The sequence below is a fragment of the Alkalihalobacillus phoenicis genome, assembly GCF_047302405.1.
In the GTDB taxonomy this organism is placed as follows: domain Bacteria; phylum Bacillota; class Bacilli; order Bacillales; family Bacillaceae_D; genus Alkalihalobacillus.
This window is the reverse complement of the sequence record NZ_CP154853.1, coordinates 1038087-1095757: the sequence shown is the minus strand read 5'-3', so window position 1 is coordinate 1095757 and position 57671 is coordinate 1038087. Positions and strand designations below refer to the sequence as shown.

General features: G+C 38.2%; 58 protein-coding genes (1 of these 58 only partly in view). 10 read left to right on the top strand and 48 right to left on the bottom strand.

Annotated features, from left to right (window positions below; translation table 11 throughout):
- The 21 genes from sigE to AA0017_RS05015 form a co-directional block, all read right to left on the bottom strand.
- A protein-coding gene (gene sigE / locus AA0017_RS05115; protein WP_003320590.1) for an RNA polymerase sporulation sigma factor SigE crosses the window boundary here: on the bottom strand, positions 1 to 268 show its start. It extends 452 nt beyond the left edge of the window; the window shows 268 of its 720 coding nt (coding positions 1-268); its start codon is at positions 266 to 268; its stop codon lies off the left edge, out of view.
- A gap of 311 nt (positions 269 to 579) precedes the next feature.
- Positions 580 to 1506 (bottom strand): sigma-E processing peptidase SpoIIGA, encoded by a 927-nt coding sequence (gene spoIIGA / locus AA0017_RS05110; protein WP_413380021.1) that lies wholly within the window; start codon positions 1504 to 1506, stop codon positions 580 to 582.
- Positions 1507 to 1709: 203 nt separating this feature from the next.
- A complete protein-coding gene (ftsZ, locus tag AA0017_RS05105) occupies positions 1710 to 2855 on the bottom strand; it encodes a cell division protein FtsZ (RefSeq protein ID WP_413380020.1) in 1146 nt (381 codons plus the stop codon).
- 33 nt (positions 2856 to 2888) lie between these two features.
- Complete coding sequence (gene ftsA, locus AA0017_RS05100) at positions 2889 to 4175, bottom strand: cell division protein FtsA (protein ID WP_413380019.1); 1287 nt, start codon at positions 4173 to 4175, stop codon at positions 2889 to 2891.
- 225 nt (positions 4176 to 4400) lie between these two features.
- A complete protein-coding gene (locus tag AA0017_RS05095; protein ID WP_413380018.1) occupies positions 4401 to 4751 on the bottom strand; it encodes a small basic family protein in 351 nt (116 codons plus the stop codon).
- 5 nt (positions 4752 to 4756) lie between these two features.
- Positions 4757 to 5467 (bottom strand): DUF881 domain-containing protein, encoded by a 711-nt coding sequence (locus AA0017_RS05090; RefSeq protein ID WP_413380017.1) that lies wholly within the window; start codon positions 5465 to 5467, stop codon positions 4757 to 4759.
- A gap of 8 nt (positions 5468 to 5475) precedes the next feature.
- The gene (locus AA0017_RS05085) at positions 5476 to 6201 is read right to left on the bottom strand and encodes a DUF881 domain-containing protein (RefSeq protein WP_413380016.1); all 726 of its coding nucleotides are present in this window, start codon (positions 6199 to 6201) and stop codon (positions 5476 to 5478) included.
- A complete protein-coding gene (locus AA0017_RS05080; protein ID WP_413380015.1) occupies positions 6176 to 6955 on the bottom strand; it encodes a cell division protein FtsQ/DivIB in 780 nt (259 codons plus the stop codon). The genes AA0017_RS05085 and AA0017_RS05080 overlap by 26 nt, the downstream gene beginning before the upstream one ends.
- Positions 6956 to 8731: 1776 nt before the next feature.
- Complete coding sequence (gene spoVE, locus AA0017_RS05075; RefSeq protein WP_413380014.1) at positions 8732 to 9832, bottom strand: stage V sporulation protein E; 1101 nt, start codon at positions 9830 to 9832, stop codon at positions 8732 to 8734.
- Between the two features lie 554 nt (positions 9833 to 10386).
- Positions 10387 to 11748: a UDP-N-acetylmuramoyl-L-alanine--D-glutamate ligase gene (gene murD / locus AA0017_RS05070; protein ID WP_413380013.1), complete on the bottom strand. Its 1362-nt coding sequence runs from the start codon at positions 11746 to 11748 to the stop codon at positions 10387 to 10389.
- Entirely contained in the window at positions 11749 to 12723 is a 975-nt protein-coding gene (gene mraY / locus AA0017_RS05065; protein WP_413380012.1) for a phospho-N-acetylmuramoyl-pentapeptide-transferase, read from the bottom strand.
- A 4-nt stretch (positions 12724 to 12727) separates the two neighbouring features.
- A complete protein-coding gene (locus AA0017_RS05060) occupies positions 12728 to 14089 on the bottom strand; it encodes a UDP-N-acetylmuramoyl-tripeptide--D-alanyl-D-alanine ligase (RefSeq protein ID WP_413380011.1) in 1362 nt (453 codons plus the stop codon).
- A gap of 2 nt (positions 14090 to 14091) precedes the next feature.
- On the bottom strand, positions 14092 to 15555 hold the full coding sequence (locus AA0017_RS05055) for a UDP-N-acetylmuramoyl-L-alanyl-D-glutamate--2,6-diaminopimelate ligase (protein ID WP_413380010.1): 1464 nt from the start codon (positions 15553 to 15555) through the stop codon (positions 14092 to 14094).
- A gap of 118 nt (positions 15556 to 15673) precedes the next feature.
- The gene (locus AA0017_RS05050) at positions 15674 to 17608 is read right to left on the bottom strand and encodes a stage V sporulation protein D (protein ID WP_413380009.1); all 1935 of its coding nucleotides are present in this window, start codon (positions 17606 to 17608) and stop codon (positions 15674 to 15676) included.
- Positions 17609 to 17740: 132 nt separating this feature from the next.
- Positions 17741 to 19954 (bottom strand): penicillin-binding protein, encoded by a 2214-nt coding sequence (locus AA0017_RS05045; RefSeq protein ID WP_413380008.1) that lies wholly within the window; start codon positions 19952 to 19954, stop codon positions 17741 to 17743.
- Positions 19955 to 20066: 112 nt separating this feature from the next.
- On the bottom strand, positions 20067 to 20429 hold the full coding sequence (gene ftsL / locus AA0017_RS05040; RefSeq protein ID WP_413380007.1) for a cell division protein FtsL: 363 nt from the start codon (positions 20427 to 20429) through the stop codon (positions 20067 to 20069).
- 17 nt (positions 20430 to 20446) lie between these two features.
- Positions 20447 to 21379, bottom strand: coding sequence for a 16S rRNA (cytosine(1402)-N(4))-methyltransferase RsmH (gene rsmH, locus AA0017_RS05035; RefSeq protein ID WP_413380006.1), 933 nt, complete (start codon positions 21377 to 21379; stop codon positions 20447 to 20449).
- 36 nt (positions 21380 to 21415) lie between these two features.
- Entirely contained in the window at positions 21416 to 21847 is a 432-nt protein-coding gene (gene mraZ, locus AA0017_RS05030) for a division/cell wall cluster transcriptional repressor MraZ (protein WP_003324269.1), read from the bottom strand.
- Between the two features lie 153 nt (positions 21848 to 22000).
- Complete coding sequence (bshC, locus tag AA0017_RS05025; protein ID WP_413380005.1) at positions 22001 to 23620, bottom strand: bacillithiol biosynthesis cysteine-adding enzyme BshC; 1620 nt, start codon at positions 23618 to 23620, stop codon at positions 22001 to 22003.
- Between the two features lie 178 nt (positions 23621 to 23798).
- A complete protein-coding gene (locus AA0017_RS05020; protein WP_413380004.1) occupies positions 23799 to 24185 on the bottom strand; it encodes a DUF3397 domain-containing protein in 387 nt (128 codons plus the stop codon).
- Positions 24182 to 25102 carry a 2-dehydropantoate 2-reductase gene (locus AA0017_RS05015; protein WP_413380003.1) on the bottom strand — a complete coding sequence of 307 codons (921 nt, stop codon included), beginning with the start codon at positions 25100 to 25102 and terminating at the stop codon, positions 24182 to 24184. Before AA0017_RS05015 ends, AA0017_RS05020 begins: the two co-directional genes overlap by 4 nt.
- A 230-nt stretch (positions 25103 to 25332) precedes the next feature.
- Here AA0017_RS05015 and AA0017_RS05010 point away from each other — a divergent pair, with 230 nt between their 5' ends.
- The gene (locus AA0017_RS05010) at positions 25333 to 25821 is read left to right on the top strand and encodes an N-acetyltransferase (RefSeq protein ID WP_413380002.1); all 489 of its coding nucleotides are present in this window, start codon (positions 25333 to 25335) and stop codon (positions 25819 to 25821) included.
- A 112-nt stretch (positions 25822 to 25933) separates the two neighbouring features.
- Here AA0017_RS05010 and AA0017_RS05005 read toward each other — a convergent pair whose 3' ends face one another.
- From AA0017_RS05005 to AA0017_RS04995, 3 genes are all read right to left on the bottom strand, one after another.
- Entirely contained in the window at positions 25934 to 26530 is a 597-nt protein-coding gene (locus AA0017_RS05005; RefSeq protein ID WP_413380001.1) for an RsfA family transcriptional regulator, read from the bottom strand.
- Positions 26531 to 26742: 212 nt separating this feature from the next.
- Positions 26743 to 26916, bottom strand: coding sequence for a 50S ribosomal protein L32 (rpmF, locus tag AA0017_RS05000; protein ID WP_003321705.1), 174 nt, complete (start codon positions 26914 to 26916; stop codon positions 26743 to 26745).
- A 100-nt stretch (positions 26917 to 27016) separates the two neighbouring features.
- Complete coding sequence (locus AA0017_RS04995; protein ID WP_413380000.1) at positions 27017 to 27535, bottom strand: YceD family protein; 519 nt, start codon at positions 27533 to 27535, stop codon at positions 27017 to 27019.
- Positions 27536 to 27754: 219 nt separating this feature from the next.
- Between AA0017_RS04995 and AA0017_RS04990 the strand changes: the two genes are divergently transcribed.
- Complete coding sequence (locus AA0017_RS04990; protein WP_413379999.1) at positions 27755 to 28975, top strand: nucleotidyltransferase; 1221 nt, start codon at positions 27755 to 27757, stop codon at positions 28973 to 28975.
- 90 nt (positions 28976 to 29065) lie between these two features.
- Here AA0017_RS04990 and AA0017_RS04985 read toward each other — a convergent pair whose 3' ends face one another.
- Complete coding sequence (locus AA0017_RS04985) at positions 29066 to 30127, bottom strand: PDZ domain-containing protein (protein WP_413379998.1); 1062 nt, start codon at positions 30125 to 30127, stop codon at positions 29066 to 29068.
- Complete coding sequence (locus AA0017_RS04980) at positions 30120 to 30917, bottom strand: patatin-like phospholipase family protein (protein WP_413379997.1); 798 nt, start codon at positions 30915 to 30917, stop codon at positions 30120 to 30122. The genes AA0017_RS04985 and AA0017_RS04980 overlap by 8 nt, the downstream gene beginning before the upstream one ends.
- Before the next feature lie 200 nt (positions 30918 to 31117).
- Here AA0017_RS04980 and ylbJ point away from each other — a divergent pair, with 200 nt between their 5' ends.
- On the top strand, positions 31118 to 32347 hold the full coding sequence (gene ylbJ, locus AA0017_RS04975) for a sporulation integral membrane protein YlbJ (protein WP_413379996.1): 1230 nt from the start codon (positions 31118 to 31120) through the stop codon (positions 32345 to 32347).
- A gap of 130 nt (positions 32348 to 32477) precedes the next feature.
- Here the strand turns inward: ylbJ and coaD are convergent, their stop codons facing one another.
- Together coaD and rsmD are read right to left on the bottom strand one after the other, a co-directional pair.
- Positions 32478 to 32966, bottom strand: a complete 489-nt coding sequence (gene coaD / locus AA0017_RS04970; RefSeq protein ID WP_413379995.1) for a pantetheine-phosphate adenylyltransferase — start codon at positions 32964 to 32966, stop codon at positions 32478 to 32480.
- Between the two features lie 18 nt (positions 32967 to 32984).
- The gene (gene rsmD, locus AA0017_RS04965) at positions 32985 to 33542 is read right to left on the bottom strand and encodes a 16S rRNA (guanine(966)-N(2))-methyltransferase RsmD (protein WP_413379994.1); all 558 of its coding nucleotides are present in this window, start codon (positions 33540 to 33542) and stop codon (positions 32985 to 32987) included.
- 510 nt (positions 33543 to 34052) lie between these two features.
- On the opposite strand from rsmD, the gene AA0017_RS04960 reads away from it, so the two are divergent.
- Positions 34053 to 34442 carry a methylthioribose kinase gene (locus tag AA0017_RS04960; RefSeq protein WP_413379993.1) on the top strand — a complete coding sequence of 130 codons (390 nt, stop codon included), beginning with the start codon at positions 34053 to 34055 and terminating at the stop codon, positions 34440 to 34442.
- A 129-nt stretch (positions 34443 to 34571) separates the two neighbouring features.
- Here the strand turns inward: AA0017_RS04960 and AA0017_RS04955 are convergent, their stop codons facing one another.
- From AA0017_RS04955 to AA0017_RS04945, 3 genes are all read right to left on the bottom strand, one after another.
- Entirely contained in the window at positions 34572 to 35810 is a 1239-nt protein-coding gene (locus AA0017_RS04955) for an MFS transporter (protein WP_413379992.1), read from the bottom strand.
- Positions 35811 to 36050: 240 nt separating this feature from the next.
- A complete protein-coding gene (locus tag AA0017_RS04950) occupies positions 36051 to 36329 on the bottom strand; it encodes a YlbG family protein (protein ID WP_003321069.1) in 279 nt (92 codons plus the stop codon).
- Positions 36330 to 36583: 254 nt separating this feature from the next.
- The gene (locus AA0017_RS04945; protein ID WP_413379991.1) at positions 36584 to 37024 is read right to left on the bottom strand and encodes a YlbF family regulator; all 441 of its coding nucleotides are present in this window, start codon (positions 37022 to 37024) and stop codon (positions 36584 to 36586) included.
- A gap of 170 nt (positions 37025 to 37194) precedes the next feature.
- On the opposite strand from AA0017_RS04945, the gene AA0017_RS04940 reads away from it, so the two are divergent.
- The gene (locus AA0017_RS04940) at positions 37195 to 37971 is read left to right on the top strand and encodes an ATP-grasp domain-containing protein (RefSeq protein WP_413379990.1); all 777 of its coding nucleotides are present in this window, start codon (positions 37195 to 37197) and stop codon (positions 37969 to 37971) included.
- Positions 37972 to 38107: 136 nt separating this feature from the next.
- Here the strand turns inward: AA0017_RS04940 and AA0017_RS04935 are convergent, their stop codons facing one another.
- The 3 genes from AA0017_RS04935 to AA0017_RS04925 all read right to left on the bottom strand — a co-directional run bounded on the left by AA0017_RS04935 (position 38108) and on the right by AA0017_RS04925 (position 40023).
- Positions 38108 to 38353, bottom strand: coding sequence for a YlbE-like family protein (locus tag AA0017_RS04935; protein WP_413379989.1), 246 nt, complete (start codon positions 38351 to 38353; stop codon positions 38108 to 38110).
- Between the two features lie 15 nt (positions 38354 to 38368).
- Positions 38369 to 38848 carry a spore coat protein YlbD gene (gene ylbD, locus AA0017_RS04930; protein ID WP_413379988.1) on the bottom strand — a complete coding sequence of 160 codons (480 nt, stop codon included), beginning with the start codon at positions 38846 to 38848 and terminating at the stop codon, positions 38369 to 38371.
- A gap of 77 nt (positions 38849 to 38925) precedes the next feature.
- Positions 38926 to 40023: a CAP domain-containing protein gene (locus tag AA0017_RS04925; protein ID WP_413379987.1), complete on the bottom strand. Its 1098-nt coding sequence runs from the start codon at positions 40021 to 40023 to the stop codon at positions 38926 to 38928.
- Between the two features lie 231 nt (positions 40024 to 40254).
- Here AA0017_RS04925 and AA0017_RS04920 point away from each other — a divergent pair, with 231 nt between their 5' ends.
- Positions 40255 to 40602: a YugN family protein gene (locus AA0017_RS04920; protein ID WP_413379986.1), complete on the top strand. Its 348-nt coding sequence runs from the start codon at positions 40255 to 40257 to the stop codon at positions 40600 to 40602.
- Between the two features lie 64 nt (positions 40603 to 40666).
- Here AA0017_RS04920 and AA0017_RS04915 read toward each other — a convergent pair whose 3' ends face one another.
- The 7 genes from AA0017_RS04915 to cyoE all read right to left on the bottom strand — a co-directional run bounded on the left by AA0017_RS04915 (position 40667) and on the right by cyoE (position 47235).
- Positions 40667 to 41128, bottom strand: a complete 462-nt coding sequence (locus AA0017_RS04915; protein WP_413379985.1) for a TcaA NTF2-like domain-containing protein — start codon at positions 41126 to 41128, stop codon at positions 40667 to 40669.
- A gap of 83 nt (positions 41129 to 41211) precedes the next feature.
- A complete protein-coding gene (locus AA0017_RS04910; RefSeq protein WP_413379984.1) occupies positions 41212 to 41772 on the bottom strand; it encodes a DUF420 domain-containing protein in 561 nt (186 codons plus the stop codon).
- 493 nt (positions 41773 to 42265) lie between these two features.
- On the bottom strand, positions 42266 to 42610 hold the full coding sequence (locus AA0017_RS04905; protein WP_003321079.1) for a cytochrome C oxidase subunit IV family protein: 345 nt from the start codon (positions 42608 to 42610) through the stop codon (positions 42266 to 42268).
- A gap of 4 nt (positions 42611 to 42614) precedes the next feature.
- Positions 42615 to 43235 (bottom strand): cytochrome (ubi)quinol oxidase subunit III, encoded by a 621-nt coding sequence (locus AA0017_RS04900; protein WP_413379983.1) that lies wholly within the window; start codon positions 43233 to 43235, stop codon positions 42615 to 42617.
- Entirely contained in the window at positions 43236 to 45113 is a 1878-nt protein-coding gene (ctaD, locus tag AA0017_RS04895) for a cytochrome c oxidase subunit I (RefSeq protein WP_413379982.1), read from the bottom strand.
- A gap of 37 nt (positions 45114 to 45150) precedes the next feature.
- Positions 45151 to 46200: a cytochrome c oxidase subunit II gene (gene coxB, locus AA0017_RS04890; RefSeq protein WP_413379981.1), complete on the bottom strand. Its 1050-nt coding sequence runs from the start codon at positions 46198 to 46200 to the stop codon at positions 45151 to 45153.
- A 99-nt stretch (positions 46201 to 46299) separates the two neighbouring features.
- The gene (cyoE, locus tag AA0017_RS04885; protein ID WP_413379980.1) at positions 46300 to 47235 is read right to left on the bottom strand and encodes a heme o synthase; all 936 of its coding nucleotides are present in this window, start codon (positions 47233 to 47235) and stop codon (positions 46300 to 46302) included.
- Positions 47236 to 47523: 288 nt separating this feature from the next.
- Here cyoE and AA0017_RS04880 point away from each other — a divergent pair, with 288 nt between their 5' ends.
- Complete coding sequence (locus tag AA0017_RS04880) at positions 47524 to 48426, top strand: COX15/CtaA family protein (RefSeq protein ID WP_413379979.1); 903 nt, start codon at positions 47524 to 47526, stop codon at positions 48424 to 48426.
- Between the two features lie 291 nt (positions 48427 to 48717).
- On the opposite strand, the gene AA0017_RS04875 is transcribed toward AA0017_RS04880, so the two are convergent.
- Both AA0017_RS04875 and glsA read right to left on the bottom strand, forming a co-directional pair.
- Positions 48718 to 48999, bottom strand: coding sequence for a YlaN family protein (locus tag AA0017_RS04875; RefSeq protein ID WP_413379978.1), 282 nt, complete (start codon positions 48997 to 48999; stop codon positions 48718 to 48720).
- Between the two features lie 114 nt (positions 49000 to 49113).
- Entirely contained in the window at positions 49114 to 50040 is a 927-nt protein-coding gene (gene glsA / locus AA0017_RS04870; RefSeq protein ID WP_413379977.1) for a glutaminase A, read from the bottom strand.
- A gap of 159 nt (positions 50041 to 50199) precedes the next feature.
- Here glsA and AA0017_RS04865 point away from each other — a divergent pair, with 159 nt between their 5' ends.
- Positions 50200 to 50727 carry a peptidyl-prolyl cis-trans isomerase gene (locus AA0017_RS04865; RefSeq protein WP_413379976.1) on the top strand — a complete coding sequence of 176 codons (528 nt, stop codon included), beginning with the start codon at positions 50200 to 50202 and terminating at the stop codon, positions 50725 to 50727.
- A gap of 57 nt (positions 50728 to 50784) precedes the next feature.
- On the opposite strand, the gene AA0017_RS04860 is transcribed toward AA0017_RS04865, so the two are convergent.
- Positions 50785 to 52113, bottom strand: coding sequence for a PhoH family protein (locus tag AA0017_RS04860; RefSeq protein ID WP_413379975.1), 1329 nt, complete (start codon positions 52111 to 52113; stop codon positions 50785 to 50787).
- 600 nt (positions 52114 to 52713) lie between these two features.
- On the opposite strand from AA0017_RS04860, the gene AA0017_RS04855 reads away from it, so the two are divergent.
- Positions 52714 to 52917: a YlaI family protein gene (locus AA0017_RS04855; protein WP_003321092.1), complete on the top strand. Its 204-nt coding sequence runs from the start codon at positions 52714 to 52716 to the stop codon at positions 52915 to 52917.
- A 22-nt stretch (positions 52918 to 52939) separates the two neighbouring features.
- On the opposite strand, the gene AA0017_RS04850 is transcribed toward AA0017_RS04855, so the two are convergent.
- On the bottom strand, positions 52940 to 53269 hold the full coding sequence (locus AA0017_RS04850) for a YlaH-like family protein (protein WP_413379974.1): 330 nt from the start codon (positions 53267 to 53269) through the stop codon (positions 52940 to 52942).
- A gap of 43 nt (positions 53270 to 53312) precedes the next feature.
- Positions 53313 to 55154 (bottom strand): translational GTPase TypA, encoded by a 1842-nt coding sequence (gene typA, locus AA0017_RS04845; protein WP_413379973.1) that lies wholly within the window; start codon positions 55152 to 55154, stop codon positions 53313 to 53315.
- A 175-nt stretch (positions 55155 to 55329) separates the two neighbouring features.
- On the opposite strand from typA, the gene AA0017_RS04840 reads away from it, so the two are divergent.
- Positions 55330 to 55515, top strand: a complete 186-nt coding sequence (locus AA0017_RS04840) for a DUF5325 family protein (RefSeq protein WP_003321096.1) — start codon at positions 55330 to 55332, stop codon at positions 55513 to 55515.
- A 430-nt stretch (positions 55516 to 55945) separates the two neighbouring features.
- Here AA0017_RS04840 and AA0017_RS04835 read toward each other — a convergent pair whose 3' ends face one another.
- Together AA0017_RS04835 and AA0017_RS04830 are read right to left on the bottom strand one after the other, a co-directional pair.
- A complete protein-coding gene (locus AA0017_RS04835) occupies positions 55946 to 56836 on the bottom strand; it encodes an NAD(P)-dependent oxidoreductase (protein WP_413379972.1) in 891 nt (296 codons plus the stop codon).
- The gene (locus AA0017_RS04830; protein WP_413379971.1) at positions 56837 to 57643 is read right to left on the bottom strand and encodes an inositol monophosphatase family protein; all 807 of its coding nucleotides are present in this window, start codon (positions 57641 to 57643) and stop codon (positions 56837 to 56839) included.
- Positions 57644 to 57671 lie beyond the last annotated feature (28 nt).

Genomic DNA, 57671 nt, shown 5'->3' with positions numbered 1-57671 from the left:
TACTGATGAGGTCCTCAATATTAATACCTGTATTTTCAAATTTTCTGGCGATATAAACGACAAGTCGCAAATTTCGTTCAATTAATACGGAACGAACCGCTTTGTCACCACTAGGGAGCTTTTTTAATAGGTGTGCCTCTTCCTCCTTAGATAACGGTGGCGGCAACGCCTCACTGCCTCCTATGTAGTATATTTCATCTGATTTCATGCCAAGGCGATGCATAATCCGATACCACAGTAGCGTAAATTTTAATTTTATCTTTTTCATCGTTTTCCTCCTTATTTATAAAGCGAAGTCCGTTTGCTCAGAAGCGAGAAAAAATACAGGGCGGCTGTTGAAGACGCTTTTTGTCTTCATAAGGACGACCGATTTTTCTCGAGCTTCTAACGGACGTAGCTAGATTGGTTATAAAGCGAAGTCCGTTTGCTCAGAAGTGAGAAATATTAAGGATCAACGCTAAGTTCGCGACGTCCTGTACCCACGTCCTGTGGGCACAGGGCGGCTGTTGAAGACGCTTTTTGTCTTCATAAAGACGACCGGTTTTTCTCGAGCTGCTAACAGTAGCATTTAGATTGTTATCATGCTAATTTTTCTAAGACTGGTCCTTGCACAAGTTTCGGGTGAATAATACTCGTAAAAAGGCCATCTGCTGATAATTCGCCTTCCTGCAACCCTAATAATACTTTTTCAGTTTCATATCGTTCATTGTTAAATACAATTTCTACTTTGTCTGGTTTTAGTGCCGTTAAAAATGGGGAAGCCTGACCGACAACTCGGTAAGGAATAATCCGAACACGGTGAGCTAACTTTTCCGTTTCTGGTAATAGTTCATCTTTTCCCTCCGCAATTTGACTTAGCTCCTTTACAACGGCCTCACTATACGTTTCATATAATAAGGAACCTTCAATAATCATCACAGGCTGTTTCGTAATCGGACAAAGAAGTTGATTGCCTGTATCGACTAACCCTATCGTTTTAATTTCAAAGTGATCAATAAAAAGAGTCACTTTTGCCATTTGGTCCGCTTGAATTCTTTTTATTTCAATCGTTTCAAATCGCTGTTTTGAAAAATACCAAACGAGTGGAAAACCGATTAAAACAAAAACCCAACTTATCGAACTTCCGATAAAGATTCCATTTTGTGGTGAAAAACTTGAAAGGATGTCCAATTCAGTTTGCCAAAAAAAGTGTAAAGCAAATAGGGCACCTCCTGTCATAAACGTTACAAAGTAGAACATCAGGAGATTTTGAATAAAAAAGCGTAACCTTTCGTACCCAAAAGCGACCCAAACAATTAACGCTGAATAAATCAATTTAAACCATGGTGAATAAACGAGATCTGCAAAAGGTGTAAACATAAGAATCACAATAAAGGAAGCAATAAAAGCCGCTAAAATAAAACGAACATGTTTGAACCTTCTTTTTAATACAAGAGCAGTCAAAGCAATAAGCAAATAATCAATAAAAAAGTTCAATAACCAGATGAGGTCGAGATAAACAATCATGGCTACTCCCTCATTCATTATTTTTTATAAGTATAAATCTTTAGCCCCTCTAAGTCTGTCACTTCATGGCGAGTTTCAACTTGTTATTTTGAAAGATTTTTGGTATTTCTGTCACAATATATTTTTAGGAAATAAGGAAGGAAATAGAAGAAAAAGCTACTCTCTGTTCACGATTGTGAAAAGAAAGTAGCTTTTGGATTGAATTAACGATTACGATTACGACGATTTCTTAAAAATGTCGGTATATCTAACGTATCAGCCGGCTCATCATTCGGAGTACTAGGTTGACTTTGAGCTTGATTAAAACGAGGTTCTTTTTGCTGTGGTTCTTCTTGTCTTGGTTTTTGTTTGACCATTTTTGATGGACTTGGACGGTGGTGAGGAGTTTTACTTTCTACATCCTCAAAACCAGTCGCAATAACCGTAACAACAATTTCATCTTTTAAATTCTCACTGATGACAGAACCAAAGATCATATTCACTTCAGAATCAGATGCGGCTGAAACAATTTCAGCTGCTTCATGAACTTCATATAAGCTCAAGTTCGAACCACCTGTAATATTCATTAATACCCCTTGAGCCCCATCTACAGAGGTTTCAAGTAATGGGCTTGAAATCGCCTTTTTTGCCGCTTCAGCAGCACGATTTTCACCTGTTGCAATCCCAATTCCCATAAGAGCTGAACCTTTTTCACTCATGATCGTTTTGACATCAGCGAAATCAAGGTTAATTAATCCAGGAACAGCGATTAAATCAGAAATACCTTGTACACCTTGACGTAAAACATTATCTGCTTCACGGAACGCTTCAAGCATTGGCGTATTCTTATCAACAATCTCTAATAGTCGATCATTTGGAATGACAATTAATGTATCGACTTTTTCTTTTAAAGCTTCAATACCAGCGGCTGCTTGAGTTTGACGCTTACGACCTTCAAATGTGAACGGTCTAGTGACAACACCTACTGTTAAAGCCCCTAGTTCTTTTGCTACTTCGGCGATAACTGGAGCAGCACCTGTTCCAGTACCTCCACCCATTCCAGCGGTAATAAAGACCATATCTGAGCCTTGTAAAACTTCTTCTAAATGTTCACGACTTTCTTCTGCTGCTTTTTTCCCGATGTCAGGATTTGCCCCAGCTCCAAGTCCTCTTGTGAGCTTTCCACCAAGTTGTAATTTCGCTTCTGCTTTTGAAAGGTGTAGAGCTTGTGCGTCTGTGTTAACAGCAATAAAATCAACACCTTGTAATCCATTTTCAATCATTCGGTTTACAGCGTTACTTCCACCACCGCCAACACCGATTACTTTAATTTGTGCTAATTGATCCATATCCATTTCAAACTCTAACATTTGAGGTCCCCCTAATCAGACTAACATTCACTACTATTCAAAAAATACTTTAAAGAAATTTTTCATTTTTGCTTTTGGCTTCTCACTTTTTCCATCTTGATCCTTCGTTTGCTTTTTATGACGTGGCTCTTCTTCTTTATAAGTTGGCTGTTCACCATCACTTACAGAAGCTGCTACTTCTTTCCCTTGTACTTTCACGTTTTTATAAGCAAATTGGATTAAGCCAATACTTGTCGTATACTGTGATTCCCTGACACCAATATAATCCGGTATCGCAATTCGAATATTACCTTCTAACAGTTCACGTGCAAGCTCGAGGATTCCAGGTATCATTGCGGTGCCGCCCGTTAAAACAAAACCACCAGGAAAATCTTTATACCCTAGCCTCATCAGTTCACGGTAAATCAATTCAAAAACTTCTTCAATCCTCGGCTCAATAATATGAGCCAATTCAAATTGATTAAAATTCTGTTTTTCATTTGACCCAATTACAGCGACGGTAAACTTTTCATCCTCAGAAGCTTCGTCAATATAGGCATGTCCATGCTTTACTTTTACGCGTTCTGCTTCTTCTGTTGAAGTTCTTAACCCTATCGCAATATCATTTGTAATGTGATCTCCGCCGATTGGTAAAACAGAAGTCGCTTGTAGAGTCCCTTGTTCAAAGATAGAAATGGTAACAGACCCACCACCAATATCAATTAAACAAACACCTAAACTCTTTTCATCCTTTGATACTGCAACTGATCCAGCCGCAAGTGGTTGCAAGCATACATCTGCAATTTGAAGTCCAGCTCTTTCTACACAGCGAAGCAAATTATGTAAAATCGTTTTTGATCCGGTAATAATCGTCCCTTCCATTTCAAGGCGGACACCAATCATACCACGTGGATCATTAATTTCATCTAATCCATCTACAATAAACTGCTGAGGAATGACGTCAATGATCTCACGTTCAGGCGGAATTGATACCACTTGTGCCGCATCAATGACTCTTGCAATATCCTCATTTCCAATTTCTCTATCAGGACTTGATACAGCGACCACTCCATGGCAAGGTTGCAATTGAACATGGTTACCGTTTATCCCTACTATTACTTGTTTAATAGATAATCCGACCATTCTTTCAGCTTGTTCTACTGCTCGCTTAATCGATTGAACCGTTTCATCTATATCAACAATTGCCCCTTTTTTAATTCCATTAGAAGGGGTTGACCCTACTCCAATAATATTAATTGTCCTATTTGAAATTTCTCCAATGATCACTCTGACATTGGATGTACCGATGTCTAAACTAACATAAATTTCATTGTTGTTCATTCTGTGGCACCTCCTTATTATATAAAGTGAAACGAACACTTGAAATTTAACATTTAAGAATCACTACAATAGAATGAGTCTCATGATGAAATAGAACAAAATTGCTTCTCTTACATATTGAAACTGCTAATACATATAGAGATTAATTATAACCATATTCAACATGAAACCGTCTATTTCCTCTTAATTAAAACGGATTTGTCCAAATAAATCGATAACTTCTTCCTATTTTCTTTTTTTAGCTTGCCAGTTTGCTAAAACGATTCTTCTAATGACCGCTATATTATTGAATAAACGAACACCAAAAGCAAAAATCGCCGCTAAATATAAGTCTACACCAAGATGAACACCTAGAAAAGCTAAACCTGCAGCTAAAATAATATTAAAGAAAAAACCTGATAAAAACACATTGGAATTAAAACTTTCTTGCATATGGGCTCTGATTCCACCAAAAAGAGTGTCTAATGCGGCTAATACAGCAATCGATAAGTAGCTCGAATACTCTGTCGGAACACGAAATTCCGTTAAAATCCCTAAAACGATCCCAATTATTAACCCTAATATAGGTAACCACATTTAGATTACTCCCCCTTCACTTCTTCCATATAGCGAACCCTCGGTGTTTGTTCAAAGGCCGGCAAAGAAAGGTTCTCTTCCAAAGTTATCGATATTAAATAACCAAAGACCTCGAATTCCTCAATCGAACTCGATACGAGCAGTTCGTTATGAAGCCTTTCTGGATTATCACTTATGACTTTTACTTCTAACGGAAGAGGGGGGATTCTCTTATAATTTAATTGAGTTATACCGTTCACTTCACGAAAAGCAGAGGTCGTAATGATTCGTTCAGTACCAACCGCAATTTCTTTCGCACCGAAACTTTTTACCTCATTTAATAAAAATCGAAAAAGTTCAGGAGGTGGAGTTCTTTTTTCCTTACCAAGAAATTCATCTTGGATAAGAGACTCGATTCTTATCACAACCCCATCGCCAGTTATTTCAGATAAACTAGCCGTCGCTTTTAACTCTTCAATTTGATTTTCTAATACTGTCACAACATCTTCACGATTATTTAGAGTCGTCTCATATTCCATAACTAATAATTTCAACTTGTCAATTTCTTCCATTAGCTGAATGCGATTTTCTTGGGATTGTCTTAATAATTCCCTTAGCTCCCTCACATCGCGTGTATCACGTACCGTCGGCTCTTCTACCTGAAGAGATTGGTATTGTACGGTAATCATAAACCCAATAATACAAGCTACTATTGTAAAAATCCAAACTTGCTTCATCTTACTTATCACCCGCTCTCCGATAAGTAAGGACTTAACTCAATTTGATTCTTTTTTTGAATTCGTACTGTTATCCCTTCATTCACAAGCTGATCCTTCACTCCACCAAGAATATCTAAAGAAGCTAATAAAGTCTCTGGATCACCGATTGCCGTAATCGTAAATGGGGCTGCTGATGCTTGTCCATCTACTAAAATAACCGGTCCGACACATTTTATAAAGGATTGATTCGTTAAGCGGTAGCCATTTATCGCAACAGCCTCTGCCTGTGAAACGAGCAATTCATCGATCACTTGCTGGACATGAGCTTCATGAACAATATAATCATTTGGGTTCGTACCTGTAGGCATATACTCAGCATCTTCTAATGATATTTCAATCCCTGGGCCATTCACTGGAACCGTGCCTGCGATTTTTCTAAGTCTCTCAATATCATCAATTAAATTTTTATTTCGTACTTCTTCTTCTACATTTAAATTCGCAAATTCTTCTTCAAGCTCTCTTACTTCAGCTTGTAGCTCCAGAATCTCCTGTTGTAATTCATAATTTGATGTTTCTGTTTCTACAATCTGCTCTCTTAAATCATCCTCATATCTCCATTGTGTTTCTACTTCTTGCCCTGTTGATGCTTGCCTTTCATACGTAATCTGATAACTCAAAGCAATAATAAAGCCAGAAACGAACAGAACGAAGGATAAAATGACGTGTTTACCCCTCACCTTCAACTTCTGCATCCTCCTCAAAATCAAACTGTTCAAAATAAGGGCTCATCTTCATATGTAAAACCCCATTTAATGATCGATCTATTTCCTGTGCAATAGAAGGATAAGGCGCCATCCATTCTGCAAAATTTGGAACGGTCGATCGAACTTCAATACCATCTGTCATTAATAACGTGATAGCATACGGATCTGATTCAGTAGCATCATGAAAAATTTGGGAGATACGTTCACTTATTTGTTCAGGCAAAAGAGCTAATTCCGCCGCAAGTTCAGTTAACAGCTCTCCTTCTTCAAGTCCGATAATAATCGGTGCATCCGAAGGGAAATCATGCCGTCCTAACTCAGTCAAAAATAAACCATTTGCCATAATCGGAAAAAGTTTGTCCTCTTTTAATAAATAGGCAACACGCGGATACTCTTCAACTTCAATCAAAACGGTCGTTGGAAATTGCCTTTCAACAGTCGCTTTTTGCACCTCAGGAAGTCGTTCAATTAATTGTTGAATTTCTTCTGCATTTATATTCCAAATGTGATCGCCTAAATTCATACCGCTCGCTTCAATTATTGCTTCTTCACTAGCAATGTATTGCCCATTCACCTCAATACTTCGAATATGACTTAGTGGTGACTGCATATAAACGATCAGTAGCAATAACAGGAAGAAAAGCAATAAAAAAAACAGCAACCTGCGATTCGCTTTTTGCTTACGCTGTTCTTTTAACGATGGCACTCGATCATCCAATGTAACTAATTTATCGTTACCCATCGTGACATCTCCCGTATTGTAGTTTCATTGTTTTATTCATCTGTTTAATTATACCATAAATCAGGTACCAATTTATCACATGACTTTATCTTTTTCTGATGATAAATACACTTTTTGATTGTATCAAGTTCAAAACGACTTATATTTTTTTGAAACTCCCTTAGGTCAAAAAAAGAAACACTCTTTACCGTGAATACCACATTTGTATTGTAATCATAAAGGGCCTGCACTCTTCATTTTTAGCTATGTACGTTAATCATAATGATAAAAAAAAGGAATGTATATACTCCATTTTAATCCAATTACCCTTCTAAGCCTTATTCGTGAATGTTTACCCTTTTTCCTTCTTTATAAAACTAGATTTTTTATCCTTTTCATAAGTATTGCTCTAGATGACACGTCTATTTTACCACGTATCATATTACAAGCGTATGATCAGAGTATGTGAGATTATCTGAATCTCTTTCTCCCTTTATACTCACGGTTGAAAGTTTCACATATTTCTACTTTCACCCCTGTCGGTATAGCAATCGAGGTCACTGAAAAAAGCCTACTCATTAACTCAAGTTTCGCAGTGTATGATTGACCCTTAACCGTTGATAGATATTAACTTTAGGGCGATACAAGACTTACATGAACGGTTCAATCGTTGACAGTCTGAACACTTCTCTTCGTAGGCTGTTGAAGGAAACTGTTCACTAAAATGAAGCGCTTCGGTTGTCGCTCCCAAACAGACACCAGACATGGGAGTGATTTATGCTCTACTTGTTTCATGCCCTCCGGCGGTCGCTCCCAAACAGACACTCCGCGTCCTTGCCGAGAACCTCATGAGCCTCCTCAGCACGCTTGCGGGGTCTCATTGGACGGTTTATTCCGGCGGGAGTCTCCGTGTCTGTTTGTCCGCTAGATCATGGAATCGAATCTAGGTTCAGTTTTCTCATTAGAACAAAAAAACAGTCATGACTTCAACGTACATTAGCTTGAGAATGATTTTTCTCCTTTCATGACTCATTCCGTTCCAGTTGTAAACAAATCAGTGTTGATGCTCTGTACGTTAGCTAGATGATCGAGCTTGTTTCGATTGGAATCCTGTCTTTTCATGACGGCAGACTTAGGAAAAAAATAGCTGGCAACGACCTCTTAGTTCCATAACCAACAAAGGGAAGAAGAAGGTCCTTCTGCGTTAGAAATAGCTGATTGAGAATGGCCATATCATCAAGCATCTCCACGACACTTAGCGGACAAAACCATACGGAGACTCCCGCAGGAATAAACCGGAGCGAGACCCCGCAAGGCTTGCCGAGGAGGCTCGCCAGGTTCTCGGCAAGGACGCGGAGTATGGTTTTGGGAGCGACCGCCAGAGGGCCTATTATTTTTTTCTTACTGCACAGTTTATCCGTTTGGTGTGATAGTGCGTTCTCGCTTTTCAAACGTGTCAAGGGCATTTGTTAAAGAGCTTCCCTTTCGCTCGGCCAACTAGTTGAACGGATTTTCTCGATGCGAAAGTTGAGTCATTAAAATAGGGTTACATGAATTAGTTGTATTGTGCTGGCGGAGTTTTGGTTCACAAAAAACCGTTTGATGCTATGATTGACACTCTAATAAATAACCTAATTTCCTAGAGTTCTTTCTCGCCAAAGTTGAACTTGAGACTTCTTCAGCGACCTCATAGCTATCTCTACACCTCACAAATTCCATTACGAAATCCACATTTATCGTAACAAAAAAAGAGCTGCCGATGAAGTGGCAGCTCTCCTACACTATATTCTTTTTTCATCATATTCGTGAATGTTTACTTATATTGAGCAAGACCCCAAGCGAAACGAGCATTAATGTTAAAGACGAACCTCCATAGCTTAATAATGGCAAAGTAATGCCAGTCACCGGAATCAAACCTGTGACAACTCCTACATTTATCATCACTTGAATCGCAACCATTGAAATGATTCCAATTGCCAATAAACTCCCGAACAAATCTTGTGCCTCTAAAGCAATCCGAATTCCTCGCCAAAAAACGAAAGCGAATAATAATAAAACAATCACTCCACCAATAAAACCAAGCTCTTCTGCTAAAATCGCAAAAATAAAGTCTGTTTGTGGTTCTGGTAAGTAAAAATACTTTTGCCTACTCTCACCAAGCCCCATCCCCATTAAACCACCTGGTCCAATTGCATAAAGAGATTGAATGATTTGAAAGCCGCTACCGAGTGGATCTTCCCATGGATCAAGGAAGGAAGTAATACGTTTAATACGATAAGGAGCTGAAATAATTAACCCAGCAAAGCCAGCAAGTCCAATTAAGCCAAGCATCACAAAATGACTAATCCTGGCCCCAACTACAAAAATCATAACTACACATGTTCCAACCATAACCGCTCCCGTTCCAAGGTCCGGCTGCATCATAATCATCCCAAAGGCAAGCATAACAATACTCAAAGAAGGTAATAATCCTTTTTTAAATGATGTGATATGCTTTTGGTTTTCCGATAAGAATTTTGCTAAAAAAACAATCATCGCCATTTTCATAAATTCAGAGGGTTGAATCGAAAAAGCACCAACACCGAGCCAACTTTGGGCCCCACCGCGAACGAGACCAACTCCAGGAATTAAAACGATAATTAATAAGATAAAACAGACAATCACCATAATCTTCGCCAAACTTTTCCATGTCCAATAATCAATATTCATAATAAAGAACATCGCAAAAATTCCTAATCCTGCAAAGAATAATTGGCGCTTTAGAAAGAAAAAGGAATCGTCAAAACGGTATGTCGCCCAAGCAGCACTCGCACTATAAACCATAATCATTCCAATTACTAATAATGACAAAATTAACATTAATAAAATATAATCTGGTGCTCTTTTTTGATTTGCCATATTTGCCACCTCTTTACAAGCCATTCTCATTTCTCTTTATAAGCTATGCGGACAAGTGGTCAAACATGTCTGAATCTCGAACAAGCACCCATTATAACCATATGAACATACAGTGTGCTCTAATAGTTTCCCTTCTATGAAAACTCTCTCCTCTGAGCCTCCTCCTAATTGAAGCAGAGGTCACTGAAAACGGGCTACTCGTTAAAATAGGGCTACATGAGTTAGCTATACTCCGCAAGCTCCATACCCTACACGTTCCGCGGGTGAACCGGGAGCCTCCTCACGACAAATCGCTGTGGGGTCTCCCATAGTTCACTTCTCCCGCAGGAGTCTCCGGGTATTACGCTGGCTCCGTTTTGGTTAATAAAAAAACAACTTTAGCGTATGAACGAACGAAAGCCGGTGACATTTTACTCGTTGTAAAATGTCACCGGCTTTTCATATCAGAGGAGGGTATTGTCCCAGCCTCATACTGTATATCATCTTATTCACTCACACGACAACTATGTGTACACTTTCTCATAATTATTATGTAACCGCACAAGTTGACTTTTTTAGTTCCTTTCTTTAATACGAGCAACAGCGTCGATAAATTCCCTTCCTCGTACTTCAAACGTTTTATATTGATCCCAGCTTGCACAGGCAGGTGATAATAAAATGACTTCGCCTTCCACAGAATGCTGCCATGCTTTTTGGACGGCATCTTCTACTTTTTCAGCAAAAATAATGTCACCTACATTAGCTTCTCGTGCGACTCGCTCAAGCTTTGGTGCCGTTTGACCAAAGGTAATCAGTTTGGAGACGTTTTTTAAGGATGGAATCAGTTCATCAAACTCATTTCCGCGGTCAAGTCCACCTGCTAATAAGATCACAGGCTTATCAAAGGCCTCTAACGCTTTTTTGGTCGCTAAAATATTTGTTGCTTTTGAGTCATTATAAAAAAGTCGGCTGTCGACCTGTTCTACAAACTGTAAACGATGTTCAACACCTGAGAACGTTTTTAAGACGTGCTCAACCTGCCCAACTGAGGCACCAGAAAGCAGAGCCGCTCCAACTGCAGCTAATATATTTTCCAAATTATGAGCTCCAGGGAGCACAATCTCATTTATTGGCATAATCTTTTCACCATTAAAATAAAGATTTCCTTCAAAAACACAAAGACCTTTTTCAAGAAACGCCTTTTGCGTAAATGGTACTTTAGTTGCCTTCGTTAAGTTTGCCACTTCACATACAAGTGAGTCATCTAAATTATAGACAAAATAGTCGGACTCCACTTGTTTTGCAACAATGTTCGCTTTTGCTTTAATATATTCTTCTTTTGTACCGTGGTAATCTAAATGAGCATCAAATAAGTTTAACAACACAGACACTTTTGGTTGAAATGTTTCAGTTCCCATCAATTGAAAACTTGAAACTTCCATCACGATAACATTTTCTTTTGTCGCTTTTGCTGCGACCTCACAAGCGACCGTCCCAATATTACCGGCAATTAGCGCTTGCTTAGGACTCGCTGAAAGCATTTCATAAATTAAGGTTGTTGTCGTCGTTTTTCCATTTGAACCAGTGATTGCAACGATGTCCGCCTCACTTATTTGATAAGCAAGTTCGATTTCCGTAATGACAGGTAGGCCTCGTCTTTTCGCTTCCTTTACGAGCGGATTTGTATAAGGAATTCCAGGGTTTTTCACAATATATTCAAAAGGTTCATCTAATAAACTAAATGGATGCTCGCCACAAACAACACGAAAACCTGCTTGCTCAAGCTGCTGAGCTTGGAGGTTTTCTTTATATGGTTTGGCATCATTAATCGTTACTTTCGCTCCTAATTGATGTAAAAGTTTAGCCGCCGCTTCCCCGCTTTTCGCTAATCCTAGCACTAAAACCTGCTTCCCGACCAATTTTTGAATTGCTCTCATCTATAACCACACCTCAATATAAATTCCTAACATCGCAAGAACCATTCCGACAAACCAAAAGGTGACAACCACACGCCACTCAGACCATCCCGATAATTCATAATGGTGGTGAAGCGGGCTCATTTTAAAGATCCGTTTGCCTCTCGTTTTAAACGAAATAACTTGAATAATAACCGAAAGTGTTTCAATAACAAAGACACCACCGATAATGACTAGGAGGATTTCCATCTTCGCCATAATCGCAATCGCCGCGATCGCTCCACCGAGTGCTAATGACCCCGTGTCACCCATAAAAACTTTGGCCGGATGGGCATTATAAACAAGAAATCCTAAAACAGCCCCGACAACTGCGGCACTAAAAATGGAAATATCCATCATTTCAGCATTCCATGTTAAGACCGCAAAAGCACCGAAGGCAACTGCAGCTGTTCCAGCTAATAAACCATCTAATCCATCCGTTAAATTAACCGCATTTGAAGCCCCAACTAACATCACAATAATGAGAGGGAGGTAAAACCACCCGAAATCGATACTAATCGAAGTCGCAGGAATCGTCACTTCTGTTGAGAATCCTAAACGAATAAGTCCAAAATAAAATAATACAGAGATTAGTAACTGCCCAAATAATTTCTGTTTAGAAGTTAGACCTAAGTTCCGTTTTTTTACTACTTTTATATAATCGTCTAAAAATCCAACTAAACCAAAGCCGACTGTGACAAATAGTAATAAGAGGATCTCTTGACTAAACGATAGAAAGCGCATCGATATAAAGACTGTAGCTAGTAGAAGAGCAATGACAATGACAATACCTCCCATTGTCGGTGTTCCACTTTTCTTTTGATGCGATTCTGGACCCTCTTCTCGAATACTTTGGCCAAATTTTAATCTTCGTAAAAATGGGATAAATACTGGTGATAATAATACTGCAATTAGAAATGATAAAAGAAGTGATAATAACAACACTAGTTCTAACATTCTATCACCCCTCCTTTCCTTCCTGTTGATAAGCATGAATTAACTCTTCTAGTTTCATACCTCTTGAAGCTTTAAATAAGATGACCGTTTGATCATCTACATAAGAATGAATCGTTTTAGTTGCCGCTTCTTTTGTGTCAAAATAAAACGCCTCGATTGCTGAATGGGCATGATATTTTATCCATTCGTCATACATCCATTTAACGAAATCACCGACGAAAAAAACGGTTGTAATCGGAACCGTAATGGACGCCGCGATCGAACGATGCAGCTCTTCTTCTTTTTCGCCAAGCTCATATAAATCTCCTAATACAACGATTTTCTTTTTAAAACTTGGCATTTCTTTGATCGTTTCAATAGCCGCTTTCATCGATGTTGGACTTGCATTATACGCATCATTTATTACTAGCTCACCAAAAGGACCGGTCGTTTTTTCAAGGCGCATACCTGTTATTTGTACCGCTGATAATCCGGTTTGAATTTGACTCGCATCAAAACCGAGCTCTTGTGCTAATGCAATACAAAGCGCAGCGTTTTTGACATTATGTTTGCCGAGTAATGGAAGCGAATATTGATGTTGATGAAAGACAAACGTATATCCTTCATTAAACATTTTTACTTGTTCAATTTGCGAAGTGCTGCCCTGATTAAAACCAATCGCCTTTGTTGTCTCATTCCAATATGGTTTTAATAGCTCTTCATCTCCATCTATATAGACGTTACCACCCTTAGTTAACCCTGAAACAATCTCCATTTTCGCTTTAGCAATTCCTTGTCTACTGCCGAGTTGTTCCATATGGGATTCGCCAATATTTGTGACAATCGCTTGGTTTGGTTTCGCAATGGTCGTTAATAGCTCTATTTCACCAAAACCACTCATCCCCATTTCCAAAATTAAATACTGGCAATCTGATGGCATCGCTAAAATCGTTAACGGCATACCAATATGGTTATTGAAGTTTCCCTGTGTTTTATATGTGACAGCTTCTAAAGAAAGAACCGATTCGACTAAATCCTTTGTTGTCGTTTTGCCATTACTACCCGTAATCGCAATCACCACAGGGTTGATAACATCCCGATAATTGGAAGCCATCGTCTGTAAAGCCTTTAACGTATCCTCAACAAAATAGAGTTGAAAGTTAGCTGGTAAATTATGAGGTACTGGCTCATCTTGATTCCATAAAGCAGCCGTTGCTTGTTTTTCAATCGCCTGTTTCACAAAATCATGACCATTACGATTGGCTACTAGGGGAACGTATAGCGCACCTTCTTTTAAGGTTCTCGTATCCGTAGAAACGGTTGTAAAAGTTTGTTCTTCTAATTGGAGCAATGTCGATAAAGACGGAATTAACGACGAAGTTAACATAGTTATACTCTCCCCTTAATCGCATCAAATGCCACTTCTCGGTCATCAAAATGAATCGTTTTATTAGCAAATTGTTGATACGTTTCATGGCCTTTACCAGCTATAACGATAATGTCGCCTTTTTTAGCATTTGCTATCGCTTGTTCAATCGCTGCTTTTCGATCCACGATTACTTGATAGTTTGTATCTTTTAATCCTGAAGTCATATCGACTAAAATTTGATTCGGGTCCTCACTTCTTGGATTATCAGAAGTAAAAATCGCTTCAGTTGCAAATTTGGTTGCGATCTGAGCCATCACTGGTCTTTTCGTACGGTCACGGTCACCACCACAACCAACGATCACTTTAATATCACTTGGAGCGAGTTCATTAACGGTTTCTAGGACATTTTTTAAACTATCAGACGTATGAGCATAATCAACGACGACGGTAAAATCTTGCTTTTCCGAAGCTCGAACAGTCTCAAAACGACCAGATATACCTTTGACAGTTGCCAAAGAACGAACGATTGTCTCAATAGATAGACCAGAGACATAACTACTCGCGACCGCTGCTAATAGATTATACACATTAAATTTACCGATTAAGCTTACATCGATGGCATAGCTTTGATTAAAGATGAACAAATCAAAGCTCGTGCCTTTTGCACTTAAACGAATATTTTTGGCAACAATATCCGCTTCATTATCAATCCCATATGTTAAAAGATTCGCACTCGTCATCTTCATTAGTTTTTTGGAAGCTGGGTCATCAGCATTCAAAATGGCAAACTTATTTTCATAAGCATTTCCTAATTGAGCAAATAAGAGACCTTTCGCAAACAGGTAGGCTTCCATCGTTTGATGGTAATCAAGATGATCAGGGGTTAAATTTGTAAATACGGCAACATTAAAGTCACAGCCATGTACACGACCATAGTCCAATGCATGAGAAGACACTTCCATAAAAGCAGTCTCTACATTTGCTTCAACCATTTTATGAAACGTTTGTTGAAGTGTAAGAGATTCTGGGGTCGTATTTTTTGTTTTGACAATCTCTTCTCCTACTTTGGCATACATGGTTCCAATTACACCGGTTGTTTTTTTGGCCTCTTTAAATATATGCTCTAGTATTAATGTTGTCGACGTTTTTCCATTTGTCCCAGTTACCCCTATTAAGTTAAACTTCTTTGTCGGGTAATCATAAAAATGATTCGCGATTCTAGCCATCATTCGTTTTGTATCACTTACAACAATGACAGGAACATCAAGTGCCAATGGTTTTTCAGCTAGAACAGCAACAGCTCCTCGTTCCACAGCACTTTCAGCAAAATCATGTCCATCAACAGTATAACCATTAATACAAATAAATAAAGTATTCGCACTCACTTCACGATTATCCATTTCAACCTTTTCAATGAGCGGATCCGTTTTTAAATCTATTTCTAAAAAAGGAATTACGTTCATTAGCTCTGATAATTTCATCATTTTAAACACTCCGTTCATCCGATATCGCCATAAATCACGGCATAATGATTTATGCCGTGATTCATGCGACCATTATCGGTTATCCATTCATTTCAAAATAAACACACATAGAACTATTTTAGTCGTTTCCTTCTTGTTTGTCACCCATATAAAGTCGGATTGTTGATCCTGCTTTTACTTTTTCACCTGCCTGTGGTGATTGAGTGACTACATATGTCCCTTCCCCAGATGCGTCCACTTGTAACTCGTAATAAGATTCATGAACTTCTCGACGTGAACGCCCAATCATATCAGGTACTTCTACAAGAGGTTCATCTGGCCACGTTAATTCCTTTTCAATCTGATCACTACGCTTCTCAACCCCCATTGCTCGTAAGCTATCACCGATAATCGTACCAACAATTGGAGCCGCGACTTGCCCACCATATTGAATCGTATCTTTTGGGTTATCGATCGCCACATAGACGACAATTTGTGGATCGTCTGCTGGAGCAAAACCTATAAAAGAAAGAATATAATTATTTTCAAGATAGCGTCCATCTTTCGCCTTCTGAGCCGTTCCTGTTTTCCCACCAACTCGGTAGCCTTCTACAAAAGCATTTTTTCCGGTCCCTTGAGCCACTACTGTTTCAAGTGCATGACGGACTTGATCGGATGTATCCTGTGACACAACTTGTCTTTTCATCACCGGCGCTTTACTATCAACGACTTCACCTGTTATCGGATCGAGCCACTCTTTCGCTAAATACGGCTCATATAAATACCCACCGTTCACAGCAGCCGAAACAGCGGCTACTTGTTGAATCGGTGTGACCGCCACCCCTTGACCAAATGCGGTGGTCGCTAGCTCAAGTGGTCCAACATTATCACGGTTGAACAAAATCCCTGTCCCTTCTCCTTGGAGATCAATACCTGTTTTCTCCCCAAAACCAAAGTCTTCAATATAATCAAAAAGTCGCTCTTTCCCTAAACGTTCTCCTAACACAACAAAACCTGGGTTACATGAATTTTGGACGACTTCCAAAAAGGTTTGCGAACCATGCCCACCTTTTTTCCAACACCTTAAATTACGTCCGGCGACATTAATATAACCTGGGTCATAGAACGTATCCGCTAATAAGTCTACTTCCCCTTCCTCAATCGCGGCTGAAAGGGTGATGATCTTAAATGTAGAACCTGGTTCATATTGCATCCAAACAGGTTTATTTTGATTATAAATTTCTGGTTCAACCTCACGAAATTCTTCCGGATTATAATGAGGACGACTACTCATCCCTAAAATCTCCCCCGTATTCGGGTTCATCGCGATTGCGATTGCTCCATCAGGATTGTATTTCGCCTCCGCAATATCAAGCTCCCTTTCAATAATCGTCTGAACACGACTATCAATCGTCAGTCCTAAATCGAGTCCATCCGATGGGGCCTTATATTCATCCGCATGATTGGGCATTCGATTTCCTTTTGCTGTTGCAAAAAAGGAAACATAGCCCTTCTCTCCTTTTAAATAATCATCATAATATGATTCAAGCCCCGTTAATCCTTGGTTATCAATCCCAGCAAAACCTAACACATGGGACAAATAACTACCAAATGGATAATGCCTTTTACTATCTTCGGCAATATATACACCTGGTAATCGCAAATCTCGCACTTCATCTGCCTTATCTTTGTCTATTTTTCGACCTTCAGGACTGACACGAACAATAGAAGCATTTTTAGTCACCATTTCATAAGCCCTTTGCAAATCCATATTTAATGTGGCGGCAAGCTTTTCAGCTGTCCCGCTAGGATCTTTTACTTGCTTTGGTACGACTAAAACCGATGGTGAACTGACATTTGTCGCTAAGACGATTCCGTTACGATCAACAATCTCTCCTCTTTTCGCCTCAAATGGGACATCACGACTCCACGAATCTTCCGCTAAATCCGTTAACCAATCTCCTAAAACAAATTGAACATAACCTAAACGAAACGCTATCGTCAAAAAGACAGCCAGTCCAATAAAAAAGACAAGAATTAACCTTTTCTTTACTGTTACATTCGAAACTCGCACTAAAGTCAACCCCCCGCATCATTTCTCCTCCAAAAGCAAAAATATAGCTTGTTCTAGCCTATGCTCTCTCTTAGAACAGTAGAACAATGCGGGCCCTTTATGACTTTAAGCTTCTAGCCTATTTCATCGTAACTAGCTATCAGCACCTAACGATTCTTCCGTTTCTTCTAGCTCTTGTTCATTTTCTAATTCTTGTTCTGTTTCCTCTTGTTCGGCGTTCTCTTCATTTCTTTGTCTTAACTCAATCGTGATATAATCACCTGGTTTTACGGACCCTCCTGCCTCTGTTTCTTGTGAGACTACATATCCGTGCCCAAATAAATTAGGCGTTATTTCAAGTACATCGGCAAGACGCAACACATCTCGACTTGACCAACCAAACATATCAGGCATTTGATAGGAATCCGAGTCCGTCCGTAAAAAGACTTTTTCACCTGCTAATAGCCCTTTTCCAGCTGCTGGTTCTTGAGCAACGACATTTTTGCCATCTCCTAAAACAACCACGTCTAACTGTTCATTATTTAAGGCTTCTTTCGCCGTTTTAACTGTTTGACCGTTAAAATCATCTAGACGATAGCCTTGTTCGGTCTCTTTCGTAATCTCCTCTACAGTAGGAGCGATATTTAAATATTGTAATCCTTGTTTCATAATCGTTGTAAAAATCTTTCGTGATGGTTCAGAACCTGTTTCCATCTCAGAAATGTTTGGTCTTTCGACGGCCACATAAACGAGAAGGCTCGGATCATCTTTTGGAGCCATCCCTAAAAACGAAAAAATATTTTCACCGTGTCCTTGAATATACCCTCGACCCGTAGGATTTGGAATCTGAGCCGTTCCTGTTTTTCCGACGACATCAAAACCTTCTAAATAATAAGGTCTCCCCGTTCCCATTGACTCAGTTACAGCTCCTTCTAATAAACTTAACATTTTTTCAGACGTTTCTTTAGATATGGGCTCTCCCACCACTTCAGGTTCATTTTTAGCGACAACCTCATTTGTATTCGGATCCACAATTCGGTCAATTACATACGGTTTCATCATTTGGCCGCCATTTGCGATAGCCGTCGCCGCTTGAATTTGTTGAATCGGTGTAACGGCTGTTCCTTGACCAAATGCCGTTGTCGCTACGTCCATCTGGCTCCCTCGTGCGATTAAGCTACTCACTTCATTTGGTAAATCAATACCCGTTGGCTCAGTGAACCCAAACCGTTCCCAATAGTCATATAGTTTTTCTGCCCCTAAATCTTCTAATGCTAGTTTCGCCATCGCCACGTTAGATGAACGATAAAAACCTTCTTCGTACGTAATTTGCCCCCAACCTCGACCGTAGTTATGATCTCGTACTGGATCTGGGCCTACTTGCAACGTACCAGATTGATATTGTTTATTCGGATCATAAACACCTTCTTCAATCGCTGCGGCCACTGTAAAAATTTTCATAGTGGAACCTGGCTCAAAATGGTCTGAGATCGCATAATTCATGTAATTGGTAATCGACTCATAACGATTCGGGTTAAAGCTCGGCCGATTACTCATCGCCAGAATTTGACCTGTTTTAGGATCCGCAACAATCGCGATCATTCGCTCGGGCTCATACTCCTCATCAACCTCTGTCATTATTTGTTCTAAAGCCGTTTGAATATTGGAATCAAGTGTCAAAAAAACATTATGACCATTTTCAGCTGGTGAAATCATTTCCTCTTGATTCAATAACGGTACCCGCTTCGTGTCCGCTTGGTAAGTAATACGGCCATCCGTCCCCTGAAGATATTCATCCAAACTACGCTCTAAACCCATTCTTGACTCGGTCATATTCCTTTCCGTATAACCGATCACATGAGAAGCATATGTTTGTTTCGGGTAATAACGCCTCGGTTCACTTGAAAAAAAGATACCATCAAGTTCTAATTCATTAATTTCGACCATTTGTTCATACGTTAAATTTCTTGCCCCTGAACCTAACTCCACCTGGAACTTGCCTTCCTGCGATAAAAGCCTCGTTAAATTATCAACCTCTTGATTTATGTAAGGAGCTAACGCCTCCGCTGTTGCTCTTGGATCTTCTACATATTCACTTTGCTCTGTATTTAATACGGCATAAACATTATAAGACATCACTTCTTCAGCAATAATTCCACCGCTTCGGTCGTATATCGTCCCCCGTTGTCCTTTTAAATCAATGGACCGGCTCCAACGCTCCTCTGCTAATGTATCTAACTCATGGCCACTTACTTCTTTTGTTACTTGAATAAAAGCAATTCGTCCAACAAAAATAGCAAAGACAGCAAAAAAGATCACCATCAAGACGACCGCCCTAACATTGGTTACAGCTCTTTTAATTTCCATATTTCCCACTCCTATCACTAACCTCTACCAAGAAGGAAAACCGCCTTCTCTTTTACCAATTGGCCATTCTTTCTGTTCTATTGTGTAAAAAAAACTAGTTCAATGAATTGAACTAGTTTTGAGGTTGAACAGCCTTTACTTGATCTCCTTGGAAGGTCATACCCATTTCTTTAGCTTGCTCGATTATCCGTTCAGGGTTACTATACTCATCCACTTGCAAGCTCAACCCAGCATTAATTTCCGTTTGATTAGACACTTGTTGTTGCAAACCTTGAATTTCTGTATTCGTCTTATATAACTCTACATAATTATTGACAATGAATGCAGCCACTAAAAAAACAGCAACAGCCATCATTGCAATTATCACTCGTTCACCTTTTGTGACCGTATGTCGAACGTGCCTAATGACTTTCTTTTTTCGTTGAGGTTGTAACGGTTCTTGTTGATGTTGAATGTTACGTGCAACCATACTCATATATTCCCCTCCCCATTTTACTGTTTTTCAGCCACTCTTAATTTCGCTGATCTTGACCGATTATTATCGATTAATTCTTCTTCACTTGGAACAATCGGCTTTCTTGTGACTAATTTTAACGGTGCTTCAAACCCTTCAGGAATTATAGGCAATCCTGGTGGTAAATCGGGACCTTTGCTTTTTTCTTTAAACACTTCTTTACATAATCGGTCTTCTAAAGAGTGGAATGTAATGACAGCCACTCTTCCACCCTTGTTTAAAAGTTCAATCGAATCTTCTAAAGCTTCTTCAAAAGCACCTAATTCATCATTAACCGCAATTCGAATCGCTTGGAACGTTCGTTTTGCAGGATGCCCCCCCGTTCTTCTTGCGGGAGCAGGAATCGCATCTTTAATAATGTCAACAAGTTCTCCTGTTGTTTCGATCTCCTTTTTTAAACGGTATGCTTCTATCTTTCTTGCAATTTGTTTCGCAAATTTTTCTTCGCCATAACGGGTAATGATTCTCGCTAATTGACCAAACTCCCACTCATTGACGACTTCAAACGCACTTAATGGAGCTGATTGATCCATACGCATGTCCAATTTCGCATCTTGATGGTAACTAAACCCGCGTGTTGCATCATCCAGTTGTGGGGAGGAGACACCTAAATCAAAGAGGATTCCATCCACTTTCGTAATGCCACGCTCGATTAGTTCTTCCTTTATGTACCGGAAGTTGGATTTAATTAACGTAAATCTACCTTTATAGTCTTTAAACTTCTCTTCCACAAAAGCCAATGCCTCGTCATCTTGATCAAAGGCGTATAAATGACCATTTTCACTCAACTGTTGAATAATGAGCTCTGAATGACCACCTCGACCGAGCGTACAATCTACATAGACGCCATCCGGTCTTATATTTAAACTATCTACTGATTCTTTTTTTAATACGGTTACGTGGGTGAACATTTTATTACCTCTCCTTGCTTGTCTTCAAGTATCCACTTAAAGATCAAAATCAATAATATTCTCAGCAATCTCACTAAAGGAATCCTCTGATTCGGCAAAATACTCTTCCCAATTTTCCTTCGCCCATACCTCGACACGATTGGAAACACCGATGACAACACATTCCTTTTCGAGCTGAGCATAATCTCGCAAAGGTACAGCAATGTTTATTCTTCCCTGTTTATCAATTTCACATTCGGTAGCCCCTGAAAAGAAAAAACGGGTGAATGCTCGTGCATCTTTTTTAGTAAAAGGGAGTGCTTTTAGCGATTGCTCTAATTTTTCCCATTCTTGTAGGGGGTAGACAAATAAACAACGGTCTAAACCTCTTGTTACGACAAAGGACGCACCGAGACTGTCTCGGAATTTGGCCGGTATAATCATACGTCCTTTCTCATCGATGTTATGGCGATACTCCCCCATAAACATAATCGATCCATCTCCCCCCACTTTGTAACTCTAATCTACCACATCCCTCCACTTTGTACCACTATTTAATCAATTAAACACCACAAAAAAAAATCCTGCTCTTACACAGGATTTTTCGTTCTCTTTCTTTTGACAGTGAAATCATACTTTTTTTTACAGAAAAACAAGCTTATGTTTGCCATCCACGGTCATATTGAGTTCTATTAATCGACATAATCCAGCCCTTCCGACTAGATTTAGTAAAATTATCGGATGAATGACGCGCTCTTGTGGTCGATTTAACGGATATAACCACAAATTCGTTTCATCAAACTTAGACAAAACATATGAATGTTTTTTCATCAAATGATTTCGCATTCTTTTTTCTACAAATTCTATTTCACGATTTAAGATGTCTAAATTTTTGTCTGCTAGCTTCCCAATCGTATAATCGATTTGACTAGCCAATTGACGTAGTGGGACATGCTCTTTGTCAATTGCCGCCTTGACGTTTGCAACCATTTCTGATATTGGAACCTCTTCACACTTATCAAGCCATTGCTCTTTTAACTTAGTCCCTTCTCCATTCACAAACGCTTCCACTGAATAAGATTGTTCTTTTAACCACTTTTCCGTCATTTTTGGTACAATCGTCACCGTTAAACGCGGAATCACTGGCGGCATTTTCAAATCAAATAATTCAAAGCTCCGGCGTAACGTCGCCCAATATTTAATCTCACCCGGTCCTGACACAAAAGCGAGCACTGGTAAGAGTACCTCCTGCATCAATGGACGGGTCACAACATTATTGCTAAACGCCTGTGGCATTTCCTTGATTTTATTTAATAACTGTTCCTTTGTATAACTTTGTTCATGATCTTTAACATAAAAAAGGCCATTTGCATAGTCGAGACGACAACGCTTCCCTTCATAATCAATGAACAAATGAGCATTTTCTTTTTCCGTCTCAATCGGATATCCGAAACCCGCACGAGCAAATTCTTTTGCTCCGTTTTGTTGGGCAATTTGTAATTCATCAACCTTATGAACTAATTCAGCAAAAAAATCTGCTTCAATTTGACGAATTTCCGGTGCATGTGAATCCAACAAGACAAGCCCATAATCTTGAAATAGCCAGCTCATTAATTTAGCAAAGAAATCAACGAACGTTTTTGAGCCTTCTGCATAATGGTTAACCACTGCTGTGAGCTCTTTTGTATACTCCGTTTCTGGAAGCTCCGCAAAAATACCTTCCAGCCAATTCGATAATTGTTTCTGATTTAAAATCGTCTCAGATGCTGATTTTTGCTCTTGCTCTGAATCTAATAAAACCTTTTTCCACCGTTCTTTCTTTTGTTGAAAGACAAACCGAATTTCATCTAAATCATGGTCCTCACCAGCAATCCAAAAGACAGGAATCACTGGTACCCCAAGCTTGTTCTCTTGCTCCTTCGCAAGTACAATCGTTGTCATAGCTTTATAAAAGGTATACATTGGACCTGTTAATAACCCTGCCTGTTGCCCACCAACGACAACAACCGCTTCATTATTTCTTAGCTTATGTATATTCGCTAATGCCTTTTCAGGAAATTCCAAGCGCTTATGAAAAGCCGTTAAATAAGCACAGAGTTTCTCCCTTTCATAACTTCGCTCATTCAAATCTGCTAGTCTTCTTACAAATTGTTGCTGATCATTCATGGTATAGTGAAAAAACCTTTGCACGGTTGGAGTGCCTAACATATAGACCTCTAAAAAGCCAGTCCCCATTGAATGGCTCAAATCCTTAACTTCCATTCTTCATTGACGTCCCTTCTTCTTGAAGTAGCATTTTTCAATTGTACATATCATCAATCGACTGTTCCTCTATGTTGTCATTCCATGAGTATTTCGATTCTAATAAGATCACTTATGTCCATATAGTAGCAAAGAGAACTCATTCTACCAAATTATCTGCTCGAAGACATTCCATCATTTAACCAATTTGAAAAATTCGACTAATTAAACCGTATCCACTTAGAAGAATGTAAAGCAGGAAAAAAATAAGAAAGTTCATTCTTAATATTCCTCTAAATAACTTAGATACGACTAAATCACCCGAAACTCTCCAATGAATCCAAGTAAAGATCATCGCAATCATAATAACCGTTAAACATATAAACCAAAAAAAAGAACGTGACCAAATCTCAAATGAGATAAAATAAACAGAAATAATAAACCAAACAGCTGAAAAATCAGAGGCAAGCCGAATCGCTCTTTTTTTATTTTTGATCCGTTTTACTGTGAAGATATAAATGACGTACCAAGCTAGAATAGGTAAAGTCGCAAATGTGGCAAACACCCAAGAAAAAGCCGCTGTCATTGGCTAGACCCCCTAAGAGATTGTTGTTCAATACCTTTTATCGCCTCGTATAAAAAAAACAGTGATGGCACCGATTGGCTTTGTTCATATGCTTTACGAACAACATAGCCGACAATGGCTTCCAATTCCGTCTTTTGACCTTTCGTTCGATCCCGAAGCATTGAGGACTCGTTTTCTTTTGTTATCTGACAAACTTCTGTAACCTTTTCTAGTCCTTGCTTATAATTCATCCCTAGAACTTGAACCGTTTCTCTAACAATTTCACTCATTAGCTTATAATAAGAATCATTCGTTAGCAATGCCCCATTTTTCACTTGTAATAGAGCCGTCAATGGGTTGATCGCAACATTTACGAGTAATTTTGTCTGAAGCATCTTTTGCCAATCCTTTTCATAATAAAAAGGAAAGCTCACATCTACATTTCCCGAAAAAAAGTTCGTTAAGACAGAACCGCTCTTGCTTCCTTGAAAAGTGGACCAATTCATTCTTCCAACACCTGTATGAGAGACAAAATTATCCTCCAACCTCATCGCCCCATGCTCAACAACCGCTAATCCAATCTCTTCATCATTAAATAGCGATAAATATTCAATATGGGCCATCCCATTTTGCACAAATAAAACAGCCTTTGACTGAATCGTCCCTTGAAAATGATCCAAAACTCGTTTTAGATGATAGGATTTCACTGCAAAAATAACACAATCTGCTCGTATCGTCTCTATTCCCTTTACCGAAATAGCTTTTATATGATATTTATCGATCACACCTTGTTTTGTTTTGAAAATCAGACCTTTTTCATTTAAAATTTGAGCTTGTGATTCTCTTTTTGTGATTAACGTTACGTTGTGCCCTACTTTTGAACTAAATGCTGCTATTAATAATCCTATCGACCCTGCTCCTACAATTGTCACATTCATTATGATCGTCCCTTGCTATTTTCTAATCTGTTTTATTTATTAATTATAAAGTTCTATCTATTTAATGAGAAGCCTTTTTCTAGATCGATTTTAATAAAAAAATGATTCTTATGTATGATAAACCCCCTCATCGCAACTTTTATTATAGAAGAAAGAGAAATCAATAGCATGAAGTTTGATTTTTTAGTAAACTATATGTAAGCTTTATCATTTTAAGGGAGGCTATTTGTATGGCTAGTCATGAAGTTACAAGATTATTAATTAATTACAAAACCATTGAAGAATTCAAAAACTTCCGTGAGTTCGGTGCTGCTGAACTATACATGAAAGAAGATTTGGAACAGAACATCGTTGAAAATGATAGTGAATCGCCTTTTTACGGCATCTACTTTGGTAAAAAACTAGTAGCACGAATGAGTTTATACCGTATTGAACAAAAATTTGATCGTTATTTCGAGCCTGCACAAGATTATTTAGAGCTATGGAAATTAGAAGTACTTGAAGCTTACCGCGGAAAAGGATACGGCAAAGCACTCGTTGATTTTGCCAAATCATCTAATTTACCTATTAAAACAAACGGCCGCGTAAATTCGAGCGATTTTTGGGAGTCAATGGGCTTTGAAGCTGTTACATATAACCCAGCACGTGACCGTGGTGAAAATCCATTTGTTTGGTATCCAGAGGGCGTTCACGAGCAACCTGTTCTAAACGAGGAATAACATACGATAAAAGCTAGCTAAGAGCACTCTCCACGGCTAGCTTTTTTCATTTTATAATTTTTTTCTCGAAATACGGATTTATATCGAGGGTCATTCGTACGATAAGATCTTTTTATAAAGATAATTTTCTAGCTCGGTCCATAATTGATAATAACGAGCGATAATCGTCTTTCATCACCCGCTTCTCTTCTTCTACTTTTGCAAGACGCTCTCTCAACCTTTGATTCTCTTCCACCACTTTTTTATATTCCACATTCCCTGGTCTGCCTTTCATTGCTTCATTATATTCACTTAAAAAGGCAAGAACCTTTTCCATCGTTAAATCGGATGGCTGTTCTGGATGAATCGTCTCTACATTTAATGGTTCTGTTGCGTCATCTACATTTCCATCTTCTTTTTTCCCAGTAAAGACACGTACATTTTTTGCCTTCGCCACCGCTTCCTCACCGGTCTCTTCTTGCTCTTCTACTGGTTTTATCCCTTTTAACTTTGTCCGTTGTTTTTTCGCTAAATGGATGGCTGATTCATATTTTTTTCGAATCGACGAATTCCACCTAAATCCACAAGCAGCACTTGTTCTAGATAAACGCTGCCCTACCTCCTCAAAAGCCGATAGCTGCGTACTCCCTTCACGTATATGCCTTAGGACCACTTCAGCCAAAATTAAATCCTCATCTGTACTCCAAGCATCTTGACGAATTGTCGTCATCCAATCCCTCCTTTTACACTCATTGATCTATTCATATGCGGCAACTAGTAAAGATAGACTTTCTTCTAGTAAATGAGTATTTCCTTTTTATACATTTACTATTCAAAACTTTTAATCTCTCGCAAAATGAAAGCTCAATAAAGAAAAAAAGGATGGTAAAAAAAATCAAGCTATAAACAGATAGTTCTGCTCATAGCTTGATTTAAGTATCATTATTTACTTACTACTTCTTGGCCTTTATATGAACCACACTCTTTACAAACACGGTGAGCTAATTTAAGTTCTCCACACTCAGAGCATTTTACCATACCAGGTACCGCTAATTTGTAGTGAGTACGACGCTTATTTTTACGAGTCTTAGACGTTCTTCTGAAAGGTACTGCCATCATTCCCACCTCCTTACAGGTTTTCGGTTTGCAATCAAGACTATTCTTAGTTGCATGTATGAAAGGAAGCCGACTTTACATTATCGGTGCTTCGATTTTCTTACTTTTTGTCAAAAAACTTTGCTAAATCTGCCAGTCTCGGATCAATCCGATTTTTCACATCTTCTTCTGATACTACTTCCCAATCCTTACCTTCTGAAGGGGCTTTTGGCTCTTCGACTTCTTCTGCAAAAATTTGCATTGGTATCTCAAGCAAAATCCGTTCCATTAAATAAGGTTCAAGATCAATTTGACTTCCCTCAATCGCATGAATTTCTTCATCTTCACCCTCTTCAGCTTGGTTCCATCCTTCCCCTTGCTGAAATTGCTCTTTCACATTTAGATCAATTGGTAACAAAACATCGACTAATGTTCGAGAACAAGGGAGCGTTAATGTCGTTGTCATCCGAAACGTAAAAGTAATCATATCTCTTACATAATCAATTTGCCCAACAATCCGTACTGGTTCAATTGCTCGAATTTCTCCATCACGTTCTTTAATTGCTGATAAATCAATCGTTTCATCAAATTGAAGCGGTTTATGCTTAGCCGCCTGTAGTTGTTGTAATGACCAAATCATTTCATATCACCTCTAAGGCAACAAAAGTAATTATAAATCTCGCCATTTTTTTTGTCAACCTTTTTTCTTTACAGTCTATCTATTATAATGAATGGAACATACATTGTTTCAAACATTAGATTTTATTGTAGCATGTTTAAAATCACACGTAAAGCAACGGTTTTACTCCTCTTTTGTAGAGAGGATATTGAAAAATCTGAATAAAAAGGAGGAACACTTGTGAAAACAGTTGGTTTAGTCGTTGAATACAATCCATTTCATAACGGACACCTTTACCACTTAACAAAATCAAAAGAGAAAACAAAGGCAGATGTTGTCATCGCTGTCATGAGTGGTTCATTTTTACAAAGAGGTGAACCGGCTTTAGTCTCCAAATGGCAACGGACAAAAATGGCACTTGCTGGAGGGGTGGACATCCTTGTCGAACTTCCTTATTATTACTCGGTTCAAAAAGCTCAAACCTTTGCTGAAGGGGCGATTCGAATTCTAAATACGTTATCTGTTGATACCATTTGTTTCGGAAGTGAATCAGGAGACATCACCTCTTTTTATGAACTTCATGAATTTATGACCACTCATAAAGAAGAGTGGGATAACGAAATAAAAAAAGAAATGTCAAAGGGTTTAAGTTACCCAAAGGCAGCATCGAATGCTTTTACTACCTTAACAAATGAATCGAAACCATTGCTCTCCTTAACAGAACCAAACAATATATTAGGCTTTCATTATGTCGAAGCCCTACATAAATGGAGTAAGACGATGCGTGCCGAAACCATCTTGCGAACGAAGGCTCAATACCATGATGAAGAAATACAAGATGCTCAAATAGCTAGTGCCACAAGTATACGAAAAGCGTTATTGGAACACCAATCCTTTGACCAAATTAGAACGGTCTTACCGCAGACTAGTTATGAACAATTATTGGCATATGGGAAGGAATTCCATGTGTTTCATGATTGGGAAACATATTTTCCCTTATTACAGTATCAAGTTCTCTCTTCAAGTGTGGCTAAATTAGAACAAATTTATGAGTGTGAGGAAGGGCTGGAATACCGCTTAAAAGAAACGATGAAACGAGCGAATAGTTTTAAAGAATGGATGCATTTATTCAAAACAAAACGGTACACTTGGAGCCGCCTACAACGATTAGCAACCCATGTACTTACGCAAACGACTAAAACAGAAATGGACCAATTATTAAATGATGGACCACTGCCTTACATTCGTTTGCTGGGAATGTCGCAAAAAGGACAGGCCTATTTAAGCTCTATCAAAAAAGACCTTGATACACCTCTTGTCAGTCGTTTGGCCGAAGCAAAAGGTTTTGCCGCAACCCATGATGAGCGAATATCAAATGTTTATAAAATGGCCTTACCTCCACAAATAAGAGCCCAATCTCTTTATGATGAATATAAACAGATTCCAATCCGATTAGGTTAATAAAGGAACAAAAAGACCGCCTCATCAGGTTATTATTTTCAGGACCTAATGGGGCAGTCTTTAAATTGAGTAATCGTTCATCTAAAAACGTTATTTTCCCTCTAATTGTTCAAGGAATTCTAAAGCATCATCTATCGTATCTATCGGCACTACGACAACATTCGCATCAATATCTTCTGCCGCCTCTAATGCTTGTGCATAATTAGAATCGGTTCGTCCGTCTTCTGCTGGAGCAAAGAAATAGTCAGCTCCAGCTTTTTGGGCCGCTACAAGCTTTTGGGCCGCTCCACCAATTCGGCCAACGGCTCCACTTTCACTAATGCTTCCTGTTCCCGCAATATGATAGCCCTTTGCCAAGTCTTCTTCACTTAATTGGTTCATAATTTCTAAAGAAAACATGAGCCCAGCAGAAGGTCCACCAATTTTCTCTGTATCCATTTTGATTTCCGGATCAAAAGTGACTTCGCGAGCTGTCACAGGATTCGCAATCCCAATTCCAACTCGGTCTTCATCACCTTCTTGTAAATATTGTTCTGGAAACTTCGAAAATCCTACATCGTACGTTTCCTCTACACCATTACGTATTAAGGTAAACGTTACGATATCCTCTTCTCCCTTACCTGCTAATAATGAAAATAAATCCTCGACATGTCGTACGGTTTGTCCATTGATTTCAATAATTCGGTCTCCAACTTCTAACTTTTCTTCTGCCGGCATTTCTTCAATTAATTGGGTAATAATCGCTCCTTGATAATCATACTGCACATCTTTCCCTGCTTTTTCATAGGCTATAATCGTTGCGGCCTGCTGGGAATTATTCATGAGCATAATTTGCCGGTGATGATAATCACGATCGGATTCACCTTCATACCTTATCGTCTCATCAGGATGTAACACCCTATAAGGGCTTAAATAAGACCATAGATAAAGAAATGTATTGGCCCGCCCCATTTGAATCGTCGTTAGCATAAACGTTCCTACGTCCTCATTAGCGGTTGCTTCCTCCGCCCCAACTAGCTCGATATACTGTGATAAAACCTCCGCAGACCCTGGTTCCGAATAATAATAAGGTAGTTGATAAAAATATAAAACAGAAAATAAAACAATCAGAATGATGTATCTCTTTTTCAAAAATGATTTTTTCTCAGTCAACGTTGTGTTCCTCCCAATTATCAATCATTTCTTTTAAACTTTTTATTTTCTCAGTTGCGGCTATCACACCTGCTTCAATAATGGCATCAACATCTTTAAAAATGAGTCCATTCGTTTGTTTGACCATCGGATTAATCATAAAAGCTTGTTCTAACTGTTGGTGTTTGCTAATTTCTCGTCCCATCATATCAATCGTTAATAAAATCACATCATAAATAGAAGTCGCTTTTTGTTCACTTTTATAGGAAGAAACATCGATACCAATAATAATATCCGCCCCCATCTCTTTGACAACAGAAGTCGGAACACGCTCCAAAACTCCACCATCGACAAGGACTTGTTCGTTTTTCGTTACGGGGACAAAAATCCCTGGAATTGATATACTTGCTCGAACCGCATCTGCTATGTCTCCATCTTGAAAGACAACCTTTTTGCCCGAAATTAAATCGGCGGCCACAATTGAGACTGGGATTCGAAGCTCTTCTAACTTTTTTCCCTTTGCTAAAATACGAATTAACTTAACAACTTTATCCCCCTTGATAAACCCTAGCTTAGGAACGATGTAATCAACATAATATTGCCGTCGAAAAAACTTCGCAAACTTTTCCATTGACTCTGGTGTCTGACCAACACCGTACAGGCTGGCCACCAAAGCCCCCATACTACTCCCTGCTACTACATCAATTGGAATATTATGTTGTTCTAAAACTTTTAATACCCCAATATGAGCAAAACCTCTCACACCACCTGCACCAAATGCAACTCCGATTGTAGGACGTTGTTTTCCCATCAATATCCAACTCCTATCATACGATTTCCACGATTCTTTTTCAATCATATGGTCTAATCCAATGAAGTAGACGTATATTTAAATGTATCGGGTGAGACTAGCTCTTTGTCTTTTATTTATTCATATGAGTCCATTTTTTCTTATGTTTATGTTGCTTTATCCTTATTAATTTTGAAATGGAGCAAAGGAGGCTTATCTTTTTGAACTCGAAAAAAACCAAAACTCTCCTGCTCGCTAGCATCGCTATATTTTTAGCTATATCGCTTATGCTGTTTCCTAAAGAATCATTAGAAGCATCAGTAAGAGGGATGAATATATGGTGGAATGTCGTCTTCCCTTCTTTATTACCTTTTTTTATCGTCTCTGAATTATTAATTAGCTTCGGTGTTGTCACCCTTATCGGAACACTACTTGAACCATTAATGCGACCACTATTTCGCGTTCCAGGAGTTGGTGGTTTCGTTTGGGCAATGGGTTTGGCATCAGGAAATCCAGCAGGTGCCAAATTAACCGCTCGGCTTCGTCATGAAAATAAATTAACACAAATAGAGGCGGAGCGGCTCGTTTCTTTTACAAGCTCATCCAACCCGCTTTTTATTTTCGGGGCCGTCGCAGTTGGCTTTTTCCACAATCCTGCTTTAGGCATTTTATTAGCATGTGCCCATTACGGAGCCAACCTCTTTGTCGGACTCATTATGAGATTTTATATGGAAAAGGAAAACCGGCAAGCTCAAAAGGAGTTAGAATTAGCTCGACAAGACGATAAAAGTGGTCCTAAATGGTTAACGGTTTTATATGAGGAGCATCAAAAGGATGGTCGCTCCTTAGGAAAAGTCCTTGGTGATGCCGTCCAATCCTCGGTTCAAACGTTGTTAATCGTAGGTGGTTTTATTATTTTATTTTCCGTCATAAATAAAGTTTTAACCCTTGTTCATTTCGTCGATTTAGTCGGATATGTCATCGGCCTTCTATTAGTCATGCTCCATTTACCGGTTGAACTAGGTCAGCCCATTATTTCAGGTTTGTTTGAGATGACTCTTGGAGCACAACGCGTCAGCGAAACGACGCAATCCAACTTGCTGCAACAAGTTATTGCCGTCAGCTTTCTATTAGGCTTTAGCGGCTTTTCCATTCAAGCTCAAGTGGCTAGCCTTTTAGCCGAAACCGATATTCGTTTTAAACCGTTTATTATTGGACGGGTTTTACAAGGTTTGTTTGCGGCAGGATTAGTCATCGTTTTATTTCAACCACTTTATATTGAGCGCACACCAATTGTCTTTTTCGAAACGGTCATGCCAGCCTTTAATCAAATCGAAAAAGTCCAAACCGCCTGGGGACAATTTCTACAAATAAGCCCCTCTATCACACTAACCATGCTCGTTACAGCGACTTTTATATGGACATACCGTCAATTGGAAAAGTCCTTTTAGTTAGAATACATTTGAATCATTTAGCTTATACAACTTGATAACCCCACCAAAAAAGCTATCGCCTCAGTTCAAATGAACATAACGATAGCTTTTTTATTTTTTAAAATGATAGAGCTTTCTCATTCAAAGTTTAGGATCCCGTCGAAAACTTCTCCTGTAAAGCAATCGCTACATTCTCTGGCACAAGATCACTCACATCAGAGTGATATCTCGCCGCTTCTTTTACAATGCTCGAGCTTAAATACGAGTAATGATTATTTGTCATCATAAAAAATGTCTCTACCTCTGGCCCAAGTTTTTTATTAATTGAAGCCACTTGCATTTCATATTCAAAATCAGAAACCGCCCTAAGTCCACGGATAATCGTTTGAGCCTTTTTTTCTTTAACATAATCAATTAATAAACCACCAAACGAGTCGACCTCGACATTGTCTAAGTCTTTTGTTGCTTCACGTAAAAGTTCAACCCGTTCCTCTACGGTAAAAAGAGGTTGTTTGTTTTGGTTATTTAAAACCGCCACGATGACGCGATCAAAAACTTTCGCCCCCCGAGTAATAATATCTAAATGTCCTAAAGTGACCGGATCAAAACTCCCAGGACATACAGCAATTTTTTTCAAATGTTTTCCCTCCAGACATTATTCATTGGCAAAATGATAAATCGTTATAAGTGTATCCCCATAGGTTTCCTGTCTTAAAACGCTTAAATTTCCGATTCTATCTTGTAAAGGATGATCTTTACCATGTTCAACGACAATAAGTCCATCATCAGCTAACATGTGAAAGTCGGAAATTATCGCGATTTCAGTAGCAATTTTCTCTTTTGCATAAGGCGGATCTAAAAAAATGAGCTGAAAACGTAACTCACGTTTAATTAAAGCCTTAAGTGCTCGTCCTGCATCGTTTCGATACGTTTCCGTTTTCTCAAGTAATTGACATCGTTCTAAATTTGCCTTAATCGTTGCGACTGCTTTTTTGTCTTGATCGACAATAATCATTTTTTCAATTCCACGGCTTAAAGCCTCAATCGACAAGCCACCACTTCCGCCGTATAAATCCAATCCGAACCCACCATTAAAATACGGTCCAATTATATTAAAAATCGCTTCTTTTACTTTATCTGTCGTTGGTCTTGTCGATTGACCAGGAACAGCTTTTAAAGTAATTCCCTTTTTTGTACCTGATATAACCCTCATTTTTTCCCCTACTTTCCATTCAAACCATCCTCCTTATTTTAGCATAGGTTTTATCGCCTTATCCAAATTTCCTTTCATACGCTCAATCACAAAAAAATAGTCCTTTAATAAACATGTATAAATGAATCAATCTTGGTCATAATGAAACTAGCAGCATTAATTGAATGTTGCTACAACCGCGGAGAAGGCTTACGTTTCCCCATAAGTTCTTCCTCCGGTTTCTCCTCTCCCATAGCCTGATACATACGGAATGTATGTGAATAGGCACCTCGTAGGGACTGCTTACGAGGTTTTTTTTGCGTTTAAAAGGGAATCTTCTTTTCCTACATATCGTTTTGCGTTAAACTTACTCATAGAAGAGATAGATTGAATCTAGCTGCGCCTGTTAGAAGCTCGAGAAAAATCGGTCGTCCTATAAAGTCAAAAAGCGACTTTTTAGGACGCCCTTTATTTTTTCTCACTTCTGCCCAAACGGACTCCGCTTTTTATTTAAGGAGAGTAAAAGTCATTATGATGCAACGTTTTATTGAATTAGGTAGAGGTTATTCAGACCTCTATGAATTATTAGAAATTGTCAAAAGAAATAAAGACAGAGTACGAGCATTCGTACAATTAGATGTCGAAATAGGTGCAACGAAAAAAACATCTTTAGCTGTTGTCTTAGACGAAACAAGTGCTGGTCATTTTATGCCAATATACATTTGTTTGGAAGGAATTCCACAACCAGAAGAAACACCAAATGCCAGGTTTAATCTTTTTAAAGAACAAAGCGATGAATTAGAGATGCCCATTCACCAGTTAGTCGTTAAACCATCGACCGTTTTTAATGAAAAAGAATTATATTATCAATATTTAATCGGTATTTTACTATTAAACCGAATCATTCCCCCGCTTTCATAAAGCGAAGTCTGTTTGCTCAGAAGCGAGAATACTAAGGAACAATGCTAAGTTCGCGACGTCATAAAGATGACCGATTTTTCTCAAGCTTCTAACGGGCGTAACAGGATTAATAAAAAGACAAGCAACCTCTTATTTAAGTGAGGTTGCTTCTTTTTGTCGTTGTTTTTCCCTGGAAAATTTCCGTTTTGCAGGTGGAAGTACTTTCCCTTTGACAATCGCCACATTCATTAATAACAACGCAGCACTAATAAGGAATAAGGCACTCATTGTTGTCATGCTAATGACCCAACCACCCAGTACAGGACCTAACATATTCCCTAAATACATCGCACTGTTAGAAAAACCATATGACCTGCTTTCCATTCCTTCAGGTGAATGGAGGCGAATGAGAGTATTAACAGCAGGAAGAAGACCTCCTATACATAGACCTAACATAAACCGCAAGACAATCAGCTGCCAAATATCGGTGACAAAAGCTTGAGGAATCGAAATCATCGCAACCCCGAGCATTGCCCAAACCAAAACATTATGAGCCCCAACTTTATCACCTAACCGTCCTAAAAAAGCCGAAGACATCATATTAGAAAAACCAAGAACAGCGACTGTTAACCCAGCAAAAAAGGCTGTATTTTGAGCAGGTGTTAATTCGGCTACATAAATGGATAGAAGAGGGTTAATACCCATCACCGCTAATTGAATCACAAAAATCACCGTATAAAGAGCAAGTACGGGCTTTTTCTCCGTTACCTTTTTAAAGTCTTCCATCGTATTCGTCTTTTTCGCTTGTTTATTTGGTGCCTTGAAGTTTTCCCTCACCATAAATAAACACACGAGTGTTGCTATTAAAATTCCAAACCCTGTTATGAAAAAAATCATACGATAACCAAATACTTCTGCCATTAGTCCACCTAATAAAGGTCCTAAAATTCCGCCAGCAACAGCTCCTGATTGCAAAATGCCAAGAGCATAGCCAACCTTTTCTTTAGGCGTATTCGTTGAGACTAAGCCAATTGAGGCAGGAATAAATCCTGACACCATTCCATTTAATAAACGGAGTAATAGCAGAGAGATGGGACCTGTTGCAAAACCGGTTAAACCAATAATAAGAGCCATTCCAAAACCTGAACGCAAAATCATCATTTTTCGTCCGTACCGGTCCGCCATTCGTCCCCAAAATGGGGCAAATAAAAAAGCCGTTAAAAAGTTTGCTCCGAAAATAACACCCGTCCATAAACCAATCGTGGCTTCATTTTCTACCCCTAATTCTTTTAAATATAAAGGTAAAAATGGGATAATCATCGTCATCGCACTTGCCACAATAAATTGACAAACAACAAGAATCCATAAATTCCGTTTCCAATTTTTCATTTATCCTCACTTCCTCATCTCTATTATATGTTTCGTCCCACGAAATAATCAACCGAAATGACTTCATTTTCCAAAAACATGATCTTCTCACTTAAGGACTCTTTTTATAGACACGACTAATCACTTCTCAAAGCCATAGTAATCGGCAAGGTCTCCTTCCTCCTTGTGGAGACTAATAGCCCTCTCCTCAAACAACCTACTTAAAAACAGCAAAAAAAATAACCAAGCATCATCACTTGGTTAAATTCCCATTTTATAATCATATTCTTTTGCTTTATCAGGTTTTGAGTTTTGATACTCCGTTTTCACAAAAGGTCGCATCGATGGTTTAACATCTCTAACAAAATGTAACGATTGTAACTTTTCAATGACTTCATCCGTTTTATCTTGATCGCAATAAAAAATAACGTATTTCATTTTTTTTGATACGTATTGAACATTTCCGAATCGTCTTAATTGTCTTGCAAATTTTAATGAGGAAAGCCACACTGCTATGCCTTGCCTATTACCTACTAGCATAAATACGTTTCTCCTTTTTCAATAGGTCTGTAGTCATTTTAGCATTTCCGCCTTAAACGAGCAACATACGATTGTTTTTCAAATGGATAATCAACAACAAAAGACAGAAATTCATTTTTCAGACACTAGACATAGTGCAACTGAATTCCCGACTACAAATCAATATACCCATTTACCATAAAAAAAGCTTGTCGACTCTCTTGTATTCAGAGACTATGCCGACAAGCTAAAAGACAGTACCTCTGCCTTTTTATTTATCCACAGCTACAAGATCCTCCAGAACCACACCCACCTGAACAAGACATTTGATCAAAAAATGGGTTTCCTGTTGGAACCTTTATTGTTTGAGAAACAGAATGAGCAATTACCCCACTAACCTCATTAAGAAGCTGTTCTAATTCCTTCTCTGCTTTTTTAAACTCCATTACAGTCGGAATAAGATCAAGCTTTCGTTTTGTCTGACGAATCGTACTTGATACTTCTTTATAATCAGGGTGGTATTTACCGAAGCGCTGGACCTCTTCATACTGATCCTTCAACCGATTAAAATCAGATATCGCTTTCTGTGCCTCTTTATCTTGTTCGAGCTGCTTCTTTTTTATCACATAATCTACAAATACTTCTGATTCAGATATCGCTTGTGCGAGATCAGAAGCTTCTTCAATTAAGTCTACCATTGTCATGGTTGCGAGCATTATCCCACCCCCTAGTAATGATTATACCATGTTTCATGATTAGTTCATATTCTAACATATTTACCATCACTTTAGGCTTTTAAAAAAGGAATTGACATCACCCTCTTCCTTGACTATAATTCATTCGACTTCTATAAAAGAAAAACTAATGGATTTATAAGGAGATACGAATGAATTTTGTCACTTTTAACCCTTTTCGTACGATCGGCATTCCCAATATCAAATATGTAAAACCTGAACATATGTTTGAAGATAAAGAAAAAATAATGGCGGCCGATTACTGTTTATTCCCTGAAAATTGGCAAGTTAATTCACTTGTTTATGGCATGAAGAAAAAGATATTTCCGAGCATTCAATCGATTCAACTCGGCTTTAATAAAATTGAAATGACACGTGCCCTGTGGAGTGTAGCCCCTCAATATGTACCGAAAACGGTTATTTTAGGGAGAAATCACGATAATATCGATAAAGTTCTTCGCGATTTTGAATTCCCCTTTGTTGCGAAGGAAATACGAAATTCGATGGGCCGTGGCGTTTATTTAATTGAAAATAGGCAACAGTTTATTGAATACACTGAAGATAACCCTTACTTTTACGTACAAGAGTTTTTACCAATCAAACGAGACTTACGTGTTTGTATCGTAGGTGATGAAGTGATAGCAGCTTATTGGCGTGAAAATGAAGGCTCATTCAAAAATAATGTCTCACAAGGTGGCGAAATATCCTTTGATAACATTCCAAAGGACGCCTTTCCAATCGTTTTAGACATAGCAAAAACTTTAGGGATTGATCACGCAGGCTTTGACCTCGTCTTTGTTAATGAACGCCCTTATATTTTGGAATTCAATACTTTATTCGGAAATCAAGGTTTCCAACAAATGAATGTTTCCGTTGAACAAAAGATTTTCCAATATTTAATGAAACAACAAACAAAATCAGTGGACTAAAAGAGAACAGTCTAGATAAGCAAGCCGGCGAAAAAACGAATGGTTCAGACACTCGTACGACTAAACTAAAACACCTACTTCCACAACAAAAAAAGGCCACTCAAAAGGTGCTATATGACCTTTGAGTAGCCTCTTCTTATCCTCCGACTGTTGTTTTACCCATTTTAAACATTTCAATCATCATCATCGCAAGCCCAAGATTATTTTGCATTTTTTCAACCCTTTGTGGCAGTGTTTTTCCGTAAAAGTAATTAGCTTCTTTTTCAAGCTCAGGTATTTGATTGGGGTTACGAGTCAACTTCCGGTACCAAATCGGGTTTTGCCTCATAAATTGTCTTAATTCAGGTTTTTCTGCTAGCAACTGTTGCAATTCAACTCTCATACATTCTCACCTCAATTAATCTTTCCGAAACGAAAAGGAGCGATCAGTTGAACTAGTACTGGATGGGCTTGATGGCTTTTGAAAAGTTTGCATCACATTTTGCACATTTGCTAAAAGTGAGCTAAATTGTCCTAAATGATTTTGTAAATCCTGAACATTCATTTTGCGAAACATCGAAAATAATTGTCCTAATGTTTCACCAGCTGATTTTTCTGAACCAACTGTTGAATCCTGTGCTTGAGAAGCAGTATTTGTTGTGTTTTCTGAACTTGTTTGCTCTGTTGATTGAGCTGCTGTTGCTTCCGTCTCTGGAATTTCCGATGCTACCGAACGTAGCCGTGTCCATTGCTCATGTTCTGGGCCTAAAATCGTCCATTCTTCAAAATAGCTTTGTAATGTCTTTTCGTTCGTGTTGACTGATTGCACAATGCCCGGATGTTCCTTAACAAAGGCCTTAAACTGTTGGACGGAAGGATTTAAATTTGAATCTGCCATACAATCGACCTCCCCTATGATCCATATCAGTATATTATATTAAGGGTATTTGTCCCGTGTGCATCCTATTACGTTCATTATGGAAGCCATGGAGTCATAAAGTTTTGTGTATAGTAATCCTCGTATACACCTACACCTAAATGAGTAAACTCTTCATGTAATAAGTTAACTCTATGTCCTTCACTGTTCAGCCATCCCTCTACGGCTGCTACACCATCAACATAATGTGCGGCAATATTTTCTCCAGCTAAGCGTGGACGTAATCCCCCTTCTTGAATTCGAGCACTTAAATCACCTGTATTAGGAGAAACATGGGAAAAAAATTGATGTTCATGCATATCCTCACTATGTTTGACCGCCACTTCTGCAATTTCTTGATCCCAAACAAAAGATTCTAATTGATGTCTATTTCTCATCACATTTGTCACATCAAAAATTTGCTGCTCTTCACCGCGCTCTATTTGTTCTTGCTCTTCCACTGTTCTTTTAATCGGTTCTGGTAACCTACCTCGATATGAGACCGAATACGGACGTTGTCTCACTAAAATATCTTCATTCAGAACACGTAAGCTCGATAGCTGGTTCGTAAATTGGTCAAAGTAAAATTGAAGCCAGACCCCTTCTGCATACTGAATTAATGGACGATTTTTTTTATCTTCTAGGCTTAATTCGAATTGAAATTGACCATAACTAGAAGACGCACTAACCTGCTCTTCAAAATGATAATTTTCATTCATTTCATCATAAGTTTCTAATAACTCATAAGAAAGCTCCTCTAATATATCACCGATAAAGTAAGCGGTAACGACCTCCCCATCTTCCATCCCTATTTGAAAGTAGCTGCTATCAGATTTGGCATAAATAAGCCACTCATAGCCATAAGCGGATAAATCAGTTCGATCAGGTTCACCAAAGTCCTCTATTACCTCTTTCATCGTCTTGCCAATGATTAAATCATCTTGGTCAAGTTCCTCTGATGCCAATTCTTCTTTTTTCTCCTCATGTTCCTCTACGTGCTCTTCGTCAAAAAGCTCTTCCCCTTCATCAGATGTATTAGGCAGCAACTCCCGTTCTGGGAACCACTCTTTCAGCTCATCATGATACAGATTTTCAAAAACAGCAACACATGCAAATAAAAAAACAAACACGATAATGATTAGATTTTTCTTTCTCATCACTCCACCCCCCCAAAATGACTAAGTATCTAACATACCCTTTCGGATTAAAGAGAAGTATTTCCTTTCTCTATTTCTGTAACCTTCTGTCTAGCTTTATGAATCAGTGTCGAAAAGGTGAAAATATGACTTGATTCCACAAAAACCTGCGGAATTGATTGCAACTGAAGCCTTTTCATACTATGATAAATAATGGACATAGTAAGTTGAAAAGAAGGAGGTTTTTTCAAAATGAAATTCGAGCACATTGAAATTGCTGATAAAGAATTAAAATTCGAATCATTACACTATGCAGCTGAGTCTTTAGGTTTTGTCCATGCTGAACAATGGGATTACGAACGTGTTATGTTTGATTTGAAAATACATAACAACCAAGAGATCTACTACCTTCGTGTACCAGCCTACGCTATTAAAGGGGACATCCCTAAAGAAGACACGATCGTAAAGGTAATGGCTCCAATTCTTGGTAAATACTATTACCCTCACGGTGTGGAATACGCTGGCGAAGATTTCCCAAAAACGGTTGTAGAAAAATGTAATACAAAGCTTACTCAATTATTAGAAGCCGTTAATAAGTAAAAAAATAAAAACCAGGACTGCCTGGTTTTTATTTTTTTTTGCACGAAACGTATTCTGTTGATCGTCAATCTTTAAATTGACGAATCGTCACAATACGAAATGTACCTTCTGGACTTCTAACTAATTCAAACTCGATATGCCTTGAGACCTCTTCCACTTCACCATTTTGATAAGAAAGAGCGACCTTTTCATTGGCCTCGACATAATATTCACTTTCCTCACCAACTAAAACCTCAATCACTTCAAAATCAATCAATTCTTTAGTCGTATTTGATTGTTCGAGATCAGAGACATAACGACGAAGACTATGATAATAACTATTATTTGGAATTAAATAATCCTCTAAATAATCAAATCCTTCATTGCCAACAGATTTAGTCATATCTGCTTTATAATTCTCAACAAACGTAGCTGCAGCCTCATAGTCTTCCTCATTATCAACAGGTGCAACTTCTAAGTCACTTCGATTATCACCACAGCCAACTAATAACAGAACAAAAACGATTAAAGCAACCCATTTCCTCAATTTTTCCAAACCCCTTTATTTAATTTCCTATTTTACATGTTAAAAAGACCTCAGTAAAACAATCTGAAGTCTTACATTCTTTATTAATAATATGGAGAAATCATTAAATAAACAAGAACACCAGTTAAACTGACATACAACCATAAAGGCATCGTCCAGCGTGCGATTTTTTTATGCCTCTCATTCTCCATGTTCCAAGCACGCGTTACCGTGATTAAAGCAAGTGGAACAATAACTGCGGCTAAAACGATATGGGTAATTAAAATAAAATAATAAGTCCCCGCCATCCATCCAGAACCACCATAAGAAGTCGATGGAGAAAGAAAATGATAAGATACATAAGTCACTAAAAATAAAGCCGTCGAACTAAAAGCAGCATAAATAAAGCGACGATGCCACTTGACATTCTTTTTTAAGATCATAATAAATGCAATAAGTAAAAAGACAAACGTAAAACTATTAAAAATCGCATTCATCATCGGTAAAACATGAACATTAAATAAATCAAAATTTTCATAACCAGGCATACCCGATAAGACCATAACTAAACCATTTACGATAATCGTAATCGCAATAATCCACGGTTTATAATTTCTCTTCTTAAAATTCATTGAGTTTGAATCAACTGATTGGTCATTATTCATCCATTACAACTCCTTAACCTAAAAGCCAAAATCCATTTCCTTATTCATTATATCAGAACGAAAGACAAACATCCCACTTTCCATGTCACAATACTGTGACATAACGAGCGAGACGCGTTGAGACCATCGACGGCTTTCTTCCTTCCTTTTTACACAGCAACCGAGGTTATACCTTGCAAGGCCACTGAAAACGGTCTTCTCGTTAAAATATGGTTACATTAATTAGCTTACTCCACGAGCTGCATGCCCTACGCGTTCCGCCTGTGAGTCGGGAGCCTCCGGGCATTCCGCTCGCTCCGTTTTGGATCATGAAAAAACGTTTGAACTCATTAAAAACTATTGACTTAGAAACCAAATAACCTAAGATTGTTCTTCTAGAATTGTGATGTTGAGACTTTTTCATTGACCCCTACCTTGCTTAGCCACACCCCCTCTGCCTTTTAAAAATAACAAAAAAACCCTTCCTCCAAAATCGAGAAAGGGCTTTTCAAATTTAGTATTTTGTAATTCCAAGTAAAAGCATTAATGCTGCAATCGTTGGAACTGTTACAAAGATACCTGTAATCATAAAAGCGTTCGCCCATGCGTGGTCTTTATCTTTCATATGCATAAAGAACAACAGCTGTAAAGCTAATTGAACTGCAGCTAAAATTAAGATAAATGGTACCGCAAAGGAACGAGGAACGATGTCGCTTCCTACTGCTAAGAAAGCTAAAATCGTTAAGAAGATCATTAACGCAAATACGATGATTTGACGTCTAATCTCTTTTTTCGTTTGACGCTTTTCTTCTTCAGTCATTGCACTTTTGTCAAAGGATTGACTTAAATTATCCGCCATACGATCAGCCTCCTACTCCCATAAGATAAACGACAGTGAAGATGAATACCCAGACGACATCAATAAAATGCCAGTAAAGACTCGCTACGTAAAACTTAGGTGCATTCGTTAAAGTGATACCTGATCTAGAGTAACGTATTAAAAGAACGATAATCCAGCTTAGACCGAACGCAACGTGAGCCCCGTGTAAACCAACTAATGAATAGAAGGCAGAGGCAAAAGCACTTTCCGAAAATCCTAAACCATAATGATGGACGTACTCATAGAACTCATAAATTTCGAATCCAAGGAATGCTAAACCTAATAATACAGTTATCCACATCCACACCATCATCGTTTTAAATTTATTCTTCTTCATCGCAAACATTGCTAGTACACTCGTTAATGAACTTGTTAAAAGAAACATTGTCATAATAAATACGAGTGGTAAGGAGAAAATGTCAGATGATGCAGGACCATCCGCAATCCCATTTCTTAAACCTAAGTAAGTTCCGAAGAAAGTAGCGAATAAAATCGTTTCGCCTCCAAGGAAGAACCAGAATCCGAGAAATTTGTTTTTACCTTCAAGGGTAGCCCTCTCAGGATGAGAAGGTAAACCTTTCGATGTATCAACATGACCCGCCATTTAGTTTCCTCCTTTCGAATTTATTTCTTCTTTTACACGAGAAGCAGGAATGTAATATCCGTGATCCTCTTTAATAGAACGAACAAACATCGTACCAAATGTAATCGCTAAACCAACGATTAAGACGATTAATCCGTTACCACCAAGCTCCCAATGTGGTGACTTCATAATAAGTCCAAAACCAGCAATATATAAACCAATCGACATAATAAATGGTAAAATCGAACCATTTGGCATATGAATGTCTGCTACCGGTTCAGCCGATTTCATCGTTCCATCGCCATGTACTTTTTCATAAAATAATGGATCAAGTGAACGTACTTGTGGTGTTTGAGCAAAGTTGTACTCAGGAATTGGAGTTGGTGTTGCCCATTCAAGCGTACGAGCATCCCAAGGATCCGCTTCTGTTACTCGCTCTCCTTTAAATGCAGAGTAGATTACGTTAATAACAAGTAAAATAACCCCTGCAGACATAAAGAATGTACCAATTGTACTTATAAAGTTAAAGGCATCTAAACCTTGGTTTCCTAAGTACGTGTAAACACGACGAGGCATACCCATTAGACCTAATAAATGTTGAACAAAAAATGTTAAATGGAAACCGATATAGAAAATCCAGAAGAATAGTTTTCCTAAAGTCTCATTTAACTTATGATTAAACATTTTTGGATACCAGTAAAATAATCCAGAAAATAATGCTAGAACAATTCCACCTACAATAATGTAATGGAAGTGAGCCACGACGAAATATGTATCATGGTATAAATAGTCAACAGGAGCCATTGCTAGCATAACACCTGTTACCCCACCAAGTACGAACGTCGGCACGAATGAAGAGGCAAACATCATTGCTGTATTAAACGTAATTTTACCGCCCCACATCGTGAGTAACCAGTTAAAGATTTTAATACCAGTCGGTACAGCAATCGTCATTGTAGCTATCGCAAAAATAGAGTTGGCTACTGGTCCCATCCCCACGGTAAACATGTGGTGAGCCCAAACCATGAATCCTAAAAAGGCGATAATCATCGTTGCAAATACCATTGCTGTATAACCAAATAAACGTTTTCTTGAGAATGCTGGAATAACCTCTGAAATAATCCCGAATGCTGGAAGCACTAAGATATAAACTTCAGGGTGACCAAAAATCCAGAAAATATGCTGCCATAAAACGGCATTACCACCCATGCCTGGTATAAAGAACATACCATCAAAGATCCGATCTAACATAATAAGTGCTAAACCAGCTGCAAGTGGTGTAAACGCAAATAAAATTAATGTAGAGGCAATAAATGAAGTCCATACGAATAATGGTAGGCGCATCATCGTCATACCTGGTGCACGCATGTTGACGATTGTTACTAAGAAGTTAATCGCTGAAACTAACGTACCGATACCAGATACTTGTAAACCTAATACGTAGAAATCAATTCCGAGACCACCGTATTCGCGGCTAGCAAGTGGTACGTAGTTTGTCCAACCTGCATCAGGACCGCCTCCAAAGAACCAACTTGTACTTAAAAGCAATCCACCGGATAAGAATACCCAAAATCCGACTGCATTTACAAATGGAAAGGCAACGTCACGAGCCCCAATTTGTAAAGGTATAACAAAGTTCATAAATGCAAATAGCAAAGGTGTAGCCGCTAAAAATAGCATGATCGTTCCGTGCATGGTAATAAATTCATTAAATGTTTGACCACTTAAAAAATTCATTTCAGGCATCATCAACTGAATCCGCATAAAGAGGGCCATAACACCCGCCTTAACAAAGAAAAGCGTCCCGGCGATTAAATACATAATCCCGATTTTTTTATGGTCGACAGTCGTTAGCCAATCCCATACAACGCTTTTATCTTTCGTATGTTGTGTAGCCAATGGGTTTCCTCCTTCTTCAATAGAATAAACGCTTACTCTACTCGTTGTCTAAAATCGTTAAAGTACGTAAATAAGCGATTAAAGCTTCCATTTCTTCATCACTAATATCGTGGTTTGCAACACCTTGTGTCATATTGTTTCCTTGTTTCAATGACTCAGGATCACTAATCCACTGTGCAAGTTTTTCATCGTCATCCATATCTAAATAACCTGCAAAAACTTCACGATCAGCAAAGTTTGTTAATGTTGGTCCGGCTGCTGTACCTGAACCACCAATCGCATGACAGCCAATACAGCCAAGTCCGTCAGCACCAAAAAGTTCACGACCTTCTTGTGCAAGTACTTCTTGAGGCTCTTCTGGACCTTCTTGCATACTAGCTACCCAAGCATCATACTCATCACGCTCTAAAGCAATTAATTTAAAGTCCATTAGTGCATGTGCTGGACCACAAAGCTCCGCACATTTCCCTTTATAAACTCCATCATAACTTGCTTCAAGCCACATTTCATTTGTAATTCCAGGAACGGTATCGATTTTCCCACCTAATGCTGGAACCCAAAATGAATGGATAACATCTTGTGCATGTAGTTCAAATAATACTTTTTCGCCAACAGGGATATACACATCTTGCCCTGCTGTGAATCCTTCATTCTCGTAATCAAATTGCCACCAGAATTGATGCCCAGTTACCTTAATAACCACTGTATCTTCACCTGCTACAGGGTCTGGCTCCATATCAGCCATCATAAATGTACCAGAAATAGTTGGTACAGCTAAGATTACTAATAAAATAATTGGGATAACGGTCCACGTAATTTCTAATGCTGTATTACCATGAACTTGATTCGGGATTTCATCATCACCCGGTTTACGACGGAATTTTGCAAGAATGATGAAAAAGATTGCAAATACGACAACGGTCACAAAGGCCATAATATAGAGGGACAATAACATATTATCTAAAAGCCACTCAGCTTGTGGACCCTTTGGATCAAGTGCTGTCAAATTTTCCTCACCACAGCCAGCTAATAATAGCAGTAGTAAAGAAAATGGTAGAAAACGCCATGCAGTTTTCCAACGTTTCATCTGTTAAACCAACCTCACTTTCTTCAAGTAGTCACATAACTACATAATATATATTTATAATCATTATTCACCTTAATCGTAAGTTCTATGAACACAATCTTATAGGTGAACAATAACCATAAGCACAAATAAAATGGTTAAATAATTGAGAGAGTAGACAAACATCAGTCTCGCCCATTTCATATCATCCTTCATTTTAAATCCAGCTAAACCTAAAGCTAACCAACCAACTCCAAGTAAAGTGGCAATGACGGTATAAACAACACCGAAAGGATAAAGTAATAATGATACTGGTAATAATGCGGCTACATAAATGACCATTTGCCGCTTCGTCATATCAAACCCTGCAACTACTGGTAACATCGGAATGCCAGCTGCCCGATATTCTTCAACCCGTTTCATTGCTAGAGCTAAAAAGTGTGGTGGCTGCCAAAAGAACATAATAAAAAATAACAGCCAAGCATACATATGTAAGCCTCCATCAATAGCAGCCCAACCAATTAATGGCGGTACGGCACCTGAAAAGCTTCCGACAATCGTATTTAATGTCGTTGTACGCTTTGTCCACATTGAATAGAGGACGACATAAATAAACAAGCCAATCGCACCTATAACAGCTGCAGTTGGGGTTGTTAATGAAAGGAATATCATCCCTAAAATCGATTGTATCGCCCCTACAGTTAAAATATGCTTCCCAGTAAAACGGCCATTTACTGAAGGACGATCTTTTGTTCTTTCCATAATAGGATCGATATCACGGTCTATGTAGTTATTAAACGTACATGCACCAGCCATAACGAGTCCCGATCCTAATAATGCAAAAATAGCTGCTGGTATGTTAGCACCAAGCCCAGTACTTGTATAAATAGCAGCTAAGAAGATTCCTGTAAACGTTGTAATTAAATTTGACGTTACAATCCCTTGCTTAGCTAAAACTAAATAATCTTTCCATGAATTTTGCTGGCTAACAGCAACTGATGAATCATGACCAGCCAGTGCCTCATTTGGTTTTACAATCGTATCGGTCTTATTCATCAAGTTTCACCTCCTCATCCATATGAGAAACAACGTATATTCAATTAAATCATCGTTATTTCGTGTTTCTTTGCAAAACACATTCACATTATATCTCAAATTTGATTATCTTTCATCAAATTAATGACTTTCACAGATTCTTCACATTTAAGATGTTCCTAAAATTGACACAAGAGACGAAATTGACATTTGATCAGATTATTCTTAAGATCAAGGATGTTACTTAAATATTCCATTGCTAACTTTAGCATAATTCTTAACAATTTTATAGAAGGTTTGGTGAATTCAATGCATAAAGCTTTAAAATTTTATGGCATTATTACTTCTATCGGTGTTCTAATCGTTTTATTACAAGGTGCTACGGTTACGAAAACGGATTCAGGAGAGGGCTGTGGAGCTACTTGGCCACTTTGTTTTGGTGAAGTTATTCCCACTAGTCCAGAAATTGAAACAATAATTGAATATAGTCACCGAATTGTGGCCGGCCTTGTCGGTATTATGATTCTTATCTTGGCCATGTGGTCCTGGAAAAAACTATCACACATCCGTGAAGCAAGACTTTTTTCGATTCTCGCCTTTATTCTTATTGTCTTCCAAGGATTACTTGGTGCTGGTGCGGTTGTGTTCGGACAATCTCATGCTATTCTTGCCCTTCATTTCGGCATATCGGCAATGTCTCTCGCATCTGTTGTCATACTGACGATACTCGCCTTTGAAGATAATCCAAAAGGAATACGAATAGCTCCAAAGGTAACAAAAGGCTTTAAATATTATGTATTCTTTGTGCTTTCCTATTGTTATGCCGTTATTTATTCCGGCGCTTACGTTAAACACACCAAGGCAACCTTAGCATGTAGTGGTTTCCCTCAATGTAATGGCATGTGGTTTCCGGGCTTAGAAGGACCCGTTGGCTCCCATTATTTTCACCGCGTCGTTGGAATCCTATTATTCGTCTTCCTTATCATTTTATTGATTTGGACAATTGCTAAATATCGCAATCAGCTGGTGCTATTATGGTCTAGTATCATTTCTGTTTTATTTGTCCTCCTTCAAATCTTTAGTGGAGTTTCCGTTGTCTTTACACAAAACTCGCTAACGGTTGGATTAATGCATGCACTAATCGTCTCTTTATTATTTACCACTCTTTCGTATATGATGTTAATTTTAACGAGAGAAAAATCAATAAAATAAAAAGAAGAAGAGGCCCTTAAACCGAAAAAAGTTCGAGAAGTTTTGTCTTCTCGAACTTTTTTTATGAACATAGATATATCTATGTTTTTCGGGCGAGGGCGATGCGTCCGAGCTCCACATGACCTTTTTCTTTGCCTCGTAAGTGTCATCTGCTTTGTTCGGTTATCGTCTTCTAATAGAAATAGCTCTTCCGCTTCGTCGACCTAGCACTCCTCTCTCAAATACAAAAATAGCTTGTCGACTTTGATTATTTTCTCATAAAAAAAAATCAAGCCTATTTAAGCTTGATTTTTATTTGCGTAATGACGCTTCGTGAAGAGCAGCTAGCTTGCGCTCTAATTCTACTAAAAGCTGTTTGCCTTTCTCTTCCTCTACTAATTCAAGGCGGATCGCAAAGTCAATTTCTCGCGAAAGACCAAACATCTGTGTATCCAAAACCTCTTCGTAAAGGGGGCATTGAGGCATTGTTAAATTCTCCATCTGCACTTCAATCAGCTGGCGGATTTTTTCCGCATCGGATTTCAGAAGGGCAAAGGCTTTTTCATTTTGACCTGTCATCATTTCTGTTGACATGTTGTCCCCTCCTCATGCTCTAAGTATCCTTAATATTAATACTATCTTTTTTATAAAAAAAATGCAATCTTTTTAGTGCTTTCATCCAATAATCTGCAATGAAAAATTTCCCTTTTAGAAGATACTCAAACGATAATGCTCCGCTAACAACTCTAGTAACTTCATTCCCGCAACACTATTTCCTTTTTCATCTAACGCTGGGCCATATATCCCAATTCCTAGTCGATTCGGAACCGCACCTAGAATGCATCCAGAGACACCACTCTTGGCAGGGATACCTACTTTGATGGCGAACTCACCAGATGCATTGTACATGCCACAAGTAACCATAAAGGTTTTGACCAGTCTTGCAATTTCAAAAGGAATGACTTCTTGACCATCTGCACACCTTCCCTCATTAGCTAACACATAACCGATACGTGCCAAGTCATTACACGTTAATTCAATCGCACATTGTTTTGTATAAAAATCAATGAGCTCATTTACATCTCCATCGATAATATGATGTTGTTTAAGAAAATATGCTAATGCTCGGTTTAAATCTGCTGATTCAAATTCTGATTGAGCCACTTCTTGATTGTAAGTAATCTTATTATTTCCACTTAATTTATGAATAAAAGCTAATAAATATTGAAGTTTTTCATCAGCTGTTCTCCCCTTTATTAACGAACTAACTGCTAGTGCACCTGCATTAATCATTGGATTTAATGGTTTTGATGGAATTTGTGTTTCCAATTTAGAAATAGAATTAAACGGGTCACCTGTTGGCTCCATTCCGACTTTTTTAAATACTTTATCCTCACCACAATCTATTAAAGCAAGGGCAAGCGTAATCACTTTTGAGGCACTTTGTAATGTAAACCTCTCTTCACTGTTTCCGGCAACAAAACAAAGATCAGCTCCATCAAAAATGGAAACAGCCAATACATCCCGCTCTGCTTTGGCTAACGCAGGTATATAATTAGCGACCTTTCCATTTATCGTCGATTTTTGTGCCTGCTTGACCATTTCATCTAATTCAGACTGACCTTTACAAATCAAATGATTCACCCTTTCTATAAAACCTAACTTTCCATATGTGACAAAGTGTCAAAAGATCTTTATACTTTAATAGGATAATCTTTATCGCTTTTTTCTAAACAAGGATTTATGATTTCTTCTCGTTATTTGTATAAGTTATTTAAATGGAGGTTTTACAACATGGATGAGTTTATTTTTTTTATAACTGGAGAGGTTGAACATCCTTTGACAATCGACCCATCTGTTTGGATTTTTGATGAAAGAAAAGTTGATTTAAATACTTTTTTTACAGAAAAAAAAGAAGTAGAAGACCCTGAAATTGCCTACCGTAAAGCGATTTCTGCTCAATGGGACAAGGAAATCATTGAAGGCAGTGAGGCGCCAAACCCTAATGCCAACGGAAATAAAATAATATATAACAAAAAAGAACTTTTAAATTTATCATATGGCATGCCACTTGAACCATTTCTTCTACATACAAACCCGAAGGAAACCGTAAACAAAGTTAAGATTATGACCAAATCAGGGAAAGAATTTACTTATGACTTCGAAGTTGCTCGTAAATTAATTGCTGGTTTTTCAAAAGAAGGGCAACCGCTAAAAGAGGATGGACCGATTCACTTATATCATGGAGATGGTACGAATCTTGACTCACCAATTAAGGAAGTTAGTGAAATTAAGATGTTCATCTCAGAAAATGAATCTTGAAAATACGAACAAAACTAGTGAGGTCCATTTACGACTTCACTAGTTTTCCTTTCCTTCTTAAAGTAAATCAGCTGCCAATTGGGCTAAACCAGATCGTTCTCCTTTCACAAGCTTAATATGACCACTGACGCTTTGATCTTTAAATTTTTCAACAACATACGTTAAACCGTTGTTAAATTCATCTAAATAAGGATGATCGATTTGTTGTGGATCTCCCATTAAAATGATTTTACTACGCTCCCCGACACGGGTAATAATCGTTTTCACTTCATGTTTAGTTAAATTTTGAGCTTCATCAATAATAATCAGTTGGTCAGGAATACTTCTTCCACGAATATACGTCAACGCCTCTACTTGTATCGAGCCCATTCCTGCCAAAATTTGATCGAGTTCCCCTGGTTTTTTTGTATTGAACAAATACTCTAAATTATCGTAAATAGGTTGCATCCAAGGGCGGAGCTTTTCTTCCTTTTCTCCTGGTAAAAAACCTATATCCTTGCCCATTGGGACAACTGGACGAGCAACAACTAATTTTGTGTAACACCCTAAGTCTTCTGTTTGCATAAGTCCTGCTGCAAGCGACAGTAATGTTTTACCCGTTCCAGCCTTTCCAACCATCGTCACTAAATGAATATCTTCTCTTAAAAGTAATTCAAAGGCCATTCTTTGTTGAACATTTCGTGGCCGAATGCCCCAAACTTGCTCGGAATCTTGAATAAATGGTTTTATGAACTTCCCATCCTCATCCACCTTTCCAAGTGCTGAACTCGAGCTCCCTAAGGCATCTTTCATAATAATAAACTGATGCGGGTAAAAACTATGCCGATCAAACACTTGAACAGGTAAATATCCATTTTGAAAAAAGCTCTTGATCATATCAGCATCCACATACTTTTCGACATATCCGCGATAGACAGAATCATGTTCAACGACTCTGTCACTTAAAAAATCCTCAGCAACGATGCCTAGTGCGTCTGCTTTAACCCGAACTAAGGCATCCTTACTTACTAAGATGACTTGTCTGTTGCTCGTTTGTTTTTCCTCAACGGTTAAATTTAAGGCAACCGCAATAATCCGATTATCATTAGACATTTCAGCAAAAGAGCCTTTCATTCTTTCAAATGAACGGTGATTTAATTCGACCCTAAGCGAACCACCCGTTTCTTCTAATTTTATTCCTTCATGGAGCCTTCCTTTATCTCGTAATTTATCAATCATTTTCGAAAAATGCCTTGCATTGCGACCTACTTCATCCATATTTCTTTTTTTGGAATCAACCTCTTCTAAAACAATAGCGGGGATCACAATCTCATTATCCATAAAAGAATAAATGGAATGTGGGTCTTGTAAGAGCACGTTTGTATCCAAGACGTAGATTTTTTTCAACATTCCGCCTCCTGACTGAAGTTCGTTTCACATGCCTTTATTATAAAATATGCATAATGAACAATTATGTCCATGAAACATAGCTTAGTCCTCTTATTAATGAATGTATGAAACGAAAAAGAAAGATAGACGAGATATCGAATGAAAAATAAAAATAAACGACAAAAAATTAGTAAACACTAAGATTTCCTGTTATTGCTTTACCTAAAGTTAACTAGCTTTTTATTAAATTTATCTCGTACAACTGATGTCACTGATTGGTCATGAAATTGGTTTGTTGGTGGATTTATGGTGCGTATAATCAGCGATTGGTAATGAAATAGCTCCATTACCGGAATTACGGTGCGAATAATTCTCGAAAACCAATAAAACGCGACGGCTCGTTTCACTCAACTCTGGCCATTGTTAAATGTAATCATTCACAAAAAATAACACTCCTTTTAGAAAACAGACTTTTATTTTGAAAATCCATTTTCTTTTAAAAGAAAAAAAGTTACACTAATTATAAGGATTAATATATGATTTAAGATTTCAACAATGTATATCATAAAGAAACTCTGGAAATCAATAGATAAGTATGACCGAAATGGAGTGAAAATCGTGCGTGTTAAATGTGTTTTATGTGATAAAATCGATAAAATTGATGATCATATTTTAATTGCTAAAAGACTGAGGAACCGCCCCATTCATACGTATATGTGCGATTCGTGCCAAGAAAGAATTACACTTCGCACTAATGAACGTAAATCAACGGGGTCATTTATTTTAAGAAACTCAAAAGAAAAAGAGAGCGAATGGATTTAACTCCACTCGCTCTCTTTTTTTATTAGGCTTCTTTTTTCTCTTCTTGACGGTGACGGTAAAGGCGATAACGATAAGCTCCTAACACAACAGCCGATATGATTAACACGATAATCATTGGTGCCCCAAAAAGAAATTCTAGAAACCATAAAACGAAACAACCAATCACTAATAAAATGTAAATGACGACCATTTTTAACACAGGTAATTTCCTTGCAAACCCTAAATTAAAGACGATTACTGCTAGGGCAACAATGGCGAGGAAAGCCCAAAAACCATTCCAAGGATTTTCAGCAGACGCCCTCATTAACCACGAATAACCTTCAAGTTCCTCTTGTGTAAATGAGTGTTCCATTACTTTGTATCATCCTTTCAAAACCTTGCTATTACAACCGTTATTATGATTGTTGTGATAGCTTTTTACGCTTTTCCACTCGTTCACGTTCTGATTTATTTAAAATCTTTTTACGTAAACGAATCGATTCAGGTGTTAACTCGCAATATTCATCTTCATTTAAATACTCAAGCGCTTCTTCTAAAGTCATGATTCTTGGTTTTTTCATCGTAACAGTTTGATCCTTTGTTGCGGAACGAACGTTTGTTTGAGCTTTCATTTTTGTTACGTTTACGGTTAAATCATTTTCACGCGTATGCTCTCCAACGATCATACCTTCGTAGATTTCTGTTCCTGGCTCGATAAAAATCGTCCCACGATCCTCTACTTGCATAATTCCGTATTGGCTCGCTTTCCCTGTTTCCATTGAAACAAGAACCCCTTGACGACGTCCACCAACTTGACCAGCGGCCATTGGCTGGTAGCTATCAAAGGAGTGATTAATAATTCCATAACCACGTGTTTGGGTTAAGAACTCTGTCGTGTAACCGATAAGGCCACGAGCAGGAACCATAAACTCTAGTCGAACTTGACCATTACCAGAGTTTGTCATATTCGTCATCTCACCTTTACGCTCACCCAATGATTCCATTACAGCACCAGTGTACTCTTCAGGAACATCAATTTGCACACGTTCAACAGGCTCAGAACGAACACCATCAACGTCACGGATGATTACTTCTGGTTTAGAAACTTGTAATTCAAATCCTTCACGACGCATGTTTTCAATTAAAATCGACAAGTGAAGCTCTCCACGCCCTGAAACGATCCAAACATCAGGAGAGTCTGTATTGTCTACACGTAAACTAACATCTGTTTCAAGCTCCGCTGTTAAACGCTCTTCTAATTTACGACTCGTTACCCATTTTCCTTCACGACCAGCAAAAGGACTGTTGTTTACAAGGAATGTCATCTGTAAAGTAGGCTCATCAATACGTAAAATCGGCAATGCTTCTTGATGCTCAACTGGACAAATCGTTTCACCAACATTGATTTCTTCCATTCCAGAAACCGCAATTAAATCGCCTGCTTTTGCAGAAGTAATTTCAATTCTTTTCAACCCTAAGAAACCGAACATTTTTGTGACACGAAACTGCTTAACAGAACCATCAAGCTTCATTAAAGCTACTTGTTGCCCAACTTCAATTGTCCCTCTAAACACTCGACCAATCCCAACACGGCCTAAATAATCGTTATAATCAAGCATTGTCACTTGGAATTGTAACGGCTCTTGACTATTATCAACTGGTGATGGAATTGTTTCGATAATCGTTTCGAATAAAGAATCCATATTCTCATCTTGTTTTTCATGATTTAAACTTGCTGTTCCATTAATTGCAGAAGCAAAAACAACAGGGAAGTCCAATTGGTCTTCATCTGCCCCAAGGTCAATAAATAAGTCAACTACTTCATCGACAACTTCTGTTGGACGAGCAAAATCACGATCGATTTTATTCACAACAACAATTGGCGTTAACTTTTGCTCTAATGCTTTCTTTAAAACAAAACGAGTTTGTGGCATACAGCCCTCGTAAGCATCAACAACAAGTAAAACACCATCTACCATTTTCATAATACGTTCAACTTCTCCACCGAAGTCAGCATGTCCAGGTGTATCTAAAATGTTAATACGAGTATCCCCGTAATTAATGGCTGTATTTTTAGCAAGGATTGTAATCCCGCGCTCTTTTTCAATCGCATTTGAATCCATAGCTCTTTCTTCAACTTGTTCGTGTACACGGAATGTACCCGATTGTTTTAATAATTCATCAACCAATGTCGTTTTACCGTGGTCAACGTGTGCGATAATCGCAATATTTTTTATATCGTTACGATATTCAGTCATCAAATTCTCTCCTTAGTTCAACTTTAACTGTATAAGTATATCATAAACCAATTAAAAATAGGTAATCCGCTTTATTAATTAAAAAGGTTATTTTTTTTGTCACAACATTGTCCTTTTTCTTTTCCTCAATTAAAGGTACACTATTAATGTTCACCGAACTTAGGGGGTAATTGATGTGAAGAAAGAAAACCTTTTATTTTTACTGTTAGCTTCAGTAACTGTTTTTTGTATTATGATTATTGGAGTTGCCATTGCTGAACGTAGTGTGTTCATTGCTAGTTTAGCCATTCTTGGAATTGTCGTCGCAATGGGACTAGGTTTTACACTAAAAAAAAGAGCTAGAGAATCAAGCGAAATATAAATCATTCTTTTTTCTTAGGTTTATATTATAACTTTAAACAAAATAATTGATGAAATAAAAGAGACCAGAAAAGTGATTATACTTTTCTGGTCCTTTTTTTAAATGCTTAATAGTACACACATAACATACCCTTAACGTTCCGCGAGTGAATCGAGAGCCTCCGTATCGATTAGTCGCGAGGCCACTGAATAAGATCTTATTTGTCTTACTCCACTAGCTGCATGCCCTACGCATTCCCCTAGCTCCGCTTTGGTCAAAAAACAGCTGAAACCATAATGGATCATCTATGAATAACCTAATAGTGAGGACATTCTTTTCTTATCCAATCACCAAAAATCCACTTCCGAGAGCGAAGCCGAAGATGCTCATTTTTCCAAACACACGTAAGTTTTTTGGATATGACACTCTAATAAAAAGCGATATTGTCTTTTTATTTTTTTCTTGTTAAAGTTATGTTTGTTTTTTCTTCTAATGGTTTGACGACGGCACAAATATCTTCATGTCCGTATTCACGTTTTGCTTCAGCGACTTTTTTTGCCCCCAATTTAACTAAATCGAGCGGCATATCGATTTCCTTCGCTAAATCAAGAGCCAAATTTATATCCTTGTTTAATAACTCCAATGAAAACCTAGCTTCGAATTGACGATCGAGAATGGCATCAACAGACCAGTCCATACTTTTAGAAAAACCTGAACTTCGTTTAATTAAATCGTAAGCAATCGCAGGATCTACTCCGCTTTTTTCTGCCATGACATAACATTCCGCTAGAGCTGCTTGATGGACCCCAATCAACATATTATTTAATAATTTAACGACGGTTCCGCTCCCGACCTCACCAACAAGAAGTATATATTCACCGTAAGCTTCCATAATAGGTTTCGCTTTTATAAATGCTCGTTCATCTCCTCCACACATAATGGTTAAGGTCCCCGCGATAGCTCCCATCGGTCCACCACTTACAGGTGCGTCGATAAAGTCTGCTCCTTTTTGTTCGGCAAGTTTGGCGATATGTTCATTCGTGTTACGATCAACAGTTGAATGATCAATTAATATTTGACCTTTCTGTATCCCAGCAATTATTCCCTCTTTCCCTTCATAAACTTCAGCTATTGTTTGAGGAAGAGGAAGACAAGTGAAAATGATATCAACTGTTTCAGCAATTTCTTTAGGTGTTGAAAGAGTCTTCGCCCCAAGGTTAACCGCCTCTTCATAACGGCCCCGCCCGTGTAAAACATAGACCTCATAATCTTTTGATAATAAATGCTGGACCATTGGAAAACCCATCGTTCCAACTCCAATATACCCAACCCTTTTTATCATTTAAAATTCCTCCCCTAAATATGAAGATATAATTTCTTTATGTAATTGTGGTTTCGCTGCGATCACCGTTCCTGAATCTAAGAGTGATAATTCATTCCCTGCAAATGAAAAAGCAACACAACCGACCTCTTTTAAAATAACAAGGGCTGCCGCATAATCCCATGGTGATAATTTGACACTAATGTAGCCATCTAATCGGTCTGCCGCGACATAAGCCATTTCAATCGCCGCTGAACCATAAGAACGAATGCTACGTACATCTCGAACTAACGCTCGTAGCGGATTTTGGTAAACATTTCTTTCTTCCACGAGCCATTTTCCATTAACGCCAATGATCGATTCACCTAAAACCCTTTCTTTTACGGGAACAAGCTCTTCCTCATTCAAATAAGCCCCATTATCTCGACTCGCATGAAATAGCTCATTACTCATTACATCGTAAATCAGACCAATCATGCCAAAACCATTATGATAAATACCAACAGAAATCGCAAAATTATATTTTTGATGAACAAAATTCATCGTCCCATCAATTGGATCAATAATCCAGACTGTCCCATCTAAAGATTGTAATATTCCTTCCTCAGCAATTCCTTCTTCTCCTAAAAAATGATGGCCAGGAAATGTTTCTTTAATTTTCTGATAAAAAAATTGCTCCGTTTTCTTATCGACCTCAGTAACTAAATCATGAGGATTCGATTTAGATTTTACTTCAATTGGATTATGCAAGGCTTCTTTCACCTTTTCTCCAGCTTCTAACGTCCATTCTTTTGCAATTTTTTCTATCTCCAACCAATTTAATGACATGACCTCGACACCTCTTTTAGAATAAACA

What these genes read in the sequence shown, in the direction of transcription:
- spoIIGA (WP_413380021.1), bottom strand. Translation starts at nt 1,506, where the DNA reads ATGATTGTTTATCTCGACCTCATCTGGTTATTGAACTTTTTTATTGAT.
- ftsZ (WP_413380020.1), bottom strand. Translation starts at nt 2,855, where the DNA reads ATGTTAGAGTTTGAAATGGATATGGATCAATTAGCACAAATTAAAGTA.
- ftsA (WP_413380019.1), bottom strand. Translation starts at nt 4,175, where the DNA reads ATGAACAACAATGAAATTTATGTTAGTTTAGACATCGGTACATCCAAT.
- AA0017_RS05095 (WP_413380018.1), bottom strand. Translation starts at nt 4,751, where the DNA reads ATGTGGTTACCTATATTAGGGTTAATAATTGGGATCGTTTTAGGGATT.
- AA0017_RS05090 (WP_413380017.1), bottom strand. Translation starts at nt 5,467, where the DNA reads ATGAAGCAAGTTTGGATTTTTACAATAGTAGCTTGTATTATTGGGTTT.
- AA0017_RS05085 (WP_413380016.1), bottom strand. Translation starts at nt 6,201, where the DNA reads ATGCAGAAGTTGAAGGTGAGGGGTAAACACGTCATTTTATCCTTCGTT.
- AA0017_RS05080 (WP_413380015.1), bottom strand. Translation starts at nt 6,955, where the DNA reads ATGGGTAACGATAAATTAGTTACATTGGATGATCGAGTGCCATCGTTA.
- spoVE (WP_413380014.1), bottom strand. Translation starts at nt 9,832, where the DNA reads ATGGCAAATCAAAAAAGAGCACCAGATTATATTTTATTAATGTTAATT.
- murD (WP_413380013.1), bottom strand. Translation starts at nt 11,748, where the DNA reads ATGAGAGCAATTCAAAAATTGGTCGGGAAGCAGGTTTTAGTGCTAGGA.
- mraY (WP_413380012.1), bottom strand. Translation starts at nt 12,723, where the DNA reads ATGTTAGAACTAGTGTTGTTATTATCACTTCTTTTATCATTTCTAATT.
- AA0017_RS05060 (WP_413380011.1), bottom strand. Translation starts at nt 14,089, where the DNA reads ATGTTAACTTCGTCGTTAATTCCGTCTTTATCGACATTGCTCCAATTA.
- AA0017_RS05055 (WP_413380010.1), bottom strand. Translation starts at nt 15,555, where the DNA reads ATGATGAAATTATCAGAGCTAATGAACGTAATTCCTTTTTTAGAAATA.
- AA0017_RS05045 (WP_413380008.1), bottom strand. Translation starts at nt 19,954, where the DNA reads ATGGAAATTAAAAGAGCTGTAACCAATGTTAGGGCGGTCGTCTTGATG.
- ftsL (WP_413380007.1), bottom strand. Translation starts at nt 20,429, where the DNA reads ATGAGTATGGTTGCACGTAACATTCAACATCAACAAGAACCGTTACAA.
- rsmH (WP_413380006.1), bottom strand. Translation starts at nt 21,379, where the DNA reads ATGTTCACCCACGTAACCGTATTAAAAAAAGAATCAGTAGATAGTTTA.
- mraZ (WP_003324269.1), bottom strand. Translation starts at nt 21,847, where the DNA reads ATGTTTATGGGGGAGTATCGCCATAACATCGATGAGAAAGGACGTATG.
- bshC (WP_413380005.1), bottom strand. Translation starts at nt 23,620, where the DNA reads ATGGAAGTTAAGGATTTGAGCCATTCAATGGGGACTGGCTTTTTAGAG.
- AA0017_RS05020 (WP_413380004.1), bottom strand. Translation starts at nt 24,185, where the DNA reads ATGACAGCGGCTTTTTCTTGGGTGTTTGCCACATTTGCGACTTTACCT.
- AA0017_RS05015 (WP_413380003.1), bottom strand. Translation starts at nt 25,102, where the DNA reads ATGAATGTGACAATTGTAGGAGCAGGGTCGATAGGATTATTAATAGCA.
- AA0017_RS05010 (WP_413380002.1), top strand. Translation starts at nt 25,333, where the DNA reads ATGGCTAGTCATGAAGTTACAAGATTATTAATTAATTACAAAACCATT.
- AA0017_RS05005 (WP_413380001.1), bottom strand. Translation starts at nt 26,530, where the DNA reads ATGACGACAATTCGTCAAGATGCTTGGAGTACAGATGAGGATTTAATT.
- rpmF (WP_003321705.1), bottom strand. Translation starts at nt 26,916, where the DNA reads ATGGCAGTACCTTTCAGAAGAACGTCTAAGACTCGTAAAAATAAGCGT.
- AA0017_RS04995 (WP_413380000.1), bottom strand. Translation starts at nt 27,535, where the DNA reads ATGATTTGGTCATTACAACAACTACAGGCGGCTAAGCATAAACCGCTT.
- AA0017_RS04980 (WP_413379997.1), bottom strand. Translation starts at nt 30,917, where the DNA reads ATGGGAAAACAACGTCCTACAATCGGAGTTGCATTTGGTGCAGGTGGT.
- rsmD (WP_413379994.1), bottom strand. Translation starts at nt 33,542, where the DNA reads ATGAGGGTTATATCAGGTACAAAAAAGGGAATTACTTTAAAAGCTGTT.
- AA0017_RS04960 (WP_413379993.1), top strand. Translation starts at nt 34,053, where the DNA reads ATGATGCAACGTTTTATTGAATTAGGTAGAGGTTATTCAGACCTCTAT.
- AA0017_RS04955 (WP_413379992.1), bottom strand. Translation starts at nt 35,810, where the DNA reads ATGAAAAATTGGAAACGGAATTTATGGATTCTTGTTGTTTGTCAATTT.
- AA0017_RS04950 (WP_003321069.1), bottom strand. Translation starts at nt 36,329, where the DNA reads ATGCTAGTAGGTAATAGGCAAGGCATAGCAGTGTGGCTTTCCTCATTA.
- AA0017_RS04945 (WP_413379991.1), bottom strand. Translation starts at nt 37,024, where the DNA reads ATGCTCGCAACCATGACAATGGTAGACTTAATTGAAGAAGCTTCTGAT.
- AA0017_RS04940 (WP_413379990.1), top strand. Translation starts at nt 37,195, where the DNA reads ATGAATTTTGTCACTTTTAACCCTTTTCGTACGATCGGCATTCCCAAT.
- AA0017_RS04935 (WP_413379989.1), bottom strand. Translation starts at nt 38,353, where the DNA reads ATGAGAGTTGAATTGCAACAGTTGCTAGCAGAAAAACCTGAATTAAGA.
- ylbD (WP_413379988.1), bottom strand. Translation starts at nt 38,848, where the DNA reads ATGGCAGATTCAAATTTAAATCCTTCCGTCCAACAGTTTAAGGCCTTT.
- AA0017_RS04925 (WP_413379987.1), bottom strand. Translation starts at nt 40,023, where the DNA reads ATGAGAAAGAAAAATCTAATCATTATCGTGTTTGTTTTTTTATTTGCA.
- AA0017_RS04920 (WP_413379986.1), top strand. Translation starts at nt 40,255, where the DNA reads ATGAAATTCGAGCACATTGAAATTGCTGATAAAGAATTAAAATTCGAA.
- AA0017_RS04910 (WP_413379984.1), bottom strand. Translation starts at nt 41,772, where the DNA reads ATGAATAATGACCAATCAGTTGATTCAAACTCAATGAATTTTAAGAAG.
- AA0017_RS04905 (WP_003321079.1), bottom strand. Translation starts at nt 42,610, where the DNA reads ATGGCGGATAATTTAAGTCAATCCTTTGACAAAAGTGCAATGACTGAA.
- AA0017_RS04900 (WP_413379983.1), bottom strand. Translation starts at nt 43,235, where the DNA reads ATGGCGGGTCATGTTGATACATCGAAAGGTTTACCTTCTCATCCTGAG.
- coxB (WP_413379981.1), bottom strand. Translation starts at nt 46,200, where the DNA reads ATGAAACGTTGGAAAACTGCATGGCGTTTTCTACCATTTTCTTTACTA.
- cyoE (WP_413379980.1), bottom strand. Translation starts at nt 47,235, where the DNA reads ATGAATAAGACCGATACGATTGTAAAACCAAATGAGGCACTGGCTGGT.
- AA0017_RS04880 (WP_413379979.1), top strand. Translation starts at nt 47,524, where the DNA reads ATGCATAAAGCTTTAAAATTTTATGGCATTATTACTTCTATCGGTGTT.
- AA0017_RS04875 (WP_413379978.1), bottom strand. Translation starts at nt 48,999, where the DNA reads ATGTCAACAGAAATGATGACAGGTCAAAATGAAAAAGCCTTTGCCCTT.
- AA0017_RS04865 (WP_413379976.1), top strand. Translation starts at nt 50,200, where the DNA reads ATGGATGAGTTTATTTTTTTTATAACTGGAGAGGTTGAACATCCTTTG.
- AA0017_RS04850 (WP_413379974.1), bottom strand. Translation starts at nt 53,269, where the DNA reads ATGGAACACTCATTTACACAAGAGGAACTTGAAGGTTATTCGTGGTTA.
- typA (WP_413379973.1), bottom strand. Translation starts at nt 55,154, where the DNA reads ATGACTGAATATCGTAACGATATAAAAAATATTGCGATTATCGCACAC.
- AA0017_RS04835 (WP_413379972.1), bottom strand. Translation starts at nt 56,836, where the DNA reads ATGATAAAAAGGGTTGGGTATATTGGAGTTGGAACGATGGGTTTTCCA.
- AA0017_RS04830 (WP_413379971.1), bottom strand. Translation starts at nt 57,643, where the DNA reads ATGTCATTAAATTGGTTGGAGATAGAAAAAATTGCAAAAGAATGGACG.